The following is a 54,818-nucleotide window of genomic DNA, read 5'->3' as shown; positions in this document are numbered from 1 at the left end:
TCGTGCTCGCTGGTGTGATAGAAGACCGTGACGGCCGAGACCGCGAGCCCGTCCCGCCGCAGCTTCTCGCCCAAGCGCGTCGCGTGCGCCGCCACCGCCTGCTCGAGCACCGTCCGCTCCGTGATTCTGGACGAGAAGGAGCGCGTCACCGCGCAGCCCTTGCGCCGGGCCGGCACGATCTCAAGCGGTAGGCAGGCGCGGCCGCGCAGCTCGTGGATGATCCGCTCGCCCACCACCGTCAGGGACTGCCGGGCCGGCCGGGGGTCGAGGTCGCGCAGGTCCGCCACGGTATCGACACCCATGGCCTCCAGCCGCGCTAGCGAGGCGCGTCCGATGCCCCAGACCTCGCCCACCGAGATCCCCACCATCCAGGCGGCGCGTTCCGCGTCGTCGGACAAGTCGCACACGCCGCCGAGTTCAGGGATGGTCTTGGCGATGTGGTTGGCGAGCTTCGCGAGTGTTTTCGTCGGCCCAATCCCGACGCAGGTCGGCAAGCCGGTCCATTGGCGGACGGTCGAGCGCAGATCCCGCGCCAGCGCGACCCGATCGCGCTCACGCACATCGGACAGATCAAGGAAGCTCTCGTCGATCGAGTAGATCTCCACGTCCGGTGCGAACTGCCGATAGACCGTGTTGGCCCGGGCCGACATGTCGCCGTAGAGGGCGTAGTTCGAGGAGAAGACGCGCACCTTCTGCCGGCGGCACAGGTCGCGGATCTTGAAGTAAGGCTCACCCATCTTGATCCCGAGCGCCTTGGCCTCGGCGGTCCGCGCGATGGCGCAGCCGTCGTTGTTCGAGAGCACGATCACCGGCACGCCCGTGAGCTTCGGATCGAACACGCGCTCGCAGGAGCAGTAGAAGCTGTTGCCGTCGATGAGCGCGATTGCCCGGCTCATCGCTGGACGCTCGCCCGGGCCTTCACGTGGTGCCAGCGCACTGAGAACAGCAGCACGCCCCAGAGCAGGCCTTCCTCGAGGTCCTCCAGCGCGAACTCCTTGTCCATCTCCGGATTGTCAAACGTGAGCGCCAGCCGGTTGCCGGTCATGACCAGGCGCTTCAGGCTCATCTCGCCGTTGACCACCGCGACCACGACGGCGCCGGAGGAAGGCGACAGCGAGCGGTCGACCACGGCCAAATCCTCGTCGTGGATGCCGGCGCCCTTCATGCACCAGCCGCGCACGCGCCAGATAAAGGTGGCAGGCGGGTTCGGCACGAGCCAGCGGGGCAGCTCCAGCGCACCCTCGATGAAGTCCTCGGCGGGCGACGGGAAGCCAGCGCAAAGGGTCGGGAGCATGAACGGGATCCGCACGAGCCCGCCCGCGTCTGCCGCCTCTGCACCGACCCGATAGAGACTCACGCGCGCCCTCCGTGTTAGAACACAAAGAGAACAAACAGGCCGGCGGTTCCCGGTCAAGGCCGAGCTTCGAGCCTGTGCGGAGCGGGGACGGCAGGATCAGGAGATCGTTATGGGGATGCGGACGACGTTCATGGTGCAGACGTTCGAAATTCACCGGAAGCGGCTGCGGCCGGGCAACCGGGATGTGGCGCCGACGGAGAATGGAGCGCTCAAACGCGCAGAGGCGATCGCCGGGCGGATGCCGGGCACCGCGGCTCTGCGCATCGTGGCGGATGATGAGACGTGCGAACTGGAGAGCGTCGCGATCCTGGGCCAGTTCGGGGAGGCGCCGGAGGATTTCGCTGAGCCGCCCAACGGTGGGCGACGTGCCTCGTCATTGGGCAGGATGCTCCATGACCGGAGGGTGGGAGACATCAGAAAAATCCCGTCAGCAACAGGCTGACAAAAGGCCCGCCTCGGCTTGGCCGGGCGGGCTGGAAGGCTCGTTGATGATCGCTGGAACGTGCCAGAGTTGTCAGCGCTAGACAACGATTGCAAATGTGTTAGCAGTCATGCGAGAAGAATGCCGTGATCCATCATGGGCTGAGTTTTTATTTGGAACTCCAAGCTCTCAGAGAAGCCCAACACGATCTGTTCACGACTGCTACCGTGTGAGAGTGCGTTCACCCAATTTGTTTTACCTTCTGGATCAGGAGTTCGATCCAGTACGTTGGCATAGAGGAGATCGACGAAGCTACTGTCATCCAGAGCCCCATAGCGCGTCTGGAACTCTTGAGAGTGCGTGAATCCGCTTACAACTTGTTCCAGAGGCGCACCCGATTCTAGAACATGCGTCCAATTGATGAGACCACCGGGATCGGGCGCGCGATCAAGCGTCGCATAGTACAGTCTCGCGGCGGTCGTTGCCTCTTGATCCTGCAACCAAATACCTTGTGGATTTTCCGCCGATATCTTGTTTTTGAACTCGACGCTTTCAGAAAAACCGAGAACTACCTCTGAACGATTTCCTCCAGATGAAAGCAGATTCGTCCAATTCAGCAATCCTCCTTGATCCGGGGTACGGTCAAGTACATTGTGGTACAGCAGCGTCACAAATTGGTTGTCGTCCAGCGCACCATAGGTACTCTGAAATTCAGCCGAATTTGTGAAACCCGGCACAATATCAGAAAGGTTCTTACCGTGACTGAGCTGACTTGTCCAAGAGCTGAGACCGAGGCCGTCCGGGTCTCTTCCTAGCACCGCCTCATATAACCGATGAATTTGATAAGCCGGGCTGTCTGGATCATAAATTATTTGTCCGTCAACGAAAGCTATATTCTTCACGTTTAATAAAGTATCTAGACCATCAGACCCAGACCCGACTTTGTACGATCCAGATGAATAATTTACCGTATAAGATTTTACTGGACCCTGATATGAAACTAGAATATTGCCAGTGTTTCCATCATAAAAGTCATCGCCGGGGCGATCGGTATAGGTGTTTGTTGTATTTGTGTGATTATACGTAATTCTGTACGTATCGTGAGTGGTCGATAATGAATATTTACTAGTATGACTATCTAGAACGATGAGATCGCTTGTTCCTCCGACTTGAACGTTTTCATTAAATAGCGGTCCTATGAGGTTCTGGTCCCAATGTTCATCAACATTGTAACCAAGAATATTGGCCTTCAAATTAGCCTGGATCCCCAGCGCGAGACCCTTCAGATCGATGGATCCCTGCAAAAGCAAGCCCGTTTCTGTTTTTAACTCACCATTTAATGTATATTCCGCATCAATCGTGATTTCGCCGCTCCCAGAATTGGGAGTAGCAAATTCAAATTTATCACCTAAGTGTCCGTTTTTTATTTCTCCGGTGCTTGCTGTCATTTTTACTGACACGTCCTGCGCCTGAAATGTCGATCTTTGGCCGATGCTGACGTTTGCAGAGGCCAAAGCCTCTGCTATCGAATAATCGATTGAGAAGTTTATGTTGTCGTTGATTTTGACTGCCTGTTTGTCGGAAAACGCCTGAGGAGGTATGCCGAATGCCGCTCCTATCAGCTTGATGATGTCGACCGAAGCCGTAAGCGCAGGCGACGAGCCGAAAGTGACCAAATCGGGCAACCCGTCAGCACTTGGCAGGAGCTGATTGGAGGAAGCAACTATTTGGTGCGGAACCTGTGCGACGACTTTTCCATACTCAAAATCAAACGTATACGGCTTGATATTACTCGAGTCTATTTTGAATAGATTTTTAGATCCTTCAATATCGATTAACTTGCCCGTATTGAAACCAATTTTTGGAATAATATCAGCCTCAATATTTATATCCTGAACTTCAACGATAATCCACTCATTGGGATCGTAGAGTGGATTTTTGGTTTTGGCCGTCAGCCACTCCGTTGGGTTATAAAACGGATTCTTTGTTTTGATGGTACCAAATAGAACATCAACGATAATCCATTCGTTCGGATCGTAGAGGGGGTTTTTTGTCTTAACCTCTATCCATTCCGCTGGATTATACAATGGATTTTTGGTTTTTAGGTCAGGAATGACTTCATGAACTGAAAGATGAGATGATATGTCGCCCTTGGCGGCAAGTTCAATATCCGCACTAAGATCGGCCGATAGTTTGAATGATGCAGGATCGAAGCTTTTTACATCCAAATTCGCAGAACTTACATGCCATCCTGACGTGTCAATGATTGTAGTTCCGTCTTTATTAGTCTGAATATTTTTTCCTGGGCCCTCCAAATTATAAAGGAGTCCTGCTGTGCCGAGGTCGCCTTCCATCTTGGCGATCAAGCCGCCCTTGAGGACGTAATCTGCACCGAGAGAGACTTTAAGGAGATCTCCCCCCAGTGACCCCCCTACAGAACCTGCTTTGTCGATATAAAGGTCATCCCATGTGATAGAAAATTTTCCGGACCCGCCGGAAAGTCGTTCAAGATCAGTCTCGGAGAAAGATATCACGTTTGCCATTGGATACTCTCCCATTTATCGATATTGCAAAGATGCATTTCATGTCACAGCTGATGATAATCTCCTCGATTTATGTCATCTCTCCCTCCATGCTTTCGCAGCTTGATCTGCGAGCGGTTTGACTAAATACGAGATTACGGTTCGCTCGCCTGTTTGAATGAAGCTCTCAACAGGCATGCCAGCAACCAGCTGCAAATTATGCAGTCGTTTAAGGTCGTCGCTTGCAGGCTGAATGCGTACTGTGTAGAAGCTTGCACCGGTTTTCTGATCATGACTTATATCAGCCGCAACCATGCTTATCCTGCCCGCAACTTCTGGCGTAGTGCGTTGATTAAAGGCTGAAAATCGAAGTACCGCCTTGTTACCAATACGCACTTGGTCAACATCATGAGGCTGTATTTTCGCCTCTATTGTCAAAGCCTCTGCACGTGGCACGATCAGCATCAGCTGTTCTCCAGGGCTGATGACACCGCCCACTGTGTGAATTGTGAGCTGATGCACAACTCCATCCTGAGGTGCCCGGATTTCTACCCGCTTCAGTTGGTCCTCGGCCGCGACCCGCTTCTCAACTAACTCGGCTAGCTTGCCCCTGATTTCCGCCAATTCCCTCCCCACTTCGGTCCGAAGATCTTGCTCCACTTGCAAAATCTGGAGTTCGGTCTCGGTCACTTTACCCCTGATTTGCGCAATCGAGGATATTAGGGCACCGCGCTCTCCCACTAGCCGAGCCGCATCCCGCTCCAGTGCTGTCACTCGCGCGATCTGGATCAGGTTCTTAGCGAAGAGATCGCGGACTCCCTTTAGTTCTTCTCCAATTAGATCAATTTCCCTTTGCTTAGCTCTAACTTGATCAGTCATACCTTGTATTTGCTCTCGGAGCTGAGATATGCGTTCTTTTAGCTGCAATTTCTGGCCGTCACGAGCAGTACGACGGATCTCAAAAAGGCGCTTCTCTTCACCTAGCAGGCTGGCAATGCTTGGCTCGCCTATCCGCTGCATCATCTCATCAGGAAAATGAATTATATCTTGGCCGTTCTGTTCGGCTTTAAGCCGAGACTGTCGTGCGGTGAATTCGTCTTGCCCTTTGGTGACGACGGTCAAATTGGCGCGTGTGACCGTTTCATCCAGGCGCACCAGAATTTCACCCGCGCGCACCGTCGTGCCCTCACGCACCCTCAGTTCGCCTACGACACCGCCAGTCGGATGCTGCACTTTTTTGACGTTTGTCTCGACCACGAGCACTCCGGGCGCGATCACCGCGCCAGCGAGGTCTGTAGTAGCCGCCCATCCTCCGAGACCGAAGATGAGCAACGTGGCCACCGCACTTCCGCCGATCATCGATCGGCGCAAGGAGCGCCGCGTTAAGGGATGCACGGGAGACAGCATCAAGCAGCTCCTGCTGCGGCAGGTTGGATGAACGCCGGCGCACTCGCTGGCTTCGCGGGCCGCATAATCTGCTCCTTGGGCCCGAACGCCTGGACTTGGCCCTGCGCCATAATCAGAACCTGGTCGACAGCCGCGAGCACGCTTGGTCGGTGTGCGATTACGACGACGATGCCGCCTCGCTTGCGAACCCCGGCGATGGCCTGCGTGAGCGCCTGCTCGCCTTCGCCGTCGAGGTTCGAATTGGGCTCGTCCATCACCACCAGAAACGGTTCATTGTAGAGAGCCCGGGCTAGCGCGATACGCTGGCGCTGTCCGCCGGAGAGAGCCATCCCACCTTCGCCGATCCGGGTCTCGTAGCCATCCGGCAGCCGCACTATCAGCTCGTGTACTCCGGCCTGCTCGGCCGCCTTGATGATAGCATCTGATTCAGGGGCGGGCGCGAAGCGGGCGATATTCTGCCCGATTGTGCCATCGAATAGCTCTATGTCCTGCGGTAAGTAGCCGATGTGCTGCCCCAACACCTCGGGTGTCCACTGGTCGAGGGTAGCTCCATCCAATCGCACACTGCCACGAACCGGGTGCCACACGCCGACTAGGCCGCGGGCGAGCGACGACTTGCCGGATGCGCTCGGGCCAATAATCCCAAGGCCGCTACCACTTGTCAGCACGAACGAAACACCTGACACGACAAGCGATTGGGAATTGGGCGGCACCAAGCCGACGCTCTCGACCGAGAGGCGAGAAGCCGGCTTGCGTAATGCAAGCTTGTCAGCTGGCGCTGGATGGTCGGCCAGAAGTGTGCGTAACCGTTTCCAGCTCTGCCGAGCACCGGCGAAGCTTTTCCAGTGCGCTATGACCTGTTCTAGAGGCGCGAGCGCACGAGCGGAGAGAATAGAGCCCGCAATGATGATGCCGGAACTCGCCTCGCCGTGAATGACGAGGTATGCGCCGAGCCCGAGCACACCGGACTGCAGCATCATGCGTGCGACCTTGGAGACTCCACCCAGACCGCCCACCACATCGCCTGCACGCTCGTGACTGTCCAGGTGCTTGCGGTTGATTGCGTCCCAGCGCACACACAAGTGCGAACTCATGCCCATCGCAGCTATAACTTCGGCATTGCGGCGGCAAGCCTCGGCAAGGTTATTGCGCGCAGAACCGTGCTGGTTGGCCTCTCTGACCGGCTTACGAGTGGAGACCTCAGTGCAGGCAGTGAAGACAACGAGGACGAGTGCACCAACTGTAACAGCTAGACCAATCAATGGGTGGAAGAGGAAGCAAATGGCGAGGTACAATGGCATCCATGGCAGGTCGAAGAACCCGATGGGCCCGCCTCCTGCTAGAAAGCCGCGAACCTGATCAAGGTCACGTAGGGGCTGCAGGCCGACGCCGCCCGGTGAAAGTGGCAGGCGGGCCACCAGTGCGAAAACGCGTGGGCTGAGGCGCTCGTCAAGCGAGCGCGCAAGACGCGAGAGGACACGACTGCGGAAAAAGTCCAGGGCAGCCTGCCCGGTGTAGAGAGAAACAGCAAGTAGAGATAAAGCGATCAAAGTGGGGACGCTGCGGCCTGGGATTACTCGATCGTAAATCTGCATCATGTAGAATGATCCAGTTAAATACAGAATATTTATAATAGCGCTAAACAACCATAAGGCGATAATTATTCTGCGTCCCGCACCCATAGCCTCAAGCAAGTTAAAGTCATGATGTTTGTGGGTGTTCAACGCGCTCACTTTCATCCCCTCTGATTGACTTGCATAGTACATCGCGAATATTCGAAATTATAAGACAGACAGCGGCTACATTTGATCAATCATTAGCTAGTTATATTGCCAATGAAAAATATAACGTCGACAAAGGTCATAATTAAACAAATACTAACGCCAGCCGGACCGGGCTCTATGAACGTTATTATTGTGTATAGATTGTAACCCCCGCCAGTAAGTCGGCAAATTACTCAAATAGGCGAACACTCATTCGTCGATAATCATTTAGTGGTAGGCCGTATCAAGGATGGACGCGAAAGTGGTACCGTCGATAAAGTGCGAATCGCCATAGATGGTGCTGATCGCGGTTTCACCGTCGGCCGCCCACATCTCAGGACAGCAAATGATTAAGCCCCGCTCGGCGGCTGCCGGCGGGGCTGAGTTAAGGAAGACACCTCGTGAGGCGATCGGCTAACAGGCTGCTGTTGGGGCGGTTCCGGCTTAGACGTGCCGCGGTCGGAGGGGTGTGGGACAGACCACTGGCCGCCTGAATGGCGGCGATGCGCGCCTTGGTTGCAGCTGGTATTGCAACCCATGTAAAATGATCGCATACATCAAAGGACAACAATAATGATCGATGGCTGTTTTTAACGTCTCTAAAGGTGTCAGAATGCGCGATATAACAAAAGCAAAATGGATGCGTCGCGGTGCAAATTTTTGCTGGATGATAGCTCATATACTTTATGTTCCTGGTAATTTAGTCGGCAACCTTGGTGATCGGCTCGATGAGCGATTTAGAGCCATTATGAAAAAGAAAAGACTTTGAGTTGTTCCACCACACGGCACGGGCGCGCAAACAAAGAACCCCGCTCGGCGGCTGCCGGCGGGGCTGAAGGCGGGGTCTCGGGTCTTTGAAGATCCGCCGGCTAACGGGCCGGCGGCAGGTCGGGTTCCGGGTTCAGTCGTGGCCGTGATGGCGGACCTGCTCCCGGTCGATGCTGCGCAGCAATTCGGTCTGTGCCGTCAGCTGCTCTCGGGCGGCCCGCTGGCATTCTGCGACCCGGGCCAGGTGCTCGACCTGCTGGCGGCCAATCTCCCGCAGGTCCCGCAGGATGCTCAGCACCTCGGCCGGCCCTTGCAGATGCACCATGGCGTCACCCACCGAACCCGGCGCCGGGGGCGGCACCTCGTGCTTGTCCTTGTTCGCCCTCAGGACCATGGCGACGCACGTGACGGCAACGGCGCCACCGACGAAGACCTGCAGCGCCGGCATCGACGACAGCAGGGGGAGCAGTGCGATCAGGTGCTCCATGCTATTTCACACGCTCCAGCGCAGCGAGGGCTCTGCCGAGCCGCGACCTGCGATCCACCGCGTCGAGGCGGGCCACGTAGCACGAGATCGCCTCGAAGATGGTCAGGGTCCCGAAGACCGGGATGATGAAGCTGGGCGCCTCGGCCGTGAAGGCGTCGACCACCAGGGCGAGGGTCAGCTGCCCCATCACCAGGGCGCCGAGCCCGGAGCAGACCGCTCGGATGTTGGCCCCGTTCGGCTTCGTCACCCCGTTGTTGATGTGGCCGTTCAGCCAGAGGGCGGTGACGCGCAGCACGCCCACCGCCCCGAAGAAGAACGCCATGTTGCCCTCGTTGAAGCCGATATCGGCGATGGGCTTCAGCGCGGCGCGCTCCATGGTGTCGCCCGGCATCGCGAGCGTCACGGCGATCAGCAGCATCATGACCGCCATGGCCCACTCGAACAGGCGGTTGAAGCTGTAGGCGCCCGCCGGGTGGGCGGGCGTGCTCGGGCCGGCCGGGAACAGCATGGCGCTGCCCCTACCGCCCCGCCACCGGCAGGCTCGCCACCACCGGCGCGAGAGTGTTGTGCTCGTTCGCGTCGTCCTCGAGGTTGAGCTTCCGGAAGACGATCTCGGCGAGCCCGGCTTCCCCACCGGCCGCCTCCAGCGCCTTCGCCGGTGCCGCGTCGACCGCCCGCTGCACCGCCTTGGCGATGACCTGCGAACCGACGTTGATCGACAGCTTGCCCTCCTTCACCGCGCCCGGCACGGCGTTGATGGCGTACTCGGTCACGGCGTTGGCCATCTGCTCGACCCGGCTCTGGGTGAGGAACAGGGCGGCCCAGGGGTAGACCTTGCGGATGGCCTGTATCAGGTAGGCGGCCACCGCCGGGATGACCGCGGTGATGACGATCTCCTGGAGCAGGGCGATCCACGGGGCGGCGGACAGCCTCACGCTGGTGGTGTCGGTGGTGGCGACCTCGGCGGCGAAGGCCGGACCGGCGATGACCGCGAGCAGCGCGACGGCCAGGATGCCGAGGATCGGCGGTCGGGCCCGGGCGGCGAGGCACACCGCGACGGCGAGCGCCAGGGCGCCGAGCAGGAGGAGGCCGTGGGCGAGGCCGTGGGCGAAGCTGCCGGTCGGGGGCAGCCCCTCGGCGATCGGGCCGGAGCCGGCCATGGCGGGAGAGTAGACGCAGGCGAGCGCCAGCGCCGCGAGCATGAGAGCGCGCATATTTTGTCCTCGTTTTTGGAAAAGTGCTCGGCTGGCCGGCCGGCGCGGGGTGGTGCTGAAACGGTCCCATTTCAGGGGATCATCCAGCAATTACAGATGCTTGTGGTGGTGACGAACTGTCCGGAACTTCCGGGGAGTTGGTCAGGCCGTCAGCGGCCTGCCGCAGGCCGGGCAGGTCGGCATCGCGGGCGCCGCGGCGATCATAGCGAGCGCATCTTTCCGGACACCGGCGACACGGCTCGACCAGCCCTTGCCGAAGGTCGGCCAGATCGACAGTTCGCGGAGGAAGACCAGCCGCACGTCACAGAGCGAGCCGATCAGCTTCCGCCGGTCCTGGGCCGCCACCGCCTTGAGGGTGATCGGCCCGATGTGCCCGTCATCCGCCACGCCGACGAGGCGCTGGAGCGCGATGGCGGCACGGGCCGGCCCGCTGTTCACGGCCCAGTCGAAGACCGCATAGTCGAGGCCGGCCGGCAGGTCGTCGCCCTCGATCGCGTCCCAGTAGCGCTGCCGGTAGATCGGGGCGACCTTCGCGGGCGTCAGCGCCTGCACGTCGGCCCGGGTCCTCGCCCTTGGCGTACATCATCACGACGCCGGGCCTGGGCCAGAACTCCCAGTCGCGCTTGAACCTGACCTTCTGTGCCATGGCGTGCCTCTGCGGATGGCGGGATCAGCCCGTGACTTCGACCACGAGCGCGCGAAAGCGGACGATGCCGTGCCAGGAGGCCGGCTCCGCGGTGTCGGGCCCGGTCGTCGAGCCGCGATGATCGAGGCCCAGCAGCACGCCCTCGGAGAGCGGCAAGGCGGCCTCGTCGAGGGCCGCGACGACCGCAGCGTTCAGCCGCTGCACGCCGCGGGTGCTGCGGTCGGCGCGGACGAAGGAGTGGATCACCAGCTCCGCCTCCATCCCGACCCAGCAAGACGCCTCCCAGGGGGTGACCGTCACCGGGTCGAGGCGCAGGAACGGCCATCGCGGCTTGTCCTCGACGTAGTCCCGCACGCGGTCGCCGACGATCGCGGCGACGCCCGGGTCGTTCGCTAGGGCGAGCATCGCCGCCGAGGTCAGCGCGTCGGAGAAATCGCGCGATGCCATCAGCGCAGGCCCCGCGCCTTGGCGAGCCCTTCCAGGAAGTCGATCGCCGCGGCGTCCTGCTCCTGCCGGACCGCGGGAGTCATGAAGGGGCGCGCGGCCATCTTCGAAGTGCCGTATTCCAGCGCGGCGGCATAGCCGGCCGTGACCCGCACCTCGGCAGCGAGTTCACCGACCTGCACCACGTGGATCGACCGGTCGAGGAAGTGCGTGTCGGCGTTCGGCGGCTGGCCCGGCGCGGACGGAACGTGCCCGGCGCCCGAGACCGCCCCATCCTTGATGAGATGGGCGGCTCGGTTCGCGATCCGCTGGGCGCCCTTGAATACGGACTGGCTGACCTGGCGCCGGGCGTCGCGCGAAAGGTCGTCGAGCTTCGCGGTCACGCGCGAGACGTTAGTGATGCTGCCGCGGGCCATGGCTCACCTGCCGAACAGGATTTCGAGGTCGCATTCGCAGTTGACCCGCTCGGCGGCGGGCGCCCGCGGGTCAGCTGGGTAGCGCAGGACGGCACCGCTCGAACTCACGAACGACGCCCGGGCGGGGACCGTCTGACCGTTCAGCAGCCGGTGGGTGTGCCGGACGTTGGGCCCGCCCGAGTCGCGCCACCGCTTGCGAACCTCGCCGATATCGACGCGCCCGGCGGCGCCGGCCTGCTCGAGCGCCTGGATGCGGGCCTCGTAGAGCGCCGGGGTGGTTTCGGTCTTGGCGATAGTCTCGCCCCGGTGCCGGAGCATCCGGCTCTCGTAGGCGGCGACCATCCGCGTGATCTGGTCGGCGGCGAGTGGCTTGCCCTCGGCGATCGCCCGCTTCAGGGCGCCGTCGTACCGGGGATCGCGCAGCTGCCGCTCCAGGGCCGCCGGGTCCACTCGGGCGAGCTCGGCGGCGTAGTTCCTAACGATCGCCTCTTGGTAGGTCGTCAGGCCGATGATGCCGCCCGTCCGGCGCCCGGTCGCGCGATCGACGCGGCCGACGAGGTCGAGGGCGACGTCGCGCGGGTTGCGGCCGGCCTCCATCCCGGCGACGAGGCGGGCTCGGATCGCAGCCCGCTGATCGTCGATGATCTCGCGCACCAGCGTGGCGGAATGGTCACGCAGCCAGGCCTCGGCGACCGGGCTGCGGATGTCGAAGATGGTCCGGATCTGGCCGCCATCCGGGCCGCGGGCGGCCGGCAGCGCGTCGATCGTAGCCTTTCCGCCACCCTCGAACGCCTGCTCCAGCGCTGCGTCGAGCGGACGGAACGAGGCGGCCTGAAGCGGTACCGCGGCCACCGCCGCGTCCGGGCCGACCACCACGAGGCGCGCCGCGACGTGGTTGGGCTGCGCTGCGCGATCTCGTAGGTGTCGAGGCCCTGCCGCCAGAGGTGCAGGATTTGTTGGGCGAGCGTCATGCCGCACCCCGCTTCAGCAGGAGGGGGTGCACAGGCGGGGTCAGGTCGGGCGCCCATTGCTGGCTGGCCCACCACCACAGGGCGCCGGCATCCGCCGCGTCCAGGCTCGGCGGGGTCCAGCCGAGAGCCCGGCAGGTGGCACGCGCTTGGCGCTTGGCGGTGTCGCCATCGAGCCGGCCGTTGCCGAGGAAGGCAGCCCGCACGGTGGAGACGGCCACGCGGCGCACCATCACGCCGCGGGCGCGGGCGAAGCCCGTGCAGCAGGACCAGAGGCCCTTCGTCACCAGCAGGGAATCGGCGTTCGTGTTGCCGCCCATCCCGGTCATGATCGGCGCCTCGACCACGAGCCGCAGGTCGCCCTCGGCGACGGCATCGCGCTCGGCATAGAGCCGATCGGCGATCCAGCCGATGGCTCGGCCCCAGGTGTCCTCGAAGTCGTCGTCCTCCTTGCGGAGCCGGACGTCGTAGAGGCGCGGGGCCGAGCCGGGCCGCCCTTCGGCGACGCCGGTGTTGGAGGCCAGATCCAGAGCCAGGATGATGCCGGTGTAGGCCACGCGCGCCGCCGCCTCAGTTCAGCTTGCTGATGCCGGCGGTGACCCGCGCCGCGTTCTCGGTCGACACGGCGTCGAGCGCGGAGTCGCGGGTCCTGCGCTCCTTCTCCCGGCGCTTCTGCGCGGGCGAGCGCACGTCGTCCTCGCCCTCGATCGGCAGGGCGGCCTGGCCGAGCGGGGTGTCGGCGAGGTCGCCCAGCGCGTGACGGATCTGGTCGTAGGAGTCCTGCTCCTCGCCCTCCAGAGACTCGCGCAGGTCCTCGAGCTTCCGCTCCATCGTGCGGGTCTTGATGACCGCTTTCAGCGCCCGCTTGTTCAGGCCCCAAGCCTTCTTGGCCTCGTCGTAGACAGCCTTCGTCTCCTCGGCGAACACCGAGCACTGCCGCATGTAGTCCATGTGCGCGGCATCCTTCTTCGCCGCGATGGCCTCAATGCGCTCGACGCACTCCTTCGTCCGCTCCGGGTTCGGCCCGTTGCCGTGCTGTGCTGCGGCCATCACGCTACTCCACGTTGGCGGCGCTCCGGCCGCGGGGTGATCAGGGGGTGTCGGCGTCCGCCGCGGTCTCGACCTCGCCCGCGGCCAGCTGCAGCCGCTCGGCGAGGTGACGGGCATCGATCGGGTCGAGCATCAGGTCGGCAGCGGCGCCAGGCTGGGATACGGCGAGCAGCACGCGCCCGAGCCCGACCGCGACGGTGGCGGTCGAGGTGCCGGCATCGGTGACCAGGGTCAGGCCGGCGCCGCTGTGGCGAACCTCGAACAGGACGTCAGCCACGGCTCACTGCCTCCGCCGATCGGACGCCTCGGGCCGTCGCTCGCGGGTCCAGAGCCGCGGCAGCCACTCGCGTGCCGGGCGACCGCCGAGCGCGCGTTCCGCGGCCAGCCGGCGGCGCCTGGCGCTCCACCAGCGCTTCACCAGCCGTGCCAGCCTCATGCAGAATCTCCTCAAGCGCGGCGGCCCGCGCCTCCTCGTGTTCGGCGACGGACTCGAGCTTGGCGCAGAGCCGATCGTAGGCGGCCGAGATGTTGAGCCAGTCGCGCATCTCGACGACCGCGTCGGCGCGCCGCCCGATGAGCTTGCGCACCCAGTTCGGCGACCGGTCGATCTGGCCGGCCACGGTGTCGTAGGCCGCCATGCGCGAGCCGGAGCGCCAGTGCGCCTCGCGGAAGAGGGCGTGCACGAGGGGCAGCGCCTGGGATTGGGCGTCAGCGTTCGTGAACATTGTCCGTCGCGTGGAGATCTTTGCCCGCACGGTGGGAGTCCTTTCCTGCAAGTTCACTTGCGGGAGAGGAGGACCCATCTTGAAGGAGGTTGATCGGAGTACGCACGACTACACAGGCGCGATCGGCTGCTTGCAGGCGGAGACGATCACGCGGAAAGAAAAGCCCCCTCTCCGCATCGGGAGAGGGGGTAGTTGGCGAGGAGACGTCCATGAGGACGCGCCCCGGGAGGGGCCTCGAGGCGCCGGCCAAGCCGGCAGCATTCAGGGGTGCGCCCGGTCCCCGGACGGGGGCGACACAGGGCCGGGCGCGCACGTCGGAGGGCCCGACGTGGGGGGTGAGGGGCGCGAGCATGGCTCAGCGCCCCGCATGAGCGGCGATGGCGCGAACCGCCTCGGCCGGCGGGACGGCGAACACCTCGTGGGTGTCGTCGAGGGTCAGGCCGGCGGCGTGGGCGGCGGCGACGGTGGGGCTGTCGACGCAGATGGGGCCGACGGCGCGGACACGGCCGCGAAGGATGTGAATGGCCGCGGAGACTCCGGCAGCGAACCGAGCAGCAGGATCGATGCGCCGTATGCGCGTCGCTTCCATGGCAGCCCGCGCGTGCGCGGCGAGCTTGGCCATCGGCTCAGACAGGTCAGACCGGACGCCACGACCGGGCGCCCTATAGTCCGGCCGCGACAGCAGCGCGCGTGCGACGCGCTCCCGGTAGGTGCCGTGCTTGAGCGCGATCTGGCTGACGGTCATGCCACCGCGATGATCGGCGAGGAACACCGCCAGGAGCGGGTCGTGCCGGCCGCGCGAGGTGGACGAGGGCGTGCCCATTCACGCCTCCCGCGGCGAGAGGCGGTCGCCGTCAGCGCTCAGGCGCCAGCCGGGCGGGAGGTCGAGGTGGCCGCGGTTTCGAATAGGCTCGGCCGACGCACCGGCTCCGTCCCGTCCTACTCCCGCGTTTCGTCTGCCAGTCCGGCTGCCGGAATCCTGACGGGCCTCGGCGGCAGCACTGTACCCTTGAGCGGTCGCCTCACGGCTTCCGCCCTCCCCAGAGCCCGGTGCGTTGGGCGCAGCAGCGCCTTCGGGCTGGAGGTCGTGGCGGCCTCGCGCGAGGCCGATGTAGGTGCCGCGGTCGGCGGCGGCGGGGCGGGGGCGGGTCATGCCGCGGCTCCCGAAACGCCCTCGGTGTGGCGGCCTTCCTGATCGGGAGGGGCGCGTGATGGGCGCCGTCCTCTCCGGCGCAACCGAGGCGCCCTCCATACCCGCCGCGCAGATGGCCTCTCGCCACCGCGCCACAAAGGCCGAGCAACGCGCGGCCGCGCTCATCGCGAAGGTCGCCGCCGGCCACACCCGCCTTTCGAACGAACGGCCCTCTCTCTTCGAGATCCGCGAGGTGCTGCAGGAGCTCTGGGCCGCACGACGCGCGGTCGACGAGGTCCACTTCGCGGCGCTCGGCGTCGCCGACTTCTGGGAGGATCCGGCGAGCGATCATCCGGCGGGCCGGCGAGACGATCGTGCGGTTCCGGAGGCCGGAGCTGATGGCGTCGGCTCAGATCGGGAGCGCGCGGCCGTGATGACGGAGGCCTCGACCCCGACCAAACGGCGCGCCCGACGCCCCGACGAGATGACCCGCTTCCGCGAGTGGCTGACGGCCAACGGCGCGGAGGTGCTAGCGCCGACCAACGAGTGGGAGGTGGTGCGCTTCCGCGGCGATCAGGGCGTGTCGATCGTCTACCGGAACGCCACCAAGTCGATCTCCCGGATGACCGGCCAGGCGGCCGAGGCGCTGGCGACCTTCCGCACCGGCGGCACGATGCGGTTCGTGAGCCGCGGCCGAACCGTCATCACCCGGGCCGAGCCCCTGGTGCGCGCCCTCGTCGAGCGCGACGGCGCCGCCTGCTTCTACTGCGACGAGTCCTTCACCGACGCGCTGCCGCCGACCCGCGAGCACCTGCTGAGCCGGACCCATGGCGGCCCGGACCACATCGCGAACCAGGCTCTCGCCTGTGAACCCTGCAACCGCCGAGCCGGCCACCTCTCGCTCGTCGAGAAGATCCGGCTGCGCGATCGGCTCCGGGCCGAGAGGAGCGCGTCATGAGCCGCACCGACCGCCAGGCCGCGACTGCGGCCGTCCTCGCGGCCCTCGGCGCCCCGACGCCCTGCTGGCCGCTCACCACGAGTGGGCGCCAGATCTGCGACGCACAGGGCCGCGTTCGGCTCATCGTCGTGCCGGTCTCCTGACCACGCACCCGATCGCCGCCCGCGGCTTCGTCAGCGATCTGCGCGGCATGCAGTGGGCCGACACCTGTGTGCTCCTGCTTCCCTGCGGGCGCTCGGCGCACCTCAAGGCGGGATGGTTCTGCGGCCAGGGCAAGCGGTGCCTGATCCTGACCCAGGACGGTGAGGAGCCGGAGCTGATGCAGCTCCTCGCGACCGACATCTGCATCTCGCTCGACGAGGTGATCCTGAAGCTCGCGGGCGGCCCTGCGGCTGCGCTCGCCATCGCGGCTGAGTGAGCGACATGCCCGAGATCATCGTCAGCTGCGACCAGTGCTCCGGCACCGGCTGGGCCACCCACGAGGACCGACACACCGAGACGCGGCAGGACCAGTGTCGGACCTGCGGCGGGACCGGACAGGTGCCGGCCCGACCGGGCGAGAGCCGCGAGACCTCGTGGCCGTGGGCCGTGCCAGGGGCGCAGCAGGTCGCCGCCCCGGTCACCACAGAAGGAGAGGGGGTCTAGATGCCGCGCGCCAGCGCCAGCGTTCCCCGGGCCCCCGATGTCCGTTTTCGGGTCGAGCCCGGCGACATCCCGGCCGAGAAAGTGGCGCGCCGACTGCACCTGACGCCGGCTGCCTTCGAGGCCTGCAAGGTCCGCCTCTTCATGCGGGGATTCCCGCGTCCCGATCCGGACACCGGCATGTACGACCTCGAGGCGATCGACCGGTGGCGGCATCGGCGGCACCCAGGGCTGTTCCCGGAATTGACGGCCGGCGGCGAAGCGCCGACACCTGCGGCTCCGGTGAAGAGTTTCGGGGAGCTGGCCCGTGAAGGGGAGAGGCTGCGCCGGGAGGCCGCGAAAGGGCGGCGGAATGGTTGACCTGCCGCGCCATGTCCGCGGCCGGCCCAACCCCAGCGGCCGTATGTACTTCTCGTTCGAGAAGGGGCGCGGCACCCCCACGGCCTGGCCGCCGGTGCCGCTACCGTTCGACCCCCAGGGTGACGAGTTCTGGCGCCGGTGCCAGCAATGCCAGGCGCTCCATGCGGAGCGCGACGGCGAGGACTGGGCGTGGTTCTGGCTCGGACAAGGCGAGCGTCGGCACCTGCTACCGCAGCCGCGCGGGGAGGGAGGTCCGCAAGCCTTCTGGTCAGCCGTCGACCAAGCCGAGAAGAGCGACCGAACCGCGGACGGCAAGGCTCGCCGCACCTTCGGCGCCCTGATCGACCTCTACACGGCGCACCCAGCCTACTCGAACCTCGCCGACCTGACGAAGCGCGACTACGACCGTCACCTGCGCGCGATCCGCCAGGATTGGGCAGACCGTCCCGTTGCCGAGTTCACGGCGGTTGATGCGCAGGAAGCGATCGACGCTCGATCTGGGACCCCGGCCGTCGCCCGCTACTTCCGGTCGGTGCTCTCCAAGCTGCTCGCCTTCGGCGTGCCCCGCGGCTTCTGCGCCACCAACGTCGTGCGCACCACCGAGAAGGTCGAGCACGAGGTCGAGCCGCACGTGCCGTGGACCGATTGGGCGTTCGAGGCCTTTTTCGAGCATGCCCGCCCCGGGCTGCACTTGCCGGTCTATTCGGCCCTCTACACCGGCCAGAGGTCGGTCGACGTGATCCCGATGGCGCGACCGGCGAAGGGGGCGAACGCCGTCGAGCTCGTCGCCCGGAAGACCGGTGCGGCGGTCTACGTGCCGATCCACAGCGAGTACCGCGAGATCCTGGAGCGCACCCACATCGACCACGCTGCGCTGCATCTGCGCGAGGATGGCGAGCCTTGGACCCTGGCAGCCTACCGCACCGCCTGGCAGCGCGACCTCACCAGCGTAAATGCGAAGGGACAGCCGACCAGCGCCTCGCCGGCGAAGAAGGCGGCCATGGCGCGCCTGCGTGAAGGCGGGTTCGTATTCCACGGCCTGCGGAAGAACGCGGTGAACATGCTGCTCGAGGCCGGCAACACCGAGGCCGAGGTGTCGGCGATCGTCGAGATGTCCGAGCAGATGGTGCGCCACTACAGCCGCGACGTGAACAAGCGACGTCTGGCCGTGAACGGGATGAAGAAGCTGGAGGAGGCCTGGGCGCAGACCCGCGCCAACCTATTCGGACCCGGATCGGCTCGGCATTGAAGGGCCAGAAGCTGTGTCCAATTCCTTGATTTAAGGGCCCGTTTTTGCCCTATCCAGGCGGCCTATTTGGACACAATCGCCATTGAAATCATTGTGAAAAACCAGAGAGCAAAATTACTTTTAATCTGTAGGTCCTGGGTTCGAGTCCCAGCGCGCTCACCATTTTCCTGGCCGAACAACCACTTGGGCAAGCGCTCATCTGCGGCCATCTGGCCGGCGTGTCCAAGATCGCCGGGCCACGCCGGCGACTGCGCCGATCCGGAGGCTGCGCATCGGTCGCTCCCCGGTTCGTCCGCGGCGCGCTGGTGCCGGCCGCGAGCCGGCTCTACGGCCTTCAAAAGCCGAGCGCGCCGGGTGTTTGGTCTTGCCGCCGGCCCCGGCATGCACGATGCCTTACTCCCGACATGACAGCTCATTTCATCCAGCGGCTCGCCCGCATCTCGACACCGTTCGCGGTGCTGGCCCTCATCATTCTGTCCTGGCTTCCTGGTACCGAGAGGCCGCATACCGGACTTGCAGGTCAGGTGGAGCATTTCATTGCTTACACCCTGACCGCGGCGGGCATTGTTATCGGCTTCCCACACCGGATTCAGACCGTGGCGCTGATGTTGATCGGATTGAATGCGGTGCTTGAGGTCGGACAGATTTGGATCCCCGGCCGCACATCGCAGTTCATCGATTTTGCAGCCAGCTGTGGCGGTATAGTGCTAGGCCTGTTCGCAGGCTATTCCGTTGTGAGGCTATGGCTCGCGCGGACGCTTTAGGAGGCCTGCACAGGTCTGACCGGCGGCGCCGATCGGGCGAGGCGCATCAGTCTTCCCCATCTCGGATTAACGCCAGGGGCGATAAAATCCCGCCGAATGTTGTTTGGGCTGAAACAGTGCAGGGGACGCTTCCTATCAGCAGCCTGTGGCATCAGACTGCCGGGCATAATCGGGAGCCTTGTCTCTGATTCAGATCTCAGGCCGGCGCACTCAGAGATCTCGCAACACCTTCGATTTTATCTAAGATGTTAATCGATCGGCAACGCATTCGTGGGCATATCGCACTGGTTTTGCGCGATTCTTAGCCAGGCAGATCAGAGGCCCTATGATCTTAATCACGTTCGCAGGGCTGGTGGGCGGCATCGCCACGGGTGCCTTGACATGGCCGAGTGGGATTTTTCCCGCCCTGTTCATGTCGTCGATGGCGGGGAGCGGATTCGCGGCCTTCGCTGCCATCATCGTCATGGCGCGTCGTGGGGAGGACTGGGCGACCGGTGAGGACCTCCGCGAGCCCGCCGACGAGATGGTCACGAGACTCCGCGACGTCGCCGCCCGCGGCCGGGCACTCGATGGGAAGGAGCCTTCCGAGCCGAAGCGCTCCCGGGCTGCGTAGGCGTCGCCAGCAGCTGTTCCGGACGAGGGATTGGTCGAGGCTGTGGCTCCGCGCCGCCTTGCCGGCAGGGCCTCAGTGGCCATGGTGCAGCCCCTCGACGTGTCAGGGGCTCCATGCTCAAATCCGCTCTCGTCATCACCATCGTCAGCTTGCTGCTCAGATCGACCAGGGCGATCTGGGCTTTGCTTTTCATCTCCGCCTTAGCCACCGCTGGCGTCCTGCACTTGCTGACCCACGACCATATTGGCGCGGCTCGCGCGCTCCGCGACCTCAGCCTGCTCGATGTAGTGGGCAGCGCCGTCTACGTCGCAGGGATCGCTCTGTTCGGTTGATCTGGCGATCCGGTTCAGGATCCTGCGCCAGCCTAGATTCGTGATTGCGATCCGGCTGGGGCGCCCCGAACGACGGCATGGTCTAAGCACCTTGACCTGATGACAGCCGCGGTTTTAATGATTTATTAAATCATTGAGACTGGCGATCATCTTTCGAGGAACAGGCAACATGAACCGGAGCACAAGATTTGTGGCCATGCTGTCTGGGACCGTGATGGCTTCGCCTGTATCAGCCGAGACTATCACCCAGCATCTCTCTGTCCAGCAAGGCAAGTCCCTGATGGTCGATGCGATATATGCCCTGAAGGATGATTGCTCTCCTGGCCCTTTCCCGGAAATCCGAGTGAAGCAAATGCCGGCCAATGGGCAACTGAAGGCCGGCGCTGCTCGCTTTCCAATTGCCACCGACAAACATTGTCCGAATGTCGTCGCGAAATCTCTCGCCGTCTCGTATTTTCCATATCCTAATTTTACGGGCGAAGAGACGATCGCCGCCAATGTACTGATGCCAAATGGCAAAGAGAATGTATACAAGTGGATTATCAAGGTGACGCCGCAGCTTGAGAGTTCGATCCAGGCATCTCAGGTGTCCGCTCGCCCTCGTTCGACACCTTGAAGCCAGTCGAGGCTGGGGCGGGCATCAGTTCGCTTGCCGCGCGTTGATGCCAGTGGCGATCAGCGCCGGGCGGAGGTCCGACGCGTCGTGATTGGCGATCCCGGTCTGCATGTCCGGCCGGATCGCCGGCTTCGCGATCGGGGCGGCCATGATGCCGGCGGCCTCGGCCGAGCCCATATGCGCCATCTCCATGCGCAGCGCGCCGAAGCCGGTGTGACGCGCCGACGCCGCGAAGGTGACCTGCAGGTTCATGGCCTCGGACGCCGGAGGCGTCGGGTACTCCGCCGGGACCGGGAAATGGCGATTGCCGGCAGGGGTCTGGAGCAGGTTCCGCTCGTTGATCGTCCTGGCCGTGACCGTCGAGGTGCCCACGAACCGCCGGACGCGGTGGCTGTCGATGCCGCAGGAGCCGACGCCGACCGAGTTCGGCGGCCGCGGTACGGTGACGTCCCTGGCTGTCCCGTCCGATGCGCCGAGCGTCAGCGCCCGTGCGGCTGATTGCATGACGCGTCTGCGCGAGGGCGGGTTCGTTTGCCACGGCCGCCGCAAGACCGCTCGACATGCTCCTCGCGGCCCGCTGCACCGAGCCCGAGATCTCAGCGATCGTCGAGATGGGCGAGCAGATGGTGAGACACCACAGCCGCGACGTGAACGAGCGCCGGCTCGCGGCGAACGGGATGAAGAAGCTGGAGGAAGCGAGGACGGAGACCCGCACAAGCCTGTTCGGCTCGAGCGGGACGGCGCGACATCGACCCGCCGCGGCTATGTTCAAAATCCGGTCCGCAACCGCGCGATTCGGCATCGTGCCGGCCCTTTATTTGGAAGGGCCGCCGCTTGAAATCGTTGGCAAAAATTCGCCGGCAAAAATACTTTCCGCCGACAGGCCCTGAGCTCGAGTCCCAGCGCGCTCACCAAGTTTTCTGCACACGTCATTGGCATGCGGCCGCATCGGCGTTTCTGCGATCGGTTCGTGAGTTTGTGCTGCCGATGTCGCGCGCATGATGATGTCGGTCGTCGGCAACACTGACCCGGCGCTACCCTCGTTGACGCTGCACCGCGCCTATGCAAGGAGCCGTTGCCCAGTTTCTCTGGAGGGGCGATGTCGGGGAATGATGCGCTCATGAAAGCCTTGGCTGATGTGAGCGAAAGGAGGGCGGCGCTCGAGGCCGAGTACGAGCGCATCGGGGCCGAGCTGGCGAAGCTCCGGCTCGCCGAGAACGCGCTCAGGGCGATCGTCGAGGATACGCCGATCGAGGATCTCGGCCTGTCGCGGCCCTCCGCGGGACCGGCCTCCGGCCCGGACCGGGGCGAGCCCCGGGCGAGCGGACGGCGCGGTCCGCGGGGGCCGCGGGCGAACTCGACCAAGGGCCGCCTCAAGGCACTGATCGACGGGGCCGGGCCGCAGGGCCTGTCGCAGCCGCAGATCCTGCGCGCGTTGCCCGACGCCGCGCCGGCGACCATCAACGCCTACTTGAGCGCCATGGTGACGGCCGGCGAGGCGCTGCTGGTCGGCAACTTCTACACCAAGCCCCGGACCCGGGACGACGAGGCCGAGCGGCCGGAGGACGACGAGGACACCCACGAGGACGCCTATGACGGCGACGACCTCGCCGACGAGGACGGACCGGAGCAGGACGGCCCGGATCGCGACGGGCCCGGTAGAAACGCCTGATCCCGTGCCGCCGGGTGCGCTGGCGCACCACCCCGACCGCCAGAAGGGGTGCACATCCGGGCAACACCCGACCGGTTTCTCGTCGCGCCCCGGTCGGGCGAGGCGACTTGCCGGCGCAGGATGGTGGCGGTCCGGCCTCTCGCGGCCTAGGTGATCGGCCACCCCGTCAGCCCTGACACGCCCCGGGACCGGATGACGCCCATCATCGCGATCACTAACCTGTCGAAGACCTACGCCTCGGGTCACGCCGCGCTCCAGCGCGTCGACCTGACCATCCGCCAGAGCGAGATCTTCGCCCTGCTCGGGCCGAACGGCGCCGGCAAGACCACCCTCATCAGCATCATCTGCGGCATCGTCACGCCGAGCACCGGCACGGTGACGGTCGGCGGGCACGACATCCTGGCCGAGCCCCGCGCCGCGCGGCGCCTCATCGGCCTGGTGCCGCAGGAGCTCACCGCCGACGCCTTCGAGACGGTATGGGCGACGGTGAGCTTCAGCCGCGGCCTGTTCGGCCTGAAAGCCGACCCCGCCCATATCGAGCAGGTCCTGCGCGACCTCTCGCTGTGGGAGAAGCGCGACGCCCGGATCATGACCCTGTCGGGGGGCATGAAGCGGCGCGTGCTGATCGCCAAGGCGCTCGCGCACGAGCCGCGCATCCTCTTCCTCGACGAGCCCACCGCCGGCGTCGACGTGGCGCTCCGCCAGGACATGTGGCGCCTGGTGCGCCGCCTGCGCGACCAGGGCGTCACCGTGATCCTGACCACCCACTACATCGAGGAGGCCGAGGAGATGGCCGACCGGGTGGGGGTGATCGCCAAGGGCGAGATCGTGCTGGTCGAGGAGAAGGCCGAGCTGATGCGCAAGCTCGGCCGCAAAGAGCTGACGCTCCAGCTCCACGACCCCCTGCGCTCCCTGCCGCCGGCGCTGGCCGGCCATCCGCTGGCGCTGTCGGAGGACGGCAGCACGCTGACCTACACCTACGACACCAAGGCGGAGCGCACCGGCATCACCACGCTGCTCACCGATCTCGCCGCCGCCGGCATCCGTTTTCGCGATCTCCAGACCCGTCAGAGCTCGCTCGAGGACATCTTCGTCGATCTCGTGAGGGACCACGCATGAACTGGCCCGCCATCCGCGCCATCTACGGCTTCGAGATGCACCGCGCCTTTCGGACGCTGCTCCAGAGCATCGTCGCGCCGGTGATCTCGACTTCGCTCTACTTCGTGGTGTTCGGCGCCGCGATCGGCGGGCGGATCACCTCGGTCGACGGCGTGCCCTACGGCGCCTTCATCGTGCCGGGGCTGATCATGCTGACGCTGCTCACCCAGAGCATTGCCAACGCCTCGTTCGGCATCTACTTCCCGCGCTTCTCCGGCACGATCTACGAGATCCTGTCGGCGCCGATCTCGGCGTTCGAGATCGTCGCCGGCTATGTCGGGGCGGCGGCCACCAAGTCGATCATGCTCGGGCTGATCATCCTGGCGACCTCGGCCCTGTTCGTGCCGCTGCGCATCGAGCACCCCGTCGTGATGGTGCTCTTCCTGGTTCTCACCGCCGTCACCTTCAGCCTGTTCGGCTTCGTGATCGGGCTGTGGGCGGACGGGTTCGAGAAGCTGCAATTGGTGCCGCTCCTCATCGTCACGCCGCTGACCTTCCTCGGCGGCAGCTTCTACTCGATCGACATGCTGCCGCCCGTGTGGCGGGGGTTGAGCCTCGTCAACCCGGTCGTCTACCTCATCTCCGGCTTCCGCTGGAGCTTCTATGGCCATTCCGACGTCAACCCGGCGGTGAGCCTCGGCATGGCTCTGGTGTTCCTGGTCGCCTGCCTGGCGGCGGTAGCGTGGATCTTCCGGACGGGGTACCGGCTCAAGAGCTAACCCCTAGACTGTCCGAGAGCCGGAATGGCCCGGCTCTTGCGGCGGCGGACGCGCCATCACGGAGCCCGCCGCCATGCCCCGCCCGCTCTGCTCCTTCGCCGCCCTCCCGGCGCTCCTCCTCGGGCTCGCGCCGGCCCTCGCGCAATCGCCCTCCGCCGGGTCGGTCCTGCGCATCGGCATGACCGCCGCCGACGTGCCGACCACCACCGGCATGCCGAATAACGGCTTCGAGGGGATGCGCTTCCTCGGCTACCCGGTCTTCGAGGGGCTGGTCCTGTGGGACCTCTCGCGCACCGACCGGCTGGCGACCCTGCGGCCGGGCCTGGCGGAACGGTGGGAGCAGGCGCCGGACGACAAGACGACCTGGATCTTCCACCTGCGCCAGGGCGTGCGCTTCCATGACGGCACGCCCTTCGATGCCGATGCGGTGATCTGGAACCTCGACCGCTACTTCAAGGCCGACAGCCCGCAATACGAGCCGCCGGCCGCCGGCATCACCCGGGCGCGGGCGCCGTTGCTCGCCGGCTACCGCAAGATCGACGACCGCACGGTCGCCATCACCAGCGCGAGCCCGGCCTCGTACTTCCCCTACATGGTGGTCTACCTGCTCTTCACCTCGCCGGCCTCGTTCGAGGCGGCCGGACGGGACTGGGCCAAGGTCGGGATGCTGCCGGCGGCCGGAACCGGGCCGTTCCGCATCACCGGGGTGCGGCCGCGCGAGGCGGTCGAGCTCGCCCGCAACCCGGATTACTGGGACCGCGACCACCGCGCCCAGGTCGACCGGGTGCGGCTGATGCCGATCCCGGAGGCCAATGCCCGCATCGCGGCACTCCGCGCCGGACAGGTCGACTGGATCGAGGCGCCGGCGCCGGACGGGCTCGCCTCCTTGCGGCAGGCGGGATTCGTCATCACCACCGGCTCCTACCCGCATGTCTGGCCGTGGTTCTACAATATCGGCGCGGCGGGCAGCCCGCTGAAGGACGTGCGGGTGCGCCAGGCGCTCAACTACTGCATCGACCGGGACGGCCTCGTGACCTTCCTGAACGGCACCGCCGAGCCGGCCGTGGGCTGGCTGAAGGCCTCCGACCCGGATTTCGGCGCACCTGAGAACCGCTACCGCCTCGACCCCCGGAAGGGCAGGGCGCTGCTCGCGGAGGCCGGCTTCACCGACAAGCGACCGCTGTCGCTCAAGGTGATGATCTCGACCTCCGGCTCGGGCCAGATGCAGCCGCTCCCGATGAACGAGTTCCTGCAGGAGAACCTGAAGCAGACCTGCAACGTCGATGTCAGCTTCACCGTGGTCGAGTGGCAGGTGCTGCTCAATGCCGGGCGGGCGGCGCCGGACGCGCCGGCGCTCCAGGGGGCGAACGCCCTCAACGTCTCCTCGCCCTCCTCGGACGTCGCCGTGATGGCGCGCTACTTCTACTCCGCCAACGTCTCGCCGAAGGGCTTCAACTTCCCGCAATGGGCGGATGCCCGCTTCGACGCCGCGCTCAGGGAACTCGCCGGGGCGACCGACCCGGCGGCCGTCGCCCGGGCGACGCGGGCGGCGCATGAGCGCCTGGTCGACGATCCGCCCTGGCTGTACATCGTGCATGATCTCAACCCCAGGGCGATGTCGCCGCGGGTCAAGAACTTCGTCTCGCCCCAGTCGTGGTTCGTCGACCTGACCCGGATCAGCGTGCAGTGAGGAGTAATCCCGTGACCGATCCCACCGAGCTTCCCGCGCATCAGCTCGCCCGCGCCATCGCCTCGCGGAAGATCTCGCCGGTCGACGCCGTCGAGGCGCATCTCGCCCGGATCGGCCGGCTGGAGCCGAAGCTCCGGGCCTTCGTCGAGGTCTATGCCGACGACGCGCGGCTCGCCGCCGACGGCGCCGACCGGATGATCCGCGCCGGCCACGCCGTCGGCCCGCTGCACGGCGTGCCGGTGGCGCTCAAGGACCTGATCGACCTGGAGGGCCGGGTCACCACCGGCGGCTCGGCGCATTTCCGCGAGCGCCGCGCCACCGAGACCGCGACGATCGCGAGGCGGATGCTGGCGCAGGGCATGATCGTGCTGGCGAAGACCCACACGGTCGAGTTCGCCTATGGCGGCTGGGGCACCAACCAGCACATGGGCACGCCCTGGAACCCGTGGGACCTCGCGACGCCGCGGACGCCCGGCGGCTCCTCGAGCGGCTCGGGCGTCGCGGTGGCGGCCCGGATGGCGCCCTGGGCGATCGGCACCGATACCGGCGGCTCGGTGCGGCTGCCGGCCTCGTTCTGCGGGCTGACCGGCCTCAAGGTCACGATCGGCCGGGTCAGCACCGCCGGCATCGTGCCCTTGAGCACCAGCCTCGACACGCCGGGCCCCATGGCGCGCAGCGTCGAGGACGTGGCGTTGCTCTACACGATCCTGTCCGGGCCCGACCCGCGCGACCCGAACACGAGGGGCATCGCCCCCGAGGACCCGATGCCGGCGCTGCATCGCGGGGTGCGGGGCCTGCGCCTCGCCCGGATGCCGGCGGCGGAGCGGGCGGGGGTCTCGTCCGAGATGCTGGAGGCCTACGACGCCTCGCTGGAGGCGCTGGCGAAGCTCGGCGCCGAGATCGTCGAGGTCGACCTGCCGTTCCGCTTCGTCGATCTCGTGACCGCCTCGGCGATCGTGCAGGCCGAGTGCTACTTCTTCAACGGCGCGCTGTCCGAGGACCGGGCCTCGCGCCTCGACGAGGATGTCCGCCTGCGCACCCTCGCGGGCGCCGGGGTGAGCGCGCAGGACTACCTGCGCACGAAGCGGTTGCAGCAAGAGATGAAGGTCGCCTTCGCCCGGGCGATGGAGGGCGTCGACGCGCTCCTGACGCCGACTACCGAGACTGCCGCGATCCCCCTCGACGCCGTCGACCAGGCGGTGATGCCCTCGCGCTTCACCCGCTTCGGCAACCTGCTCGAGCTCTGCGCCCTGGCGCTGCCGAACGGCTTCACGGCGGGCGGCCTGCCGCTCTCGCTCCAGATCGTCTGCCGCGGCTACGACGAGGCGACGGCGCTCCGCATCGGGCAGGCGTATCAAGGGGCGACGGAGTGGCACCTGCGGGGACCGGCACTCTGACAAGGCCGCGCCCTCGAACGGGATCGTTCGAGGGCGCGGGTCAGCCGACGCGAGGATGTTGAAAGGGGCTTAGCCCCGCTTCAGAGCCGTACTCCCCGGCAGCGGCGGGCGCTTGGCGCGGGCGACGGCCTGGAGCGGATCGGGCCGCGGGGTCACGGCATCGAGGATGTCGCGGCCCAGCGCCTGGGCGAGGCAGGCATAGCCCTGGTCGCCCATATGGAACTTGTCGGAGGACAGCATGCCGGCGAGCAGGCCCGGATCCTGGCGGTTCCAGTCCTTCATCAGGGCATAGCGCGAGAAGACCGGCACCTCGGCCCCGGTCGCGACCGCCGCGACCAGGCCGACGAAGCGCTCGTAGCGGGCGTGATCGGGGATCGCCGGGTAATATTGCTGGTCGAGGATGATCAGGTCGCTGCCGGCGGCGCGGACCAGGGCGATGCCCTGTTCGAGCCGGACCCGGAACGCCGCCTCGCTGGCGCCGGTGATCGCGTCGTTGGTGCCGACCTGCCAGATCACCAGGTCGGGCTTGACCGGCTGGGACAAGACCTCGGCGAGGCGCGCCAGCGTCCGGTCGGCGGTCTCGCCGCCGATGCCCGCATTGGTCACCTCGACCGGAGTGCCGCGCCAGGCGGCGCGCAGGGACTGCTCCAGGAGGCGCGGGTAGGTCCGGTCCGGCGCGGAGGCGCCGACGCCCTCGGTCGAGGACGAGCCGATGGCGAGCACCCGCACCGCCTCGCGCCGCGCCACATGGGCCTCGGTCACGCCGAGGCTCATCCGCTCGGCCGCTGCCGGCAGCGGGGCCGGGCAGGCCGCCGCCGGACGGGCCGCAACCAGATGACCGGCAAGGATGGCCGCCGACAGGCAGGCCATCCGGCCCAGGTGAAACCGGGAAAGCATGGCAGTTCCGGGCAAGGGGGAAGACGAACCGATTGGTTCCGTATTTATCGGTAACATGCGCGTTACCGCCGATCCAGCCGAAAATGAAGCTGAGCCAAGTCCAGCCCCAGCGCTCTGCTCGGCTGGTCAGCGAAAGCGGTGGCGACCGCGGAGAACTGCGGAGGTTCGGCTCACCGCCAGTTAAGCTTGAGCACCCGTTGAAGGACGATTCTCCGCGCGTGACCTCGATACGCATGCCAGGATGGGACGCGATCGCGGGGCGGCCGGCAATCCCTGGCGGGCCGCCCTCCACATCATCCCAGGGCGCCCGCGACGCTTACGGCGCGAGCCGGCTCACGCCTCGGGCTCGTCCGGGATCTCCAGGTCCAGCAACGCCGCGCTCAAGCCCTTGCCGTGGGCGTCGAGCGCCAGCGAGCGGGTGACGCCGCCACCCAAGGCCCCCGTCATCACGAAATTGAGGGCGCCGAGACGGGGGAGGGCGTAGCGCGTCACCTCGCCCTGGACGATGCCGGCGAAATGGGCCCGCACCCGCTCAGCGGTGACGTGGCGTTCGAGCCGCTGGTAATCGGCCGGATCGTGAGCGATCAGCGAGATGTTGGCGGTGTTGCCCTTGTCGCCGGTGCGGGAATGGGCGAGCGCGCGCAGCTTCATCGTCGTCTCCCTCACGCCTCGATCATCCGCACGCTCGGCCGGGCGAGCGCCGCCGGCACCAGCACCGAGAGCACGCCGACGACCTCGCGGGCCGATTTCCAGGCTCCGCCGCCGCCGGCCGGGCCGTTGGTGTAGAGCGTCTCGACCTCGTTGCCGATTCGCGCCGCCTCACCGAGGCTGTCGCAGCGGCCGGCGACGCGGACCCGGACCTCGTAGGGCTCCGTCTCCCCGGCCAGGCCGGCGCCGTGCAGGGAATCGACGCCGATCAGGTCGAAGCGCAGCTCGCTCGCCTGGACGCCGGTGATCTCCAGGCGCTCGCGCACGATGTCGAGGGCGAGTCGGCCTCGGGCCGCCGCGCCCGGGCCCGCATAGGAGATCTGGCCCTCGCCGATATAGGAATCGATCAGCCCGACCGAGACCTTGAGGAGCCCGGTCGCCGGCGCGCCGCGTCCGCCCGTCACCCGCACCCGGTCGGGGCCGATTGCCTCCATCGTCACCTCGGAGAAGTCCGCCACCACGTCGGGCTGAAGGTAGCGGGCAGGGTCGTGAACTTCGTAAAGCAGCTGCTCCTTGCAGGTGGCGAGCGTCACCTGTCCGCCCGATCCCGGCACCTTGGTGATCTCGATCCCGCCCTCCTCGTCGACGATGCCGATGGGGAATCCGAGGCGGGCAAGACCGGCCACGTCCTTCACCCCGGGATCGGCGAAGTAGCCGCCGGTGATCTGGCCGGCGCATTCGAGGAGATGGCCGGCGAGCGTGCCGCGGCCGAGCCGGTCCCAGTCATCCAATGCCCAACCGAAGGCGTGGATGAGGGGGGCGAGGAACAGAGCCGGGTCGCCGACCCGGCCGGTGATGACGACGTCGGCGCCTTTCGCCAGAGCCTCGGCGATCGGGCCGGCGCCCAGATAGGCATTGGCCGAGATCACCCGGTTGCCGAGGTCGCGCACCCGGCCGCCGGTCTCGAGGATCTCGCCATCGCCGGTGCCGACCGACTCCAGCACGTCGTCGCCGAGCACCGCCGCCACCTTGAGGCCGGTGAGCCCGAGGTCGCGGGCGATCCCCTGTGTCTTCTCCGCGGCGGCGAGAGGGTTGGCCGCCCCCATATTGGTGACGATGCGGGTGCCGTTCCGGCGGCACGGCTCCAGCACCGCCCGCATCCGCGCTTCCAGCAGCGGGTCGTAGCCGGCGGCGGGATCGCGCAGGCGGGCCTGCTGGGCGAGCGCGATGGTGCGCTCGGCCAGGCACTCGAAGACGAGGTAGTCGAGGGCGCCGTGCAGGGCGAGCTCGATCGCGGGCTCGATCCGGTCGCCGGCATAGCCGGCCCCGGCGCCCAGGCGGATGGTTCTCATGATGTGTCCTCCTTGGGTTGCCTTCGCCTCCGGCGAAGGCGTCCGGCGCATCGGCGCCGGCGCCCGTCCGGGCTGTCCGGCACCCTCACGGGTGCCGGGGAATCAGAGCGGGAAGACCCCGAAGGCGACGGCCGCGAAGGTCATCACCACGGAGGCCGCGAGCAGGAACGGGAAGGTGAACTTCTGGTGGTCGGCGAGGTCGATGCCGCACAGGCCGCAGACCAGGAAGGTCGCCGGCGTGAGCGGGCTGACGGGGAAGCCGGTGGTCATCTGGCCGAGCAGCGCTCCTTGAGCCACCTGGAGCGGCGGCACGCCGAGCTGGTGGGCGACCTCGGCCACCACCGGCAGCACCCCGAAATAGAAGGAATCCGGATCGAACAGCATGCTGAGCGGCATCGAGACGAGACCGAGCGCGAACGGGATGTGCGGGGCGAGGCCGGGCGGCACGAAGGCCACGGCTCCTTGCGCCATCGCCTTCAGCATGCCGGTGCCCTGCATGATGCCGGTGAACACGCCGGCCGCCAGCAGGATCGACGCCATCAGGATCGCCGCCTTGGCGTGGGCATCGATGCGCTGGCGCTGCGCGTCGACGCCCGGATAGTTGATGATGAGCGCCAGCGCCGTGCCGAGCATGAACATCAGGGCCGGCGGGATTTTTTCCGCCATCAGCACCATGGTGCCGAGCACCGCGACGGTGAGGACGAGGTTCGGCCAGAACCGGTCCGGACGGCGTAAAGCCCGCTCGGCCTCGCTCAGCGCCCGCCCGCCGGCGGCGGCCGCCTCCGCCGTCCCGGCCCCGGCACGCTTCAGCCGGCGCTCCTCGCGCAGGCCCAGCCAGTACGAGACGCCGAAGATGAAGAGGAGGCCGACCGCCTGCACCGGCACCAGCGGCGCGAAGATGTCCGGGATCGGCAGCTTGAGGGCGGCGGAGGCCCGGATCATCGGTCCGGTCCAGGGCAGGAAGTTCACGCCCGCCGCCAGCGACGCCGCGCAGGCGAGGATGCGCCGGTCGATCCCGACCCGGTCGTAGAGCGGCAGCATCGCCGGGATGGTGATCAGGAAGGTCACCGCGCCCGAGCCGTCGAGGTGGATCAGCAGCGCGAGCAGGGTCGTGCCGGGCACGATCCGGCTCGGCCGCGTGCCGACGGTGGCGAGGATCCGGTCGATGATCGGGTCGAGCAGGCCGGCATCGCTGACGATGCCGAAGAACAGGATCGCGAAGACGAACATCCCGACGACCGGCGCCAGGCTCTGGATGCCGGCGAGCACGAACTTGCCGGTGTCGAGACCGAAACCGCCGACGAGGGCGGCGGCGACCGGGATGACGATCAGCGCCACGAGGGGCGACAGGCGCTTGGTCAGGATGGCGGCGAGCAGCAACGCGATCGTGCACAGGCCGAGCAGGGCCAGCATCGTTTCCTCCTGAGGGTTCGGCGCTCGGACGTGGCGCCGTTCGGTGTCCCCAAATCACATCAAGGGCCCGGCGATCCGGCAATTGAAAAGATCGGATCGCCCCAATAACCATCCGTTATGGATCTCAACCTGCGCCACGTCCGGGCCTTCGTGTCGGTCGCGCATCTGCGCAGCTTCACCCGGGCCGCCGCCCTCCTGAACCTGTCGCAGCCGGCCCTGACGGTGCAGATCCGCCGGCTGGAGGAGGCGCTGGCGGTGCGCCTCCTCGACCGCAACAGCCGCAGCGTCGCGCCGACCCGGGTCGGGCACGAGCTGCTGCCGGTGTTCCAGCGCGTGCTGCGCGAGCTCGACAGCGTGGTCATCGATACCCGCGACCTCGCGGCCCGCCGCCACGGCACGGTGCGGATCGCGGCCCTGCCCTCGGTGGCGGCGGGGGTCCTGCCGGACGCGATCGCGGCCTTCCGGGCGGCGCATCCGCGGATGAGCTTCGTCGTCAAGGACGCCATCGCCGAGCGGGTGCTGGCGCTGGTGCGGCGGGAGGAGGTCGATCTCGGGGTCACCGGCGGCGAGGTGCGCGACCCCGATGTCGCGGTGCTCGCCCGCGCGGCGGATGCCCTGCACGTCGTCTATCCGGCGGGCCACCCGATCGGGGATGATGAGACCGTGACGCTGGAGGCCCTGGCCGCGTACCCGCTGGTGCTGATGGATGCCGAGACCAGCGTGCGCGCGGTGGTGGACGCCGCCTTCGTGGCCGCCGGCCGCCTTCCGGTGACGGCCTGCGAGGCGACCTACATGATGACGGCGGTCGGCATGGTGCGGGCCGGGCTCGGCCTCACCATCCTGCCGGGCTCCGCCCGCGAGATCCGGGCCGAGCCTTCCTTACGCTCGCGCCCGATCGCCGAGGCGAGCTTTTCCCGCCCGGTCTGCCTGATCGCGAAGGCGGGGCGCACGCTGCCGGCCGCAGCGGAGGACTTTTTGGCGGAGCTGGTGCCGGCTTTGGAGGCGGAGTTTTCGGGGGTGGGGTGAGGGGCTGCGGCGGGCGCGCTCCAGGTTATCTCGGAACCGCCTGGCAAGGATCGAAGACGATCGGGATGCCCGATGCGAATCCCGCTAGATCTGCCCGAGGCCAATAAGGCACGTCTCCCCTCTCCCGAGTGGGAGACGTGCCTTGTCGCCATTCGATCCGATCAACGGAAAGCGCATGACCCCGATCGAGAGCCCTCAGCCCCCATACAGCCCCTTATGCGTCTCGCGCAGCAGGTTCTTCTGCACCTTGCCCATGGTGTTGCGGGGCAGCTCGTCCGCGATGATGACGCGCTTGGGCAGCTTGAACTTGGCGAGCCGGCCTTCGAGCGCCGAGAGGATCGCGGTCTCGCTCGGGGCCTCCGCGCCGCGCGGCACCACCACGGCGGTGACGCCCTCGCCGAAATCCGGGTGCGGCACACCGATCACCGCCGATTCGAGCACGCCGGGCAGCCCGTCGATCTCGGTCTCGACCTCCTTCGGGTAGACGTTGAAGCCGCCGGTGATGATCAGATCCTTGCCGCGCCCGACGATGTGGACGTAGCCGCGCTCGTCCAGCTTTCCGAGGTCGCCGGTGATGAAGAAGCCGTCGGCCTTGAACTCGGCGGCGGTCTTCTCCGGCATGCGCCAGTAGCCCTTGAACACGTTGGGCCCGCGCACCTCGATCATCCCGACCTGGTCCGCCGCCAGGGCCCGGCCGGTCTCCGGGTCGACCACCCGCAGCGAGACGCCCGGCAGCGGGAACCCGACCGTGCCGGCGACCCGGTCGCCGTCATAGGGGTTCGAGGTGCTCATGTTGGTCTCGGTCATGCCGTAGCGCTCGAGGATCGCGTGGCCGGTCCTCTCCTGCCACTCGCGATGGGTCTCGGCGAGCAAGGGCGCCGAGCCGGAGACGAACAGGCGCATCCCGGCGGTCGCCTCGCGGGTCAGGCCCGGCTCCTTGAGGAGGCGGGTGTAGAAGGTCGGCACGCCCATCAGCGCGGTCGCGCGGGCCATCAGCGACAGGATCAGCGGCGGATCGAGCTTGGGCAGGAAGACCATCGCGGCGCCCGACATCAGCACCGTGTTGGTGGCGACGAACAGGCCGTGGGTGTGGAACACCGGCAGGGCGTGGATCAGCACGTCCTGCGGCGTGAAGCGCCAGTAATCGACGAGGGTGAGCGCGTTCGACGACAGGTTGTCGTGGGTCAGCATCGCACCCTTCGAGCGCCCGGTGGTGCCCGAGGTGTAGAGGATCGCCGCGAGATCGTCCGAGGCGCGGGGCACGTCGGCGAAGTCGCCGGTCTGGCCCGCGGCCTCGGCCGCCATGGTGCCTTCGCCCCTGGCGTCGAGGGTGCCGACCTGCTTGACGCCCGCCGTCTCGGCCACGGGCTTCAGGGCGTCGAGCTTGCCCGGATCGCAGACGAACAAAGCCGGCTCGGCGTCGCCCAGGAAGTAGGCAATCTCGGCGGGGGTGTAGCCGGTGTTGAGCGGCAGGAAGACCGCGCCCGCCCGCACGCAGCCGAGATAGAGCGCGATCACCGCCGGGCTCTTCTCGACCTGCACCGCGACCCGGTCGCCGGGCGCGACACCCAGGCCGACGAGGGCAGCGGCGTAGCGGCCGGATTCGGCGATCAGGTCGGCGTAGCTCCAGCGCAGGCCCTCGGGGGTCTCGAGGAACACCTTGGCCGACGGATCGGCGGGGAGGCGGGAACGGACGATGTCGAAGAAATGGTTGGACATGGACTGATGCTCTCGGAGACCGGCGACGACATGATCGCGCCGGCTGATCGAAGATCGCGTGATCCTCTCTCCCATACGGGGGAGGGGAGAAGGCTCAAGCCTCCGCCAGCGCCACGGACCGCGCCGGCGGCAGGTTCTGGCGCAGCTCGCGGTTGACCGTGAGCGAGGCCGAGACGGTGCCGAGATTGGCGTAGGTCTCGTGGTTCTTCTCGATCGCCGCGAGGTCGTAGAGGTAGTTGACCATCAGGCCGTAGCCCTGCGACAGGCCCTTCGGCGAGATGTCGCCCAGGAAGTTCAGGCGCTCCAGCCGCGCGCCGTTGCCGAGGTGGAAGCGCGCCACCGGGTCGACCGGCTTGCCGCGCGGGGTCTTGGCCCGCAGGAAGTAGTAGGCGGCGGCCGGCAGCAGGGCCTTCTTCACCGCGTCCGCCTTGGCCTTGTCGGTGTGCCAGTCCGGCTGGTCGAGGTGGCGCAGGGTCTCGACGTCCTCGCGGGTGAGGCCCTGCGGTGCGTCGGACCGGCGCTCGCGGTCGAGCCAGGTGCGGAAGGTCGGCACCGGCGAGAGGGTCACGAAGGTCTTCAGCGCCGGCATCTCCCGGCAGAGATCCTCCACCACCTGCTTGATCAGGAAGTTGCCGAAGGTGATGCCGGCCAGGCCCTTCTGGCAGTTCGAGATCGAGTAGAAGATGGCGGTCGTCGCCTCGCGGGTGTCGGTGGGGCGGCGATCGTTGGCCAGGATCGGGGCGATCGCCGCGGCGATTCCGGTGGTGAGCGCCACCTCGACGAAGATCAGGGGCTCGTCGAGGAGCGCCGGGTGGAAGAAGGCGAAGCAGCGCCGGTCCGGCGGCTCGATGCGCCGGCGCAAATCGTCCCAGTCCGAGATGGCGTGCACCGCCTCGTAGCGGATGATCTTTTCCAGGATATGGGCCGGGGTGGTCCAGTCGATCCGGCGCAGGACCAGGAAGCCGCGGTTGAACCACGACGCGAACAGGTGCTCGAAGTCGGAATCGAGGCTCTCGACCGCCTCCGCCAGGGCGGGGTCCGGCTTGTCGGCCTTGCGGGCGGCGTCGCGCAGGGTGAACAGATCCTCGCGCATCCGCACCAGCGCGATCGTGCCGTCGCGGGCGAGGTTGAGGCGGCGGATCAGCTCCTGCGAGCGCGGCTCGGCCGCCTCGTGCAGGCGCCCGAGGGCCGCCCGGGACGGTGCCTTGGCGTAGGCCGCGATGGCGCCCTCCACCGCCGCGTGGTCGGCCCCGAACTCGAGGGCGATGCGACGCAGGAAGTCGTGGCGGTCGTCCCGCCCGAAGCTGTCGTAGCGGTCGAGGATGATGCGGGCGAGCGCGACGCCCGAGGCCTCGCCGCGCCGGGAGATCAGGTCCTCGCAGAGCTTCACCACCTCGGCGACGGTCGCCTTGGCGGGATCGTCGCGGCCGAAGGCGATCAGCCCGCGGCCTCGGTCCGAGATGCTCTGGAGGAGGTCGCCGAGGAACGAGATCGCCGCCATATCGCTCTCATCACGTCCGGGCCGTCCCCGCGGGTCGGGGTCGGGACCGCTCTTCGGAAGATAGGGCTCCGCGGGGGACGCGGAGAGGAGGGAGGGGCGCCATCGCGCGGCGCCCCGTTTCGCCCGGGTCATGGTGGCGCCTCTGCCATGGTGGCGCCTCTACTTGGTCGAGGGCAAGAGGAGATCCGGCAGCCACAGCGCGATGCCGGGGACGGCGCAGAGGACCAGGATCGCGATCGCCATCAGGATCACGAAGGGCAGGGTGCCCCAGATGATCTCGGAAAGCGGGATGTCCGGCGCGATGTTCTTGATGACGAAGATGTTGAGGCCGACCGGCGGGTGGATCAGCCCCATCTCCATGGTGATCGTCATCACCACGCCGAACCAGACCAGGTCGAACCCCGCTTCCCGGAGCGGCGGCAGGATGATCGGCGCGGTCATCAGGATGATCGAGACCGGCGGCAGGAAGAAGCCCAAGGCCACCACCAGGAGAAGGATGGTGAGGAGCAGGAGCCACGGCGACAGATGCATCGCCACGATCGCGGCGGCGGCAGCCTGCGAGATGTGGAGGTAGCTCATCACGTAGGCGTAGAGCAGCGACATGCCGATGATCAGCATCAGCATGGTGGATTCGCGCAAAGTCGCGATCAGGATCGGGCTCACGTCCCGGGCGCGCCACACGCCGTAGATCGCGGCGATCAGCGCCAGCGCCAGGAGGCCGCCGAGGCCGGCCGTCTCGGACGGCGTGGCGTAGCCGCCATAGAGCGCCACCATGACGCCGGTGAGCAGCACCACGAAGGGCAGCACCCGCGGCAGGGTCGAGAAGCGCTGCGCCATCGAGTAGCGGTCTTCCGCCAGGATCGGGTGCTCCGGCCCGCCGGTGACGTAGGCGGCCCGCGCCATGGCGAATTCGCGCCGGAAGCGCCAGACGGCGTAGGCCGCGAAGAGCAGGACCAGCAGCAGGCCCGGGCCGATGCCGGCGAGGAAGAGCCGGCCCAGCGACTGCTCGGCCGCCACCGCGTAGAGGATCATGGTGATCGAGGGCGGCAGCAGGATGCCGAGCGTGCCGCCCGCCGCGATGATGCCGGCGGCGAAGCCCCCGGAATAGCCGCGCCGGCGCATCTCCGGGATGCCGGCCGAGCCGATCGCCGAGCAGGTCGCCGGGCTCGATCCCGCCATGGCGGCGAAGAGCGCGCAGGCAAAGACGTTGGCGATGCCGAGGCCCCCCGGGATCTTGTGCATCCAGGCATGCATCGCCGAGTAGAGGTCCTGGCCCGCCTTCGACCGGCCGATCGCCGCGCCCTTCAGGATGAAGAGCGGGATCGACAGGAGCGTGATCGAGGCCATCTCCTCGTAGACGTTCTGCGCCACCGTATCGAGGGAGGCGCCGGGCATGAAGGCCAGCATGAAGACGAGCGCCACCGCGCCGAGCGCGAAGGCGATCGGGATGCCGGCGAGCATCGCCCCCAGGGTGGCGCCCGCATAGAGGGTGCCGATGATCGCGGTGCTCACCGGGAGGCATCCTTCTTGTCGTGCTTCTTGGCGCGCTCGAGGTCGGCACCCAGGCCGATCTTCGGATCGGCGAAGCCGGCGGCCTCCGGGCCGCGGGCGACCGCCTCGGCGATCTGGAGCAGGAACTGCAGGGCCAGCAGCGTCATGCCGACCGCCATCAGCGAGTAGGGGATCCAGAGCGGCGGGCCCCAGGTCGATTGCGAGATCTGGCCGTCTTCCCAGGCCTCGTGCAGCAGGGTCCAGCTCTTCCAGGCGAAGAAGGCCACGAAGGCGAGGCTGACCCCATCGGCGAAGAGCAGGCGCAGGCGGTTCGCCCGCGGCGACAGGAGGCCCGTCAGCGCCTCGATGGCGACGTGGCCGCGCCGCGCCTGGACGCCCGCCGCCGACAGGAAGGTGGCGCCGACGATGAGGAACACCGCCGTCTCGTCCTGCCACTCCGTCGGGATCTTCAGCAAGTAGCGGACGACGACGCTGTAGCTCAGCACCAGGCAGGCCGCCACGAGGGCGACGCCGCCGAGCAGCAGGATCAGCCGGTTGAGCCCGCCCATCGCGGCGTCGATCGCCGCGAGGGGGCCGGGGAGCCGGGGGCGAATGCCCGCGCGCTCCGGTTCCGCGGCGGCGGAGGCCGCGTCGAAGGCGTGGCTCACGCGACCGCCTCCGCCAGCTTCAGCATCTCGGCGCAGGAGGACGACTTCGCGGCGTAGTCCTTCCAGGCCGAGTCGCGGGCGATGTCGCGCCAGCGGTTGAGCGTCGCCTCGTCGAGGGTCTCGACCTTGGCGCCGGCCTTGGAAAAGATCTGCTCGACCCGGGTGTCGTCGGCTTGCGCGCCCTCCTGGCCGAAGGATTCGAGCTCGGCGCCGACCGCCATGATCAGGTCGCGCTGGTCCTTTGGCAGGCCGTCGAAGATCGCCTTCGACATCATGATCGGCTCGAGCATGAACCAGTACGAGCGGCCGCGGCCCGAGGTGAGGGACTTCGACAATTCTTCCAGCCGGAACGAGATCAGGCTGGTCGAGGAGGTGATGACCGCGTCGCAGGCGCCGGTCTGCATCGCCGCGTAGGATTCGTTCGAGGGCAGGCTGAGGGTGGCGGCGCCCGCCGCCTTCATCATCAGGTCCATCTCGCGCGAGCCGCCGCGGACCTTCAGGCCCTTGGCGTCCTCGGGGCGCACCAGGGCGCGGTCGCGGCTCGCCACGCCGCCCGCCTGCCAGACCCAGGAGACCAGCACGATGTTCTTCGAAAGCAGGATCTCGGTGAGCTTGCGGCCGACCGGCGCCGACTTCCAGGCCATCGCCTGCTGGTAGGAGGTCACGAGCGCCGGCATCAGCCCGATATTGGTCTCCGGCACCTCGCCGCCGGCATAGGGCAGCGGGTAGAGGCTCATGTCGAGGGCCCCCTTGCGCATCGCGCTGAACTGGGCGTTCGTCTTCATCAGCGACGAGCCGGGATAGACCTGGACGTCGAGCGCGCCCTTCGAGCGCTCCTTCACCGCGACCGCGAACTTGCGGCACATCCGGTCGCGAAAGTCGCCCTCGTCGATCGTGCCGCCCGGGAACTGGTGCGAGAGCTTCAGGGTCGTGGCGGCCTGCGCGGCGCGCCCGAGGCCGATCAGGGCAGGCGCGGCGAGGCCGGCGGCCAGGAGGGACCTACGCGTCACGACGGTGCGGCGGGTGAAGGCCATGGCGTTTCCTCTGAGGTGAGCGCGGCTCGCATCCCGCGTCGGTGGCGCTCGGGCAGGTTGCTGTCCTGCCGCTTCATGCACCCAGAAGACCCCGATCTTGTATATTTTGTCAACGTTGGTGCATATTCGCCGATGGTGGAAGGCGGGATCGACCATGAGCCACGCCCAGCGGCTGCGGCAGACGATCGAGGATGAGATCGTGGACGGGGTCCTGCGCCCCGGCGACCGGCTCGACGAGGTCCAGCTCGCCAGCCGGTTCGGGGTCTCGCGCACCCCGATCCGCGAGGCGTTGCTGCAGCTCGCCGTCACCGGCCTGATCGAGGTCAAGCCGCGCCGCGGGGCGGTGGTGAGCACGCCGGAGCCGGCCCGGCTGATCGAGATGTTCGAGACCATGGCGGAGCTGGAGGCCGCCTGCGGCCGCCTCGCGGCGAGACGGCTGACCGAGGCGCATCAGCGCGACCTCCTCGCGGCCCTCGACGCCTGCCGGGCCGCCGCCGCGGCCGGCGACACCGAGGCCTACTATGCCGAGAACGCGGTGTTTCACGCGGTGATCTACCGGGCCTCGCGCAACGGCTTCCTGTGCGAGCAGGCTTTGGGCTTGAGCCGGCGCCTGGCGCCGTTCCGGCGCATCCAGCTCCGGGCCCGCAACCGGCTGCGCCAATCGCTGGCCGAGCATGAAGGCGCCGTGGAGGCGATCCTGGCCGGGGACGAGGGCTTGGCCGGCGAGCGCCTGCGCGCCCACGTGCTGGTGCAGGGCGACCGGTTCGCCGAGTTGATCCGCAGCCTGCCGGGCGGCAGCGCGGCGGCGTGATCCCGTGAGGTCAACCCATTGACCTCAAGGCACTTTACCGGAATCGGAACGCTCCCTGCGACGCGACGTTGTGAACCCGAGCGCCCACGCTTGTGGGCGACACGTCCTCCTGACCCGGTGTCGCGATGCCACCCGAACCCCGCTCCGGTTCCGCCCCGTCCGGCGTGACCTCGACCCTGTGGACCGTCTTCCTCGGTCTCGCGCTCGTGCGCCTCGTCACGGCGCGGCGGCCGGAGGGCGTGATGGATGCGGCGCCGGACCCGAACCGGCATCTCGGCGGCGGCGCCAAGTCGTATTCCGGGCGCCCGGCCCAGTGGGTCGCCGACACGGAGGGCGACCGCGGGCGCAAGGCCGAAACGCCGGCCGAGATCCCGGCCAAGGGCTGGAAGGACGTGCTCTACCGCGTCTATCTCGAGTTCCAGAAGGACCGGGTGCTGTCGGTGGCGGCCGGCGTCACCTTCTACACCCTGCTCGCCCTCTTCCCGGCGGTGGCGGCTCTCGTCTCGCTCTACGGGCTGTTCACCGATCCGAGCAGCATCAACGACCACCTCTCCCTGCTCCAGGGCGTGATGCCCTCCGGGGCGCTGGAGATCATCGGCGACCAGGTCAAGCGCATCACCGCCAAGGGCGGCACCACGCTGGGCATCACCTTCTTCACCAGCCTCGCCATCTCGCTGTGGAGCGCCAACGCGGGCATGAAGGCGATGTTCGACGCGCTCAACATCGTCTACGAGGAGCAGGAGAAGCGCAGCTTCTTCCAGCTCAACCTGCGCTCGCTCACCTTCACCTTCGGCGCGCTGGCCTTCACCGTCGTGGCCCTGGGATGCATCGTGGTGCTGCCGGTGGCGCTGAACTTCCTGGGCAATTTCGGCATCCGGATCAGCCCGACGGCCTGGTACATCGCGCTCCTGCGCTGGCCGGCCCTCTTCGCGGTGCTGCTCTTCGCGCTCGCGCTCCTCTACCGCTACGGCCCGAGCCGCGACCTGCCGCGCTGGCGCTGGGTCACCCCCGGCAGCCTCGCCGCCGGGGCGGTGTGGCTCGTCGCCTCGATCGGCTTCTCCTGGTACGTCGCGCATTTCGGCAACTACAACGAGACGTATGGCTCGCTCGGCGCCGCGATCGGCTTCATGACCTGGATCTGGATCTCCTCGACGATCGTGCTGCTCGGCGGCGAGATCAACGCCGAGCTGGAGCACCAGACCGCCCGCGACACCACGACCGGGCCGGAGCAGCCGATGGGCACGCGGCGCGCCCGGATGGCCGATACGGTCGGGGCGCCGGCCTGACCGCCGGTCGAGCAGCGGCGCCGCAGCCTCTCGCGCGATGCGGCGCTCGCCACCATCTCGTGGCCTCGTCAATCACGGACGCCACGAGGAGAGGCCCCGATGGCCGCGAACGACACCGGCACCGCCGAGACCCGCACGGATGCGGAGTGGCGCCGGATCCTGACGCCTCAAGCATACCGCGTGCTGCGCGAGCACGGCACCGAGCGCCCGGGCACCAGCCCGCTCAACCAGGAGAAACGCGCCGGCACCTTCACCTGCGCCGGCTGCGGCCAGCCACTGTTCGATTCCGCCACCAAGTTCGAGTCCGGCACCGGCTGGCCGAGCTTCACCGCCCCCCTCGACGGCGCGGTGGAGACGCAGACCGACCGCTCGTTCTTCATGACCCGGACCGAGGTTCATTGCGCCCGCTGCCAGGGCCATCTCGGCCACGTCTTCGACGACGGCCCGGCCCCGACCGGCTTGCGCTACTGCATGAACGGGGTGGCGATGGGGTTCGAGCCGGAGGGGTGAGGAGGGCCGGACGGAGCCCGTCCGGCCGCCGCCTTACGCCGCCCGCCCGTGCAGGGACGCCCGGAACAGCGCCCGGAACTCCTCCGCCCCGACCGGCCGGCCGTTGGTCGCCGTCGAGTGGTCCTCGACCGCGCGGGTGATCAGCGCCTCGCAATCGGCCTCCGTCACCCCCATGGCGGCGAGGTCGGCCGGCAGGCCGAGGTCGCGGTTCAGCCCCTCGATCGCGGTCGCGAGGTCGGCGCCCTCGGGGAGACCCATCGCCTTGCGCAAGGCGCCGTACTTCTCCGCGCAGGCCGGGGCGTTGAAGCGCAGGAGGTGCGGCAGGATCACGGCGTTGAGGGTGCCGTGATGCAGCCGCTTGGCCTTCAGGCCGCCCAGCGCGTGCGACATCGAGTGGACCGCGCCGAGGCCCTTCTGGAAGGTCATGCCGCCTTCGAGGGCTGCCATCATCATGTCCTCGCGCGCCGCGATGTCGCTGCCGTCGCGGACCGCCCGGACGAGCGAGCGGGTGGCGCGGGAAAGCCCGTCGAGGGCGATCGCCTCCGCCGGCGGGTTGTGGCGGGGGCTCAGATACGTCTCGATGCAGTGGGTCAGCGCGTCCATGCCGGTGGCCGCCGTGAGGCCGGGGGGCAGGCCGAGCGTCAGCTCGGGGTCGCAGATCGCCACGTTCGGGATCAGGTGGGGCGAGATGAAGCCGAGCTTGCGCCCGTCCGCCAGGGTGATCAGCGCCGCGCGGCCGACCTCGCTGCCGGTGCCGGCGGTGGTCGGCACGGCGATCACCGGCGGCTGGTCGGCGCGGATGCGCGGGATGCCGCCGAGGATCGCCGCGTAGGTGGCGAGCGGCTCGTCGTGGGTGGCCAGCAGCGCCACGCCCTTGGCGAGGTCGAGCGGCGACCCGCCGCCGACCGCGATCACCGAGTCGCACCCTTGCGCCTTGAAGCGGTCGCGGGCCTCCAGCGTCGCCTCCTCGGTCGGGTTCTCGGGCGTGCCGTCGAAGACCGGGGTGCTGGCCGGCAGGCCGGCGGCGTCGAGGACGCGGGCGATCAGGCCGGCCGCCACGACACCGCGATCGGTGACGATCAGGGGCTTGCGCGCGCCGAGAAGCGCCAGCTCCTCGCCGATCAGCCGGACGGCGCCGCGCTCGAACTGGATCCGGGTGAGATAGGTGATGAGGCTCATGGGGCTGCCTGACGTGACCGGAGCCCGGCTTTCCAAGCGCGCGGGGGCCTCGGCTGCGTCCGTCCCGCCTCCCGCACGCCTCTTCCCGGGCGTGGCGACAGCCTTAGCACAGGGTGTCGGCGGGATGCATCGCAGAGGTGCCATGCGGATTCCGTCAGGCGCCAGGCAGCCCGGCGGCATCCAGCAGCGCCTCGGTGCCGATCGTGGTCGCGTCGAGGAGCGGTACGCCGTCGAGCGCGGGCGGCAGGCGCCAGCCGGGCAGGTTGGTGCTCCAGATCAGAACCGCCCCGGCCCCGGTCGCCGCCTCCCGCGCGGCTAGCGCGAGGCGGGACGGGGTCACGGCGGCGGCGAGGCGGTTCTCGGTGATGCCGAGGGCGGCGGCGGAGCCGATCGCGATGCCGGCTCGCGCGAAGCGGGCGCGGACCAGATCGGCCTCGTCCGGCCCGCCCTGCACCACGAGACCGAGGCGGCGATGTCCGGCGCGACGGATCCGCTCCCGGGCGGCGAGCGCCGTCGTCACCATCGGCAGGCCGGTGCGGCGGGTCACCGCCGCGCACAGGTGCTCGTCGGGCGCGAAGCCGAGCGCCGCGCCGCGGGTGGCGTTCCAGCACAGGGCCGCCACGCCGGCCTCAGCCAGGAGATCGGCCGCGGCGAGGAAGACGGACTCGTCGTAGGACTCGCCCTTGAGCATCGCCCCGTAGGGCACGCGGGCGTAGCAGGCGGCCGCGGGCAGGCCGACGAGCCGGGCTTCGGTCGCCCGCTCCACCACCCGGTTCGAGGAGGGCAGGATCACCCCGAGGGCCAGGGCCGCCCCAAGATCCGCCGCCAAGGTCGCCTCTTCCATCAAGTCGGTCATCGGCGCGGTCCTTCGGTCAGGCGGGCCACCATCACCGCCTGGGTGCGGGCGACGTGGGCGTGCATCAGGATCCGGGCGCGCTCGGGCTCGCGCGCCCGCAAAGCCTCCAGGATCGCCCGGTGCTCGGCGAGGGATTCCGCCACCCGCCCATCCGCCGCGAGGGCGAAGTTGCGGGCCCGCTCCAGCCGCGCGAAGGCCCGGCCATGCGCCTCGGCGATCGCCGGGCTGCGGGCCGCCGTCACGATCAGCCGGTGGGTCTGCCGGTTGAGGCGCGTATAGGCGTCGCGGTCGGCCTCCGCCGCCTCGAGGGCAGCCTGGAGCCGGTCGAGCCGGTCGATCTCGGGGGCGGTCATCCGCTCGGCGGCCAGCCCCGCGCAAAAGCTCTCCAGCGCCACTTCCAGCTCGAACAGCGGCACGAGGTCGGCGGGGTCGAGCCGCGCCACCAGGGCGGCCCGGTTGCGCCGCAGGGTGACCAGGCCCTCGCCGGCGAGCAGCTTCAGGGCCTCCCGCACCGGCGTGCGCGAGACGCCGAGGCGCGCCACCAGGTCGGGCTCGTTCAGGACCTCGCCGGGAGGCAGGAGGTTGAGCAGGATCAGCCGGCGCAAGGCGGCGGCCGCCTGCTCGGTGAGGGAGAGGGCGGGGCGGGGTGGGGCGTCGGGTGAGGCCGGGGGAGCTTCTGCCAAGGGGCCCTCGATCATCGGGACGCTCATGGGACACACATCGAAGGAGTTCGCGCCGCTCGCCGTCACAGAGCTGTTCTGGATGAGCGGTGACCCGGCAAGCGGAGGCATAGCCGAAGCGAGGGTGAGGGGGATTTGCAGGTTGTGGCTCCTCCGGAACCACCCCCACCCTCGCCCTGTGGGCTCCTCGAGCACCCGGCAAGGGGTGCTCAAGCCTCTCCCCGCCGGGCGGGGAGAGGAGCGATCCCGCGCCTTCCCTATGCCCGAATGACCCTGCCCTCCGGGGAGGAGGCTGCGCCTCACACCAACCGCCGCGACAACCCGGTCACCCGCTCCATCACGGCGATCCCCCCGATCGTCGCGACGATCAGGAGTCCGGAGAGCGCCGCGATGGTCACGTCGAGGCGGCCTTCCAGGTCCTGCCACATCCGGATCGGCAGCATGTCGGTGGCGGCGTCGCGCAGGAACAACGAGACCGGGATGTTGTCGAAGGAGGCCATGAAGGCGAGGAAGCCGCCCGAGAGGATGCCGGGCCGGATCAGCGGCAGGGTGATGCGCCGGAACGTGTAGAGCCGCGACGCGCCGAGGCTGGCCGAGCCTTCGAGCAGGGCGGGCTGGAGCTGGGTCAGCGCCGCCACGGTGTTGCGCACCACGTAAGGAACGCAGACCACCGTGTGGCCGAGCACCAGCGTGACGACCGAGACCGGCCAGCCGAGGAGCGAGAAGAACATCAGGCTCGACAGCCCGAAGGCCAAAGCCGGCAGGATCAGGGGCGACAGGAAGAAGCTGTCGAGGAGCCGCGCCGAGAGGCGCGGCGAGCGCGCCACCGCCAGGGCCGCCAGCACCCCGAGCCCGATTGCCAGCAAGGTGGCCAGCACCGCGACGGTGAGGCTGTTCTTGAGCGCGTAATGGAGCTGCCAGGCCTCCATCAGCTCGGCGTACCAGCGGAACGAGTAGCCCGGCGGCGGGAAGCGCAGGGACAGCCCGTCGGTGAACGAGACCACCAGCACGATCAGGGTGGGGGCGAGCAGCAGCACCAGGGCGAGGATCGCCAGAAGGTGGAGGAGACCTTCGAACGAGAGCCGGTCGAGGGCGCCGGGAGTACGGGACATCGGAACTCCTCAGGTCTGCGCGTAGCCGCGGGCGAGGCGGCCGAGCGCGTTGAAGGCCAGCACCACGGCGAGCACCGCGACGAGGAAGATCACCGACATCGCCGCCGCGAAGGGCCAGTTCTGGAGCGCGATGGCCTGCTGGTAGATGTAGCCCGGCATGAACAGCATCTGCCCGCCGCCGATCAGCGACTGGGTGATGAAGCCCGAGATCGCCGCCGCGAAGGTGAGGACCGCCCCGGCGATCAGGCCGGGCAGGCAGAGCGGCAGGGTCACGCGGACGAAGGTGCGCCAGCGCCCGGCCCCGAGCGCCTCCGATGCGTCCCACAGGCTCGGGTCGATGCGCGACAGCGCCGTCATCAGCGGCAGCACCATGAGCGGCATCTGCACCTGGGCGAGCGCCGCGACGAGGCCTCCTTCCGCGTAGAGCATCCGCAAAGGCGTCTCGATCAGCCCCAGGGAGGAGAGGACGGAATTGACCACTCCCTGCCGGCCGAGGATCACGATCCACGCGAAGGTGCGGATGACCACGCTGGTGAGGAGCGGGGTCAGCACCGCCAGGATGACGAGGCCCCGCACCCAGCCCCCGGCCCGGGTCGCGACGAGCGCGAGCGGCAGGCCGAGGACCAGGCAGGCCATCGTGACCTTGAGCCCGAGCCAGAGCGTGCCGAGGAGCACGCCGAGGCTGAACCCGTCGCCCAGGAAAGCTGCGTATTGCGACAACCCGAGATGCCCGTCCGCCCCCTGGAGCGACAGCCCGAGAAGCGCCACCAGGGGCGCGGCGAAGAACGCCGCGAAGAACAGGGCGAGCGGGCTTGCCAGCCGCAACGGATAGGTGGTGACGTCCGGCAGAACCACGACACGCCTCCTACAGCTTGATCTCGCGGTTGAACCGCTCGATCCAGGCCGGGCGCTGGGCGTTGATCGTCTTCCAGTCCTGGAACACGAATTTCTTCTTCAGGTCGTCGGTGTCGCGCGCCAGCACCCGGGCGATCTCGCCGGTCATCTTCACCTTGGTGTTGGTCGGCACGACGAGGTAGGGCGCCTGCATCAGCCGGGTCTGGACCGGCTCGGAGATCGCCGCCTCGATCAGCTTGAACGCCAGCTCGCGGTTGGGCGAGTTCTTCACGATCTGGATCAGCGTCTTGAAGGCGATGGCGCCTTCCTTCGGCGCCACGAACTCCACCGGCACGCCCTTGGCTTTCAGGATCTGGATCGCGTTGAAGTTGCCGGGCGAGATGTCGACCTGCCCCTGCTGGAACAGGGTGGCGAGGGCGCCGGGATTGGCCGCCACCGCCGAGAGGTTGGGCTTCAGTTTTTCCATCGCCTTGAAGGCCGGATCGATGTTCGATTCCGAGCCGCCATGCATCTTGGCGATCTCGACCATGAAGCCGGTGCCGAGCGTCGAGTTCATGTTGGTGATGCCGACCCGGCCCTTGTATTCGGGCCGCCACAGGTCGGCCCAGGAGGTCGGCGGGGTCTTCACCGTATCGGGATTGTAGGTCAGGCCGACGACCTGGAAGAAGGCGGCCGGGCCGTGCGGGTCCTGCGCGTCGGGGATCAGCTCCTTGAAGGCCGCGCTGCGCTCGACCGGATAGGGCTCGACCAGGTCCTGGGCCAAAGCCGTGAGGGCCGGGCCCGGATCGTGCAGCATCACGTCGATCGGCGGGTTGGCCTTGGCCGCCGAGACCTTGGCGATCTGGTCGACCGACAGCATCGGGTCGAGGACGATCGGGGCGTTGCTCGTCTCCTTGCGGAACGCCGGCACCAGCACGGCCTTGTGCGCCTCCTCCCAGCTGCCCGTGAAGGTGGCGAAGACGAGAGGGCGGGCCTGCGCGAAGGACAGGCCGGGAAACAGCTCCATCGCGCCGAGCGACAGGGCGGTGGTGAGCAGGCGGCGGCGGTCGAGCATCGAAACGGCTCCTTGTTTGAAATTCAGGCGGCGGCCGGGAAGGCGGAGGCGAGGCCGGGGGCGACGGCGATGCGCACGGGGGTGCCGGGCGGCCGCAAGGCGCCGCCGCCGAGGCGTGGCTCGGCGATCTTGAGCGGACGGCCGGCGCCGACCCGGACCTCGTGGACGACGGTGGGACCGAGCGGCAGCGCCATCTCGACGACGCCCGCGATGCCCTCCTGCCCGTCGGTGAGGCGCAGATGCTCGGGCCGCAGGCACAGGGTCACCCGCGATCCCGGCGCGATCGGCCGGGCGAGGGGACGGGCCAGGACCTCGCCGCCGGCATCGAGGGCGATGCGCGGTGCGTCCCCGTCCTGCCCGAGCAGCACGCCGGGCACGGCATTGGCCGAGCCGACGAAGGTGTTGACGAACAGGCTCTCCGGCGCGTCGTAGACCGTGGTCGGGGCGGCGAACTGCTCCAGACGCCCGTTCGACAGCACCGCCACCCGATCGGAGAGCGACAGGGCCTCCTCCTGGTCGTGGGTGACGAGGAGCGTCGTGACGCCGGCGACGCGCTGGAGCCGCTTCACCTCGATCTGCATGTCGAGGCGCAGGTTCTTGTCGAGCGCCGCGAAGGGCTCGTCGAGGAGCAGGACCGCCGGGCGGATGGCGAGCGCCCGCGCCAGCGCCACCCGCTGCTGCTGCCCGCCGGAGAGCTGGCGCGGGAAGCGGCCCCCGGCATGGCCCAGCTGCACGAGATCGAGGAGGCGACGCGCCTCCGCCGCCTGCTCGGCCCGGGGGGCGCCCCGGGCCGCGAGCCCGTAGGCGACGTTCTCGGCCACGGTCAGGTGCGGGAAGAGGGCGTAGTTCTGGAAGACGATGCCGACGGCGCGCCGGCTCGGCGGCAGGGCGTCGATGACCTGGTCGCCGACGATCACCCGCCCCTCGGTCTGGCGCAGGAAGCCGGCGACGATGCGCAGCAACGTGGTCTTGCCGCAGCCCGAGGGCCCCAGCAGCGAGACCAGCTCGCCGCCCTTGATGTCGAGGTTGATGTTTTCCACCGCGGTGGCGCCACCGTAAAGGTGGGTGATGCCGTCGAGCACGACGGACCGGCCTTCCGCCTGGGGCCCCTTGCGTGGTCCGGATGGTGTCACGGTGATGGTTCCTGCGGCATCGATCTTGCTGCCGGTTCGGTCGCAAATCGTATGCCATTTCAGGGAAAGCCCATGTCAGGCCATCACTTGATCGTCGGAGGGACACCATGAGCACGGAGGTTTGGAGCACGGAGCTGTGGCGCCTGTCGGCGCTCGACCTCGGCCGGCTCTTCGCCACCGGCCACGCCTCGCCGGTCGACGCGCTGGAGGCTGCGCAGGCGCGGGCCGCCGCCTGGGAGCCGCACCTCAACGCCATCGCGCGGGAGAATCCGCGGGCGCGGGTCGAGGCCGAGGCGAGCGCCGCCCGCTGGCGCGCGGGCACGCCGCTCTCTCCCCTCGACGGCGTGCCGATGACCGTGAAGGAATTCCTGGTCACCGAGGGCTTGCCCTCGACCTATGCCGAACCCGGGGAGGCGGCGGCCTCATCCCACGACGAGCTGCCCGTCGCGCGGGCACGCCGCGCCGGCCTGGTGACGCTCGCCAAGACGACGATGCCGGAATTCGCCGTGCAAGGTTACACGGCATCTGCCCGTTTCGGCGTCACCCGCAATCCGTGGAACGTCGCGCTCACCCCCGGCGGCTCGACCGGAGGGGGCGCCGCCGCGACGGCCGCCGGCTACGCGCCGATCGCCCTCGGCACCGATGGCGGCGGCTCCCTGCGCCGGCCCGCCGCCCATACGGGTCTCGTCGGGCTGAAGAGCAGCCTCGGCCGGGTGCCGCGGCTCGGCGGCCTGCCCTCGCCGCTCCTCGATTTCGAGGTGGCGGGCGCGCTCACCCGCACCGTGTCCGACAGCCGCGCGGTGCTCGCCCTGCTGCAAGGTGCCGATCCGCGGGTGCTGTGGTCGCGCTTCGCGCCAGGCTCCAACGCCCTCTGCCCACGTCCCGAGCGGCCGTTGCGGGCCCGCTACGTCGAGCGGATCGGCGATGCGCCCCTCGATCCGGTCATCGCCGCCGCGTCCCGGCGGGCGCTCGCCGATCTCGAGGCGCTGGGCGTCGCGGTCGAGGAGGGAGGGCTGCCGTTCGAGATCGCCGGGCTGAACGCGCTGTGGCCGGAGATCGGCAAGATCGGCCTCGCCCGGCTGTTCGAGGCCGACCCGGACCTCGCCGCGCGGGCGAGCGCGCCGTACCGGGCGATGGCCGAGGAGGGGGCGCGGGCCCCGGCGACCCGGCTCGCCGCCATCCTCGAGAGGGTGCAGGCCCTGCGCAATGCCGCGAGCGCCGCCTTCGCGGATCTCGACCTCATCGTCACGCCCGCCGCCGCGGCGATGCCCTGGGCGGCGGAGGCGGTCTATCCGGAGGTGATCGACGGGCAGCCGGTCGGCCCCCGCGGCCACGCGGTCTATTCGGGCTGGGTCAACGCCGCGGCCCTGCCGGCCTTGAGCCTGCCGGTCGATCCGGCGCCGGACGGGATGCCGATCGGCCTCCACCTCGTGGCGGGATTCGGCCAGGACGACCTGCTCCTCGACCTCGCCGAGGCGCTGGAGCGGCGGCGGCCCTTCGCGGATCGCTGGCCGACCTTGCCGGAAAAAACCACATCCGAGGAGGCGTCCCGATGACGGCCGGCGGCGTCTCGGTCCACGCCGTGGACGTGGCGGAGGGCTGCCCGGCCCTCGGCCTCCGGGTCACCCTCGCGGCCATCGAGGAATCCGGCCCGCGCCCCGTCGCCGAAGGGGCGATCGGCCCCGACGGCACCTTCGACCACCCGGTGGTGCGCGGCGTCGGAATCGGGCCCGGCATCTACGAGGTGGTGTTCCATCTCGGCGAGTACTTCACGGCGCGCGGGCTGCCGGGCCCGCACTTCCTCGACCGGGTGCCCTTCCGCTTCACCATCGTGGCGGCGGCGGAGCATCACCACCTGCCGCTGAAGTTCACGCGCTTCGGCTACGCCGTGTTCCGGGGCGTGTGACCGCGCCGCCGAGCAGCGGCGCGAGCGCGCCGAACGGCGCGGGCCGGCCGAGCAGGAATCCCTGAGCCCCGGTGCAGCCTGCCTCCCGCAGGCCGGCCAGCTGCGCCTCGGTCTCGACGCCCTTGGCGGTCACCTCCCGGCCGAGCGCCCGCCCGAGGCCGGTGACGGCGCGCAGGAGCCCGGCGCTCTCGGGGCAGGCCGCCGAGGCCGAGAGCGCCCGGTCGAGCTTGATCCGCCCGAAGGGCAGGCGCTGCAGGGCGCCGAGGGAGGAGGCGCCGGCGCCGAAATCGTCGAAGGCGAGCCCGACGCCGAGGGCGGCGAGCTCCGCCAGCCGCCCGCTGTCTTCCGCGACCGCGGCCTCGGCGATGTCGAGTTCCAGGCGTGCGGGCGCCTGCCCGGCCGCCGCCAGGGCGGCCCGGACGATGGAGACGAGACCGGCCTGGCGCAGCTGCGCGCCCGCGACGTTGACGACCACCCGCATCCCCGGCGTGAGCGCGCGGGCGTCGCGCAGGGCGCTGCGCAGCACCCATTCGCCGAGCGGCACGGCGAGGCCGGTCTCCTCGGCGAGGGCTAGGAAGGCGGCGGGACCGAGCGGGCCGCGGGCCGGATGGTGCCAGCGCAGCAGCGCCTCGACCGCCGCGACCCGGCCCGCCGCGAGGTCGAAGACCGGCTGGTAATGCAGGGCGAACTCGCCACGCTGGAGCGCCAGGCGCAGGTCGCTCTCGAGGCGGTGGCGCTCGGCCGCCGCCCGGTCCATGGCGGCGGCGAAGAGCCGGTAGGTGCTGCGCCCCTCCGATTTCGCCCGGTAGAGCGCGAGGTCGGCCCGCTTGAGCAGGGTGTCGCCGTCGAGCCCGTGCTCGGGCGCGAAGGCGATGCCGATGCTGACGCCGATCACCGCCTCCCGCCCGCCGAGATCCACAGGCTCGCGCAGGGACGCGACCAGGCGCTCCGCCGTCGCGGCGGCACGGGCCGCGTCGGCCTCGCCGCCGAGCAGGATCGCGAACTCGTCGCCGCCCACGCGCGCGGGCAGATCCTCCTGCCGCAGGGCGGCGCGGATCCGCCCCGCCACCTCGCGCAGCAGGGCATCGCCGGCGAGGTGGCCGAGGGTGTCGTTGACCGCCTTGAACCCGTCGAGGTCGAGGCAGAGCACGCCGCAGGTCCCGCCATGGCGCCGCAAGCCGGCCAGGCGCCGGTCGAGGTTGTCGCGGAACAGGGCCCGGTTCGGCAGCCCGGTCAGGCCGTCGTGCCGGGCCATGTGGGCGACCTGCGCGTCGGCCGCCTTGCGGGCGGTGACGTCGGTGTAGGTGCGCACCGCCCCGCCGGTGGGAAGCGGCACCGTGCGGATCTCCAGCACCGTGCCGTTCGGCCGCTCGCGCTCGTAGGTGTGGGGATGGATCGCCAGCGGCCCGTGCGCGACCTGCTCGCGCAGGGAGGTGTCGCACCGCGAAAAGTCGTCCTGCGCCACCTGGTGGCGCCGCACCTCGTCGAAGGTCGGCCTCGCGCGCATCAGGTCGCGCGGCAGGTCGAGGAGCGCGATGGCGCGCTCGTTGCAGACCCGCACGATGCCGGCCTCGTCGATCATCATCAGGCCCTGGTCCATGTGCTCCAGGGTGGCGTCGAGAAGGGCGGTGCTGGCGCGCAGCTCGGCCTCGGCCCGGTCGATCTCGGTCACGTCCTGCACGCTGCCGAACAGGGCCGCGGTCGCGCCGGCCGCGTCCGGCTCGCAGATGCCGTGCGAGACGACGACCCGGACCTCGCCGTCCTCCCGCACGATCCGGGCCTTGAAGGAGAAGCCCTGCCGACGCGCCCGCGCCTCGGCGACGAGGGCCATGACCCGCCCGCGATCCTCCGGATGGTAGTAGCCGAGGGCCTCCTCGACGGTGACGGCCGAGTCTCCCCGCGCCCGCCCGTGCATGCGGCAGACCTCGTCCGACCAGGTCACGGCGCCGGAGGCGAGGTCGACCCGCCAATGGCCGATCCGGGCCATCTGCTCGGCGAGAACCAGGTTGCGGTTGGCGAAGGCCAGGGCCTCCTCGCTCGCCCGCCGGCGCAGGGCCTCGGCCTCGCTGGCGACGCGGGCCTCGTAGTGCCGGAGCTGCGACACCACGATCGCGGCGAGATCGGCGAGACGCGCAGTCTCGTCCTCCGAGAGCCGGCGCGGAACGGTGTCGCCGAGGCAGAGGGTGCCAACCGCCAGGCCCGGGCGCAGCACCAGGGGGATGCCGGCATAGAACCGCACGCCCGCCTTGCCGGTCACCAGCGCGAGGTCGCGGAAGCGCAGATCCGCCGCCGCGTCCTCGACCATCAGGGGGGCGTCGCTCAGGATGACGCGGCCGCAGAAGGCCGCGTTCCGGGCCGTCGGTTCGAACGCGATGCCGGAGGAGGCCTTGCACCACAGCCGCTCGGCATCGACCAGCGAGATCCAGGCGTAGGGCACCCGGAACAGCGCGCGGGCGAGCCGGCAGACCGCATCGAAATGGGCCTCGGGGGGCGTGTCGAGGATGCCGAGGCCGTGCAGGGCGGAGAGGCGTTCGGCCTCCCGGTCGGGACGAGGATGCACGGCGACGCTCCCTACCGGCGGATCGGCGCCGGAACGCCAGGCGAGCCTCGACACAACGTCAAAAAACTTAAGCAGTCGTTAAAGTGCCGCCGCCGCGCCGCGTAGCGGTGGACGAGACGATCGAGTCCGGGCGATGTACGTCACGGCCGGAACCCGACATGGTGCCTGCATCCTCCGCAGCGTGGCGATGAACTGGCTCTGAACGGACGAGGATGGCCATCTTCACATGACCCTGCGGTCCCCGATCTGGAACCGCCACGCTCGACGTTTCGCACCGCCGGGCTCGTCGCCCCCGGTCGCCGCGGATGCGGCGACCGAACGCCGCCTCACGCCGTCAGCGCCCGGCTGATCACGATGCGCTGGACGTCGCTGGTGCCCTCGTAGATCTGGCACACCCGCACGTCGCGGTAGATCTGCTCGACCGGGTAATCGGCGAGATAGCCGTAGCCGCCATGGATCTGGATCGCGTCGGAGCAGACGGCTTCCGCCATCTCGGAGGCGAAGAGCTTGGCCATCGCCGCCTCCTTCAGGCAGGGCTGCCCGGCATCGCGCAGCCGGGCGGCGTTCAGCACGAGCAGGCGCGCGGCCTCGATCCGGGTCGCCATGTCGGCGAGACGGAAGGCGACCGCCTGGTGCTGGTTGAGCCTCTGGCCGAAGGTCTCGCGCTCGCCCGCATAGGCGAGCGCTGCCTCGAACGCCGCGCGGGCCATGCCGACGGCCTGGGCGGCGATGCCGATCCGCCCGCCCTCGAGGTTCGAGAGCGCGATCTTGAGGCCCTCGCCCTCCTGGCCGAGCATCAGGTCGGGGGTGAGCTCCATCTCCTCGAACACGATCTGGGCGGTGTCCGAGGCGCGCTGGCCGAGCTTGTGCTCGATGCGCGCGACCTTATAGCCCGGCGTCTTGGTCGGCACGATGAAGGCCGAGATGCCGCGCTTGCCGGCCTCCGGATCGGTCACCGCGAACACGATGGCGAGGTCCGCATTCGCCCCCGAGGTGATGAACTGCTTGGTGCCCGACAGGACCCAGGCATTGCCTTTGCGCCGCGCCCGGGTCTTGAGGGCGGCGGCGTCCGAGCCGGCACCGGGCTCGGTCAGGCAGAAGGCGCCGAGCTGCTCGCCGCGGGCGAGCGGCCCCAGGAACCGCTGCTTCTGCTCGTCGCTGCCGAACTTCAGGATCGGCATGCAGCCGACCGAGTTGTGCACGCTCATCACCGTCGAGACCGCGCCGTCGCCGGCCGCCACCTCCTCGATGGCGAGCGCATAGGCGACATGGTCGGCGGCCGCGCCGCCATGCTCCTCGGGCACCAGCATGCCCATGAAACCGAGCGCCCCCATCTCGGCGATCGCCTCGCGGGGAAAGCGCGCCTCCCGGTCCCATTCGGCCGAGAACGGCTTCAGGCGCTCCCGCGCGAAGCTGCGGGCGGTGTCGCGGATCAGGATCTGGTCGTCGCTGAACATCGCGTGATCCCCCTCACTTCGGCTGCATGCGCAGGGCGCCGTCGAGGCGGATCACCTCGCCGTTGAGCATCGGGTTGTCGATGATGGCGAGGGCGAGCTTGGCGTATTCCTCCGGCCGGCCGAGGCGCGAGGGGAACGGCACCGCGGCGCCCAGCGAATCCTGCACCTCCTGCGGCAGGC

Annotated in this window: 58 protein-coding genes and 1 pseudogene (2 of these 59 only partly in view); 22 read left to right on the top strand and 37 right to left on the bottom strand. The window is 68.3% G+C overall.

All coding sequences use genetic code 11. From position 1 onward, the window contains the following. A protein-coding gene (locus DA075_RS08505; protein WP_099952833.1) for a Y-family DNA polymerase crosses the window boundary here: on the bottom strand, positions 1-896 show its 5' portion. Its footprint begins 403 nt before the window's first position; only the first 896 of its 1,299 coding nucleotides appear in the window; its start codon is at positions 894-896; its stop codon lies off the left edge, out of view. After that, positions 893-1,357 carry a LexA family protein gene (locus tag DA075_RS08500; protein WP_174800075.1) on the bottom strand — a complete coding sequence of 155 codons (465 nt, stop codon included), beginning with the start codon at positions 1,355-1,357 and terminating at the stop codon, positions 893-895. The genes DA075_RS08505 and DA075_RS08500 overlap by 4 nt, the downstream gene beginning before the upstream one ends. A gap of 109 nt (positions 1,358-1,466) precedes the next feature. On the opposite strand from DA075_RS08500, the pseudogene DA075_RS08495 reads away from it, so the two are divergent. Then, positions 1,467-1,718: pseudogene (locus DA075_RS08495) on the top strand (hypothetical protein); the annotation flags it as partial. A gap of 188 nt (positions 1,719-1,906) precedes the next feature. Here the strand turns inward: DA075_RS08495 and DA075_RS08490 are convergent. From DA075_RS08490 to DA075_RS08420, 15 genes are all read right to left on the bottom strand, one after another. Beyond that, positions 1,907-4,321, bottom strand: coding sequence for a DUF4214 domain-containing protein (locus DA075_RS08490; RefSeq protein ID WP_164712267.1), 2,415 nt, complete (start codon positions 4,319-4,321; stop codon positions 1,907-1,909). A 75-nt stretch (positions 4,322-4,396) separates the two neighbouring features. Beyond that, positions 4,397-5,707, bottom strand: coding sequence for an HlyD family type I secretion periplasmic adaptor subunit (locus DA075_RS08485; protein ID WP_420813126.1), 1,311 nt, complete (start codon positions 5,705-5,707; stop codon positions 4,397-4,399). Then, positions 5,707-7,446, bottom strand: coding sequence for a type I secretion system permease/ATPase (locus DA075_RS08480; protein WP_099952832.1), 1,740 nt, complete (start codon positions 7,444-7,446; stop codon positions 5,707-5,709). Before DA075_RS08480 ends, DA075_RS08485 begins: the two co-directional genes overlap by 1 nt. A 925-nt stretch (positions 7,447-8,371) precedes the next feature. Next, entirely contained in the window at positions 8,372-8,725 is a 354-nt protein-coding gene (locus tag DA075_RS08475) for a hypothetical protein (protein ID WP_099952831.1), read from the bottom strand. Position 8,726: 1 nt separating this feature from the next. Continuing rightward, positions 8,727-9,233 carry a hypothetical protein gene (locus tag DA075_RS08470; protein WP_099952830.1) on the bottom strand — a complete coding sequence of 169 codons (507 nt, stop codon included), beginning with the start codon at positions 9,231-9,233 and terminating at the stop codon, positions 8,727-8,729. 10 nt (positions 9,234-9,243) lie between these two features. Beyond that, the gene (locus DA075_RS08465) at positions 9,244-9,939 is read right to left on the bottom strand and encodes a hypothetical protein (protein WP_099952829.1); all 696 of its coding nucleotides are present in this window, start codon (positions 9,937-9,939) and stop codon (positions 9,244-9,246) included. A 141-nt stretch (positions 9,940-10,080) separates the two neighbouring features. Further along, a complete protein-coding gene (locus tag DA075_RS08460; protein WP_099952828.1) occupies positions 10,081-10,491 on the bottom strand; it encodes a glycoside hydrolase family 108 protein in 411 nt (136 codons plus the stop codon). Positions 10,492-10,609: 118 nt separating this feature from the next. Continuing rightward, complete coding sequence (locus DA075_RS08455) at positions 10,610-11,032, bottom strand: DUF3168 domain-containing protein (RefSeq protein ID WP_099952827.1); 423 nt, start codon at positions 11,030-11,032, stop codon at positions 10,610-10,612. Further along, positions 11,032-11,445, bottom strand: coding sequence for an HK97-gp10 family putative phage morphogenesis protein (locus tag DA075_RS08450; RefSeq protein WP_099952826.1), 414 nt, complete (start codon positions 11,443-11,445; stop codon positions 11,032-11,034). The genes DA075_RS08455 and DA075_RS08450 overlap by 1 nt, the downstream gene beginning before the upstream one ends. A gap of 3 nt (positions 11,446-11,448) precedes the next feature. After that, entirely contained in the window at positions 11,449-12,321 is an 873-nt protein-coding gene (locus tag DA075_RS08445) for a head morphogenesis protein (RefSeq protein ID WP_099952825.1), read from the bottom strand. 91 nt (positions 12,322-12,412) lie between these two features. After that, the gene (locus DA075_RS08440; protein WP_099952824.1) at positions 12,413-12,970 is read right to left on the bottom strand and encodes a hypothetical protein; all 558 of its coding nucleotides are present in this window, start codon (positions 12,968-12,970) and stop codon (positions 12,413-12,415) included. A gap of 13 nt (positions 12,971-12,983) precedes the next feature. After that, positions 12,984-13,463 (bottom strand): hypothetical protein, encoded by a 480-nt coding sequence (locus DA075_RS08435; protein ID WP_099952823.1) that lies wholly within the window; start codon positions 13,461-13,463, stop codon positions 12,984-12,986. Positions 13,464-13,503: 40 nt separating this feature from the next. Continuing rightward, positions 13,504-13,740: a hypothetical protein gene (locus tag DA075_RS08430; RefSeq protein ID WP_099952822.1), complete on the bottom strand. Its 237-nt coding sequence runs from the start codon at positions 13,738-13,740 to the stop codon at positions 13,504-13,506. After that, the gene (locus DA075_RS08425; protein WP_099952821.1) at positions 13,733-14,188 is read right to left on the bottom strand and encodes a hypothetical protein; all 456 of its coding nucleotides are present in this window, start codon (positions 14,186-14,188) and stop codon (positions 13,733-13,735) included. Before DA075_RS08425 ends, DA075_RS08430 begins: the two co-directional genes overlap by 8 nt. A gap of 355 nt (positions 14,189-14,543) precedes the next feature. Then, on the bottom strand, positions 14,544-15,011 hold the full coding sequence (locus DA075_RS08420) for a hypothetical protein (RefSeq protein ID WP_099952820.1): 468 nt from the start codon (positions 15,009-15,011) through the stop codon (positions 14,544-14,546). Between the two features lie 388 nt (positions 15,012-15,399). Between DA075_RS08420 and DA075_RS08415 the strand changes: the two genes are divergently transcribed. The 9 genes from DA075_RS08415 (at position 15,400) to DA075_RS35845 (ending at position 20,854) form a co-directional block, all read left to right on the top strand. Then, entirely contained in the window at positions 15,400-16,278 is an 879-nt protein-coding gene (locus DA075_RS08415) for an HNH endonuclease (protein WP_099952819.1), read from the top strand. Beyond that, positions 16,275-16,421, top strand: coding sequence for a hypothetical protein (locus DA075_RS36515; RefSeq protein WP_164712165.1), 147 nt, complete (start codon positions 16,275-16,277; stop codon positions 16,419-16,421). Before DA075_RS08415 ends, DA075_RS36515 begins: the two co-directional genes overlap by 4 nt. Positions 16,422-16,468: 47 nt before the next feature. Then, on the top strand, positions 16,469-16,696 hold the full coding sequence (locus DA075_RS08410) for a hypothetical protein (RefSeq protein WP_244936539.1): 228 nt from the start codon (positions 16,469-16,471) through the stop codon (positions 16,694-16,696). Then, on the top strand, positions 16,693-16,923 hold the full coding sequence (locus DA075_RS37090; protein ID WP_210207022.1) for a hypothetical protein: 231 nt from the start codon (positions 16,693-16,695) through the stop codon (positions 16,921-16,923). Before DA075_RS08410 ends, DA075_RS37090 begins: the two co-directional genes overlap by 4 nt. Then, positions 16,924-17,280 carry a hypothetical protein gene (locus tag DA075_RS08400; RefSeq protein ID WP_099952817.1) on the top strand — a complete coding sequence of 119 codons (357 nt, stop codon included), beginning with the start codon at positions 16,924-16,926 and terminating at the stop codon, positions 17,278-17,280. After that, positions 17,273-18,529, top strand: coding sequence for a site-specific integrase (locus DA075_RS08395; RefSeq protein ID WP_099952816.1), 1,257 nt, complete (start codon positions 17,273-17,275; stop codon positions 18,527-18,529). Before DA075_RS08400 ends, DA075_RS08395 begins: the two co-directional genes overlap by 8 nt. Positions 18,530-18,933: 404 nt before the next feature. Continuing rightward, on the top strand, positions 18,934-19,293 hold the full coding sequence (locus DA075_RS08390) for a VanZ family protein (RefSeq protein ID WP_099952815.1): 360 nt from the start codon (positions 18,934-18,936) through the stop codon (positions 19,291-19,293). 726 nt (positions 19,294-20,019) lie between these two features. Then, entirely contained in the window at positions 20,020-20,238 is a 219-nt protein-coding gene (locus tag DA075_RS08380; RefSeq protein ID WP_099952813.1) for a hypothetical protein, read from the top strand. A gap of 169 nt (positions 20,239-20,407) precedes the next feature. Further along, positions 20,408-20,854: a hypothetical protein gene (locus DA075_RS35845; protein ID WP_123834210.1), complete on the top strand. Its 447-nt coding sequence runs from the start codon at positions 20,408-20,410 to the stop codon at positions 20,852-20,854. 24 nt (positions 20,855-20,878) lie between these two features. On the opposite strand, the gene DA075_RS08375 is transcribed toward DA075_RS35845, so the two are convergent. Further along, positions 20,879-21,358: an FAD-dependent oxidoreductase gene (locus tag DA075_RS08375; protein ID WP_099952812.1), complete on the bottom strand. Its 480-nt coding sequence runs from the start codon at positions 21,356-21,358 to the stop codon at positions 20,879-20,881. A 56-nt stretch (positions 21,359-21,414) separates the two neighbouring features. Here DA075_RS08375 and DA075_RS37010 point away from each other — a divergent pair, with 56 nt between their 5' ends. From DA075_RS37010 to DA075_RS08345, 6 genes are all read left to right on the top strand, one after another. After that, on the top strand, positions 21,415-21,744 hold the full coding sequence (locus DA075_RS37010) for a hypothetical protein (protein ID WP_174800074.1): 330 nt from the start codon (positions 21,415-21,417) through the stop codon (positions 21,742-21,744). 230 nt (positions 21,745-21,974) lie between these two features. Beyond that, positions 21,975-22,526 (top strand): hypothetical protein, encoded by a 552-nt coding sequence (locus tag DA075_RS08365; protein ID WP_244936538.1) that lies wholly within the window; start codon positions 21,975-21,977, stop codon positions 22,524-22,526. A 192-nt stretch (positions 22,527-22,718) separates the two neighbouring features. Further along, the gene (locus DA075_RS08360) at positions 22,719-23,645 is read left to right on the top strand and encodes an ABC transporter ATP-binding protein (protein WP_099952811.1); all 927 of its coding nucleotides are present in this window, start codon (positions 22,719-22,721) and stop codon (positions 23,643-23,645) included. Beyond that, positions 23,642-24,403, top strand: a complete 762-nt coding sequence (locus tag DA075_RS08355; protein ID WP_099952810.1) for an ABC transporter permease — start codon at positions 23,642-23,644, stop codon at positions 24,401-24,403. Before DA075_RS08360 ends, DA075_RS08355 begins: the two co-directional genes overlap by 4 nt. 73 nt (positions 24,404-24,476) lie before the next feature. Next, the gene (locus DA075_RS08350) at positions 24,477-26,093 is read left to right on the top strand and encodes an ABC transporter substrate-binding protein (protein WP_164712265.1); all 1,617 of its coding nucleotides are present in this window, start codon (positions 24,477-24,479) and stop codon (positions 26,091-26,093) included. A gap of 11 nt (positions 26,094-26,104) precedes the next feature. Beyond that, positions 26,105-27,490 carry an amidase gene (locus DA075_RS08345; RefSeq protein WP_099952809.1) on the top strand — a complete coding sequence of 462 codons (1,386 nt, stop codon included), beginning with the start codon at positions 26,105-26,107 and terminating at the stop codon, positions 27,488-27,490. A 69-nt stretch (positions 27,491-27,559) separates the two neighbouring features. On the opposite strand, the gene DA075_RS08340 is transcribed toward DA075_RS08345, so the two are convergent. From DA075_RS08340 to DA075_RS08325, 4 genes are all read right to left on the bottom strand, one after another. Continuing rightward, on the bottom strand, positions 27,560-28,387 hold the full coding sequence (locus DA075_RS08340; protein WP_164712263.1) for an SGNH/GDSL hydrolase family protein: 828 nt from the start codon (positions 28,385-28,387) through the stop codon (positions 27,560-27,562). Positions 28,388-28,720: 333 nt separating this feature from the next. Continuing rightward, entirely contained in the window at positions 28,721-29,038 is a 318-nt protein-coding gene (locus DA075_RS08335; RefSeq protein ID WP_099952807.1) for an AtuA-related protein, read from the bottom strand. An 11-nt stretch (positions 29,039-29,049) separates the two neighbouring features. Next, complete coding sequence (locus DA075_RS08330; RefSeq protein ID WP_099952806.1) at positions 29,050-30,387, bottom strand: acyclic terpene utilization AtuA family protein; 1,338 nt, start codon at positions 30,385-30,387, stop codon at positions 29,050-29,052. 102 nt (positions 30,388-30,489) lie between these two features. Further along, a complete protein-coding gene (locus DA075_RS08325; protein ID WP_099952805.1) occupies positions 30,490-31,800 on the bottom strand; it encodes a CitMHS family transporter in 1,311 nt (436 codons plus the stop codon). 117 nt (positions 31,801-31,917) lie between these two features. On the opposite strand from DA075_RS08325, the gene DA075_RS08320 reads away from it, so the two are divergent. Continuing rightward, positions 31,918-32,826, top strand: a complete 909-nt coding sequence (locus DA075_RS08320) for a LysR family transcriptional regulator (protein WP_099952804.1) — start codon at positions 31,918-31,920, stop codon at positions 32,824-32,826. 195 nt (positions 32,827-33,021) lie between these two features. Here DA075_RS08320 and DA075_RS08315 read toward each other — a convergent pair whose 3' ends face one another. From DA075_RS08315 to dctP, 5 genes are all read right to left on the bottom strand, one after another. Further along, positions 33,022-34,545, bottom strand: a complete 1,524-nt coding sequence (locus DA075_RS08315) for a malonate--CoA ligase (protein ID WP_099952803.1) — start codon at positions 34,543-34,545, stop codon at positions 33,022-33,024. A gap of 94 nt (positions 34,546-34,639) precedes the next feature. Further along, a complete protein-coding gene (locus DA075_RS08310; protein ID WP_099952802.1) occupies positions 34,640-36,046 on the bottom strand; it encodes a malonyl-CoA decarboxylase in 1,407 nt (468 codons plus the stop codon). A gap of 159 nt (positions 36,047-36,205) precedes the next feature. Next, positions 36,206-37,558, bottom strand: a complete 1,353-nt coding sequence (locus tag DA075_RS08305) for a TRAP transporter large permease (protein WP_099952801.1) — start codon at positions 37,556-37,558, stop codon at positions 36,206-36,208. After that, positions 37,555-38,205, bottom strand: coding sequence for a TRAP transporter small permease (locus DA075_RS08300; protein WP_099952800.1), 651 nt, complete (start codon positions 38,203-38,205; stop codon positions 37,555-37,557). Before DA075_RS08300 ends, DA075_RS08305 begins: the two co-directional genes overlap by 4 nt. Then, positions 38,202-39,239 (bottom strand): TRAP transporter substrate-binding protein DctP, encoded by a 1,038-nt coding sequence (gene dctP / locus DA075_RS08295; protein ID WP_099952799.1) that lies wholly within the window; start codon positions 39,237-39,239, stop codon positions 38,202-38,204. Before dctP ends, DA075_RS08300 begins: the two co-directional genes overlap by 4 nt. 154 nt (positions 39,240-39,393) lie before the next feature. Between dctP and DA075_RS08290 the strand changes: the two genes are divergently transcribed. The 3 genes from DA075_RS08290 to msrB all read left to right on the top strand — a co-directional run bounded on the left by DA075_RS08290 (position 39,394) and on the right by msrB (position 41,846). Then, complete coding sequence (locus DA075_RS08290; RefSeq protein ID WP_099952798.1) at positions 39,394-40,050, top strand: GntR family transcriptional regulator; 657 nt, start codon at positions 39,394-39,396, stop codon at positions 40,048-40,050. Between the two features lie 125 nt (positions 40,051-40,175). Beyond that, positions 40,176-41,336: a YihY/virulence factor BrkB family protein gene (locus tag DA075_RS08285; protein ID WP_099952797.1), complete on the top strand. Its 1,161-nt coding sequence runs from the start codon at positions 40,176-40,178 to the stop codon at positions 41,334-41,336. Positions 41,337-41,435: 99 nt separating this feature from the next. Next, complete coding sequence (gene msrB / locus DA075_RS08280; protein WP_099952796.1) at positions 41,436-41,846, top strand: peptide-methionine (R)-S-oxide reductase MsrB; 411 nt, start codon at positions 41,436-41,438, stop codon at positions 41,844-41,846. 33 nt (positions 41,847-41,879) lie between these two features. Here msrB and DA075_RS08275 read toward each other — a convergent pair whose 3' ends face one another. From DA075_RS08275 to DA075_RS08245, 7 genes are all read right to left on the bottom strand, one after another. After that, entirely contained in the window at positions 41,880-43,025 is a 1,146-nt protein-coding gene (locus tag DA075_RS08275; protein WP_099952795.1) for an iron-containing alcohol dehydrogenase, read from the bottom strand. 154 nt (positions 43,026-43,179) lie between these two features. Beyond that, positions 43,180-43,881 carry an Asp/Glu/hydantoin racemase gene (locus DA075_RS08270; RefSeq protein ID WP_099952794.1) on the bottom strand — a complete coding sequence of 234 codons (702 nt, stop codon included), beginning with the start codon at positions 43,879-43,881 and terminating at the stop codon, positions 43,180-43,182. Continuing rightward, on the bottom strand, positions 43,878-44,591 hold the full coding sequence (locus tag DA075_RS08265; protein ID WP_244936537.1) for a GntR family transcriptional regulator: 714 nt from the start codon (positions 44,589-44,591) through the stop codon (positions 43,878-43,880). Before DA075_RS08265 ends, DA075_RS08270 begins: the two co-directional genes overlap by 4 nt. A 269-nt stretch (positions 44,592-44,860) precedes the next feature. Continuing rightward, entirely contained in the window at positions 44,861-45,673 is an 813-nt protein-coding gene (locus tag DA075_RS08260) for an ABC transporter permease (protein ID WP_099952793.1), read from the bottom strand. 9 nt (positions 45,674-45,682) lie between these two features. Continuing rightward, complete coding sequence (locus tag DA075_RS08255; RefSeq protein ID WP_099952792.1) at positions 45,683-46,528, bottom strand: ABC transporter permease; 846 nt, start codon at positions 46,526-46,528, stop codon at positions 45,683-45,685. Between the two features lie 10 nt (positions 46,529-46,538). After that, a complete protein-coding gene (locus tag DA075_RS08250; protein ID WP_099952791.1) occupies positions 46,539-47,582 on the bottom strand; it encodes an ABC transporter substrate-binding protein in 1,044 nt (347 codons plus the stop codon). Between the two features lie 23 nt (positions 47,583-47,605). Next, positions 47,606-48,715 (bottom strand): ABC transporter ATP-binding protein, encoded by a 1,110-nt coding sequence (locus DA075_RS08245; protein WP_099952790.1) that lies wholly within the window; start codon positions 48,713-48,715, stop codon positions 47,606-47,608. A gap of 107 nt (positions 48,716-48,822) precedes the next feature. Between DA075_RS08245 and DA075_RS08240 the strand changes: the two genes are divergently transcribed. Then, positions 48,823-50,271 carry an amidase gene (locus DA075_RS08240; protein ID WP_099952789.1) on the top strand — a complete coding sequence of 483 codons (1,449 nt, stop codon included), beginning with the start codon at positions 48,823-48,825 and terminating at the stop codon, positions 50,269-50,271. Then, positions 50,268-50,621, top strand: a complete 354-nt coding sequence (locus DA075_RS08235; protein ID WP_099952788.1) for a hydroxyisourate hydrolase — start codon at positions 50,268-50,270, stop codon at positions 50,619-50,621. The genes DA075_RS08240 and DA075_RS08235 overlap by 4 nt, the downstream gene beginning before the upstream one ends. Here DA075_RS08235 and DA075_RS08230 read toward each other — a convergent pair. The 3 genes from DA075_RS08230 to DA075_RS08220 form a co-directional block, all read right to left on the bottom strand. Continuing rightward, entirely contained in the window at positions 50,584-53,181 is a 2,598-nt protein-coding gene (locus DA075_RS08230) for a sensor domain-containing phosphodiesterase (RefSeq protein ID WP_123834208.1), read from the bottom strand. The genes DA075_RS08235 and DA075_RS08230 overlap by 38 nt on opposite strands. A gap of 326 nt (positions 53,182-53,507) precedes the next feature. Continuing rightward, the gene (locus DA075_RS08225; protein WP_099952786.1) at positions 53,508-54,638 is read right to left on the bottom strand and encodes an acyl-CoA dehydrogenase family protein; all 1,131 of its coding nucleotides are present in this window, start codon (positions 54,636-54,638) and stop codon (positions 53,508-53,510) included. A gap of 13 nt (positions 54,639-54,651) precedes the next feature. After that, positions 54,652-54,818, bottom strand: the 3' portion of a protein-coding gene (locus DA075_RS08220) for an SDR family NAD(P)-dependent oxidoreductase (RefSeq protein WP_099952785.1). It continues 595 nt past the right edge of the window; 167 of the gene's 762 nt are visible here — the last part of the coding sequence; the start codon falls outside the window, past its right edge; it ends in the stop codon at positions 54,652-54,654.

This window comes from Methylobacterium currus (assembly GCF_003058325.1).
Classification (GTDB): domain Bacteria; phylum Pseudomonadota; class Alphaproteobacteria; order Rhizobiales; family Beijerinckiaceae; genus Methylobacterium; species Methylobacterium currus.
This window is presented reverse-complemented; position numbering and strand designations above follow the sequence as displayed.

What these genes read in the sequence shown, in the direction of transcription:
- DA075_RS08490 (WP_164712267.1), bottom strand. Translation starts at nt 4,321, where the DNA reads ATGGCAAACGTGATATCTTTCTCCGAGACTGATCTTGAACGACTTTCC.
- DA075_RS08485 (WP_420813126.1), bottom strand. Translation starts at nt 5,707, where the DNA reads ATGCTGTCTCCCGTGCATCCCTTAACGCGGCGCTCCTTGCGCCGATCG.
- DA075_RS08480 (WP_099952832.1), bottom strand. Translation starts at nt 7,446, where the DNA reads ATGAAAGTGAGCGCGTTGAACACCCACAAACATCATGACTTTAACTTG.
- DA075_RS08475 (WP_099952831.1), bottom strand. Translation starts at nt 8,725, where the DNA reads ATGGAGCACCTGATCGCACTGCTCCCCCTGCTGTCGTCGATGCCGGCG.
- DA075_RS08470 (WP_099952830.1), bottom strand. Translation starts at nt 9,233, where the DNA reads ATGCTGTTCCCGGCCGGCCCGAGCACGCCCGCCCACCCGGCGGGCGCC.
- DA075_RS08465 (WP_099952829.1), bottom strand. Translation starts at nt 9,939, where the DNA reads ATGCGCGCTCTCATGCTCGCGGCGCTGGCGCTCGCCTGCGTCTACTCT.
- DA075_RS08455 (WP_099952827.1), bottom strand. Translation starts at nt 11,032, where the DNA reads ATGGCATCGCGCGATTTCTCCGACGCGCTGACCTCGGCGGCGATGCTC.
- DA075_RS08450 (WP_099952826.1), bottom strand. Translation starts at nt 11,445, where the DNA reads ATGGCCCGCGGCAGCATCACTAACGTCTCGCGCGTGACCGCGAAGCTC.
- DA075_RS08435 (WP_099952823.1), bottom strand. Translation starts at nt 13,463, where the DNA reads ATGGCCGCAGCACAGCACGGCAACGGGCCGAACCCGGAGCGGACGAAG.
- DA075_RS08425 (WP_099952821.1), bottom strand. Translation starts at nt 14,188, where the DNA reads ATGTTCACGAACGCTGACGCCCAATCCCAGGCGCTGCCCCTCGTGCAC.
- DA075_RS08420 (WP_099952820.1), bottom strand. Translation starts at nt 15,011, where the DNA reads ATGGGCACGCCCTCGTCCACCTCGCGCGGCCGGCACGACCCGCTCCTG.
- DA075_RS08415 (WP_099952819.1), top strand. Translation starts at nt 15,400, where the DNA reads ATGGGCGCCGTCCTCTCCGGCGCAACCGAGGCGCCCTCCATACCCGCC.
- DA075_RS36515 (WP_164712165.1), top strand. Translation starts at nt 16,275, where the DNA reads ATGAGCCGCACCGACCGCCAGGCCGCGACTGCGGCCGTCCTCGCGGCC.
- DA075_RS08410 (WP_244936539.1), top strand. Translation starts at nt 16,469, where the DNA reads ATGCAGTGGGCCGACACCTGTGTGCTCCTGCTTCCCTGCGGGCGCTCG.
- DA075_RS08400 (WP_099952817.1), top strand. Translation starts at nt 16,924, where the DNA reads ATGCCGCGCGCCAGCGCCAGCGTTCCCCGGGCCCCCGATGTCCGTTTT.
- DA075_RS08395 (WP_099952816.1), top strand. Translation starts at nt 17,273, where the DNA reads ATGGTTGACCTGCCGCGCCATGTCCGCGGCCGGCCCAACCCCAGCGGC.
- DA075_RS08390 (WP_099952815.1), top strand. Translation starts at nt 18,934, where the DNA reads ATGACAGCTCATTTCATCCAGCGGCTCGCCCGCATCTCGACACCGTTC.
- DA075_RS08380 (WP_099952813.1), top strand. Translation starts at nt 20,020, where the DNA reads ATGCTCAAATCCGCTCTCGTCATCACCATCGTCAGCTTGCTGCTCAGA.
- DA075_RS35845 (WP_123834210.1), top strand. Translation starts at nt 20,408, where the DNA reads ATGAACCGGAGCACAAGATTTGTGGCCATGCTGTCTGGGACCGTGATG.
- DA075_RS08375 (WP_099952812.1), bottom strand. Translation starts at nt 21,358, where the DNA reads ATGCAATCAGCCGCACGGGCGCTGACGCTCGGCGCATCGGACGGGACA.
- DA075_RS37010 (WP_174800074.1), top strand. Translation starts at nt 21,415, where the DNA reads ATGCTCCTCGCGGCCCGCTGCACCGAGCCCGAGATCTCAGCGATCGTC.
- DA075_RS08365 (WP_244936538.1), top strand. Translation starts at nt 21,975, where the DNA reads ATGAAAGCCTTGGCTGATGTGAGCGAAAGGAGGGCGGCGCTCGAGGCC.
- DA075_RS08360 (WP_099952811.1), top strand. Translation starts at nt 22,719, where the DNA reads ATGACGCCCATCATCGCGATCACTAACCTGTCGAAGACCTACGCCTCG.
- DA075_RS08355 (WP_099952810.1), top strand. Translation starts at nt 23,642, where the DNA reads ATGAACTGGCCCGCCATCCGCGCCATCTACGGCTTCGAGATGCACCGC.
- DA075_RS08350 (WP_164712265.1), top strand. Translation starts at nt 24,477, where the DNA reads ATGCCCCGCCCGCTCTGCTCCTTCGCCGCCCTCCCGGCGCTCCTCCTC.
- DA075_RS08340 (WP_164712263.1), bottom strand. Translation starts at nt 28,387, where the DNA reads ATGCTTTCCCGGTTTCACCTGGGCCGGATGGCCTGCCTGTCGGCGGCC.
- DA075_RS08335 (WP_099952807.1), bottom strand. Translation starts at nt 29,038, where the DNA reads ATGAAGCTGCGCGCGCTCGCCCATTCCCGCACCGGCGACAAGGGCAAC.
- DA075_RS08330 (WP_099952806.1), bottom strand. Translation starts at nt 30,387, where the DNA reads ATGAGAACCATCCGCCTGGGCGCCGGGGCCGGCTATGCCGGCGACCGG.
- DA075_RS08325 (WP_099952805.1), bottom strand. Translation starts at nt 31,800, where the DNA reads ATGCTGGCCCTGCTCGGCCTGTGCACGATCGCGTTGCTGCTCGCCGCC.
- DA075_RS08320 (WP_099952804.1), top strand. Translation starts at nt 31,918, where the DNA reads ATGGATCTCAACCTGCGCCACGTCCGGGCCTTCGTGTCGGTCGCGCAT.
- DA075_RS08315 (WP_099952803.1), bottom strand. Translation starts at nt 34,545, where the DNA reads ATGTCCAACCATTTCTTCGACATCGTCCGTTCCCGCCTCCCCGCCGAT.
- DA075_RS08310 (WP_099952802.1), bottom strand. Translation starts at nt 36,046, where the DNA reads ATGGCGGCGATCTCGTTCCTCGGCGACCTCCTCCAGAGCATCTCGGAC.
- dctP (WP_099952799.1), bottom strand. Translation starts at nt 39,239, where the DNA reads ATGGCCTTCACCCGCCGCACCGTCGTGACGCGTAGGTCCCTCCTGGCC.
- DA075_RS08290 (WP_099952798.1), top strand. Translation starts at nt 39,394, where the DNA reads ATGAGCCACGCCCAGCGGCTGCGGCAGACGATCGAGGATGAGATCGTG.
- DA075_RS08285 (WP_099952797.1), top strand. Translation starts at nt 40,176, where the DNA reads ATGCCACCCGAACCCCGCTCCGGTTCCGCCCCGTCCGGCGTGACCTCG.
- msrB (WP_099952796.1), top strand. Translation starts at nt 41,436, where the DNA reads ATGGCCGCGAACGACACCGGCACCGCCGAGACCCGCACGGATGCGGAG.
- DA075_RS08275 (WP_099952795.1), bottom strand. Translation starts at nt 43,025, where the DNA reads ATGAGCCTCATCACCTATCTCACCCGGATCCAGTTCGAGCGCGGCGCC.
- DA075_RS08270 (WP_099952794.1), bottom strand. Translation starts at nt 43,881, where the DNA reads ATGACCGACTTGATGGAAGAGGCGACCTTGGCGGCGGATCTTGGGGCG.
- DA075_RS08265 (WP_244936537.1), bottom strand. Translation starts at nt 44,591, where the DNA reads ATGAGCGTCCCGATGATCGAGGGCCCCTTGGCAGAAGCTCCCCCGGCC.
- DA075_RS08260 (WP_099952793.1), bottom strand. Translation starts at nt 45,673, where the DNA reads ATGTCCCGTACTCCCGGCGCCCTCGACCGGCTCTCGTTCGAAGGTCTC.
- DA075_RS08250 (WP_099952791.1), bottom strand. Translation starts at nt 47,582, where the DNA reads ATGCTCGACCGCCGCCGCCTGCTCACCACCGCCCTGTCGCTCGGCGCG.
- DA075_RS08240 (WP_099952789.1), top strand. Translation starts at nt 48,823, where the DNA reads ATGAGCACGGAGGTTTGGAGCACGGAGCTGTGGCGCCTGTCGGCGCTC.
- DA075_RS08235 (WP_099952788.1), top strand. Translation starts at nt 50,268, where the DNA reads ATGACGGCCGGCGGCGTCTCGGTCCACGCCGTGGACGTGGCGGAGGGC.
- DA075_RS08225 (WP_099952786.1), bottom strand. Translation starts at nt 54,638, where the DNA reads ATGTTCAGCGACGACCAGATCCTGATCCGCGACACCGCCCGCAGCTTC.